This is a genomic window from Polaromonas sp. YR568 (assembly GCF_943369415.1).
GTDB lineage: Bacteria > Pseudomonadota > Gammaproteobacteria > Burkholderiales > Burkholderiaceae_C > Polaromonas.
This window is the reverse complement of sequence record NZ_CALRNF020000024.1, coordinates 1-57,208: the sequence shown is the minus strand read 5'-3', so window position 1 is coordinate 57,208 and position 57,208 is coordinate 1. Positions and strand designations below refer to the sequence as shown.

The 57,208-nt window shown below is 64.5% G+C and carries 51 protein-coding genes, 1 tRNA gene and 1 riboswitch (1 of these 53 cut by a window edge); of the genes, 25 read left to right on the top strand and 27 right to left on the bottom strand.

The features are described 5' to 3' along the window. Positions 1-1,626, bottom strand: the 5' portion of a protein-coding gene (locus tag ACLV74_RS15765) for a DEAD/DEAH box helicase (RefSeq protein ID WP_411880340.1). It extends 873 nt beyond the left edge of the window; the window shows 1,626 of its 2,499 coding nt (coding positions 1-1,626); the start codon lies at positions 1,624-1,626; its stop codon lies off the left edge, out of view. Positions 1,627-1,743: 117 nt separating this feature from the next. Beyond that, positions 1,744-1,856: riboswitch (TPP riboswitch) on the top strand. Between the two features lie 59 nt (positions 1,857-1,915). Here ACLV74_RS15765 and ACLV74_RS15760 point away from each other — a divergent pair. Then, positions 1,916-3,223 carry a purine-cytosine permease family protein gene (locus ACLV74_RS15760; protein WP_411880339.1) on the top strand — a complete coding sequence of 436 codons (1,308 nt, stop codon included), beginning with the start codon at positions 1,916-1,918 and terminating at the stop codon, positions 3,221-3,223. On the opposite strand, the gene thiD is transcribed toward ACLV74_RS15760, so the two are convergent. The 4 genes from thiD to ACLV74_RS15740 form a co-directional block, all read right to left on the bottom strand. Next, positions 3,207-4,052, bottom strand: coding sequence for a bifunctional hydroxymethylpyrimidine kinase/phosphomethylpyrimidine kinase (gene thiD / locus ACLV74_RS15755; RefSeq protein ID WP_411880338.1), 846 nt, complete (start codon positions 4,050-4,052; stop codon positions 3,207-3,209). The two genes, ACLV74_RS15760 and thiD, sit on opposite strands and share 17 nt — an antisense overlap. A gap of 8 nt (positions 4,053-4,060) precedes the next feature. Then, positions 4,061-4,708 (bottom strand): thiamine phosphate synthase, encoded by a 648-nt coding sequence (gene thiE, locus ACLV74_RS15750; RefSeq protein ID WP_411880337.1) that lies wholly within the window; start codon positions 4,706-4,708, stop codon positions 4,061-4,063. A 20-nt stretch (positions 4,709-4,728) separates the two neighbouring features. After that, positions 4,729-5,562 (bottom strand): hydroxyethylthiazole kinase, encoded by an 834-nt coding sequence (thiM, locus tag ACLV74_RS15745; RefSeq protein ID WP_411880336.1) that lies wholly within the window; start codon positions 5,560-5,562, stop codon positions 4,729-4,731. Between the two features lie 162 nt (positions 5,563-5,724). Next, positions 5,725-5,800, bottom strand: a tRNA-Asn gene (locus ACLV74_RS15740). A 294-nt stretch (positions 5,801-6,094) separates the two neighbouring features. On the opposite strand from ACLV74_RS15740, the gene aat reads away from it, so the two are divergent. The 3 genes from aat to ACLV74_RS15725 all read left to right on the top strand — a co-directional run bounded on the left by aat (position 6,095) and on the right by ACLV74_RS15725 (position 8,500). Then, positions 6,095-6,862 (top strand): leucyl/phenylalanyl-tRNA--protein transferase, encoded by a 768-nt coding sequence (aat, locus tag ACLV74_RS15735; RefSeq protein ID WP_411880335.1) that lies wholly within the window; start codon positions 6,095-6,097, stop codon positions 6,860-6,862. Then, on the top strand, positions 6,859-7,647 hold the full coding sequence (locus ACLV74_RS15730) for an arginyltransferase (protein ID WP_411880334.1): 789 nt from the start codon (positions 6,859-6,861) through the stop codon (positions 7,645-7,647). Before aat ends, ACLV74_RS15730 begins: the two co-directional genes overlap by 4 nt. A 73-nt stretch (positions 7,648-7,720) precedes the next feature. Further along, a complete protein-coding gene (locus tag ACLV74_RS15725; RefSeq protein WP_411880333.1) occupies positions 7,721-8,500 on the top strand; it encodes an IclR family transcriptional regulator in 780 nt (259 codons plus the stop codon). 46 nt (positions 8,501-8,546) lie between these two features. Here the strand turns inward: ACLV74_RS15725 and pbpG are convergent, their stop codons facing one another. The 7 genes from pbpG to ACLV74_RS15690 all read right to left on the bottom strand — a co-directional run bounded on the left by pbpG (position 8,547) and on the right by ACLV74_RS15690 (position 17,886). Next, positions 8,547-9,620, bottom strand: coding sequence for a D-alanyl-D-alanine endopeptidase (gene pbpG, locus ACLV74_RS15720; RefSeq protein ID WP_411880332.1), 1,074 nt, complete (start codon positions 9,618-9,620; stop codon positions 8,547-8,549). A 205-nt stretch (positions 9,621-9,825) separates the two neighbouring features. Beyond that, entirely contained in the window at positions 9,826-11,364 is a 1,539-nt protein-coding gene (locus ACLV74_RS15715; protein ID WP_411880331.1) for a 2-isopropylmalate synthase, read from the bottom strand. A gap of 54 nt (positions 11,365-11,418) precedes the next feature. Then, positions 11,419-13,113 (bottom strand): 2-isopropylmalate synthase, encoded by a 1,695-nt coding sequence (gene leuA, locus ACLV74_RS15710; protein ID WP_411880382.1) that lies wholly within the window; start codon positions 13,111-13,113, stop codon positions 11,419-11,421. A gap of 176 nt (positions 13,114-13,289) precedes the next feature. Beyond that, entirely contained in the window at positions 13,290-14,102 is an 813-nt protein-coding gene (gene pssA / locus ACLV74_RS15705) for a CDP-diacylglycerol--serine O-phosphatidyltransferase (RefSeq protein ID WP_411880330.1), read from the bottom strand. 257 nt (positions 14,103-14,359) lie between these two features. Further along, on the bottom strand, positions 14,360-15,376 hold the full coding sequence (gene ilvC / locus ACLV74_RS15700; protein ID WP_411880329.1) for a ketol-acid reductoisomerase: 1,017 nt from the start codon (positions 15,374-15,376) through the stop codon (positions 14,360-14,362). Between the two features lie 128 nt (positions 15,377-15,504). Next, positions 15,505-15,996 carry an acetolactate synthase small subunit gene (ilvN, locus tag ACLV74_RS15695; RefSeq protein ID WP_007869681.1) on the bottom strand — a complete coding sequence of 164 codons (492 nt, stop codon included), beginning with the start codon at positions 15,994-15,996 and terminating at the stop codon, positions 15,505-15,507. 111 nt (positions 15,997-16,107) lie between these two features. Next, positions 16,108-17,886, bottom strand: a complete 1,779-nt coding sequence (locus tag ACLV74_RS15690; protein ID WP_411880328.1) for an acetolactate synthase 3 catalytic subunit — start codon at positions 17,884-17,886, stop codon at positions 16,108-16,110. Positions 17,887-18,206: 320 nt separating this feature from the next. Here ACLV74_RS15690 and ACLV74_RS15685 point away from each other — a divergent pair, with 320 nt between their 5' ends. The 6 genes from ACLV74_RS15685 to ACLV74_RS15660 all read left to right on the top strand — a co-directional run bounded on the left by ACLV74_RS15685 (position 18,207) and on the right by ACLV74_RS15660 (position 21,691). Next, positions 18,207-18,773, top strand: coding sequence for an RNA polymerase sigma factor (locus ACLV74_RS15685; RefSeq protein WP_411880381.1), 567 nt, complete (start codon positions 18,207-18,209; stop codon positions 18,771-18,773). After that, positions 18,770-19,216, top strand: coding sequence for a DUF3619 family protein (locus tag ACLV74_RS15680; RefSeq protein WP_411880327.1), 447 nt, complete (start codon positions 18,770-18,772; stop codon positions 19,214-19,216). Before ACLV74_RS15685 ends, ACLV74_RS15680 begins: the two co-directional genes overlap by 4 nt. Positions 19,217-19,302: 86 nt before the next feature. After that, positions 19,303-19,959, top strand: a complete 657-nt coding sequence (locus ACLV74_RS15675) for a DUF3106 domain-containing protein (protein WP_411880326.1) — start codon at positions 19,303-19,305, stop codon at positions 19,957-19,959. Positions 19,960-20,048: 89 nt separating this feature from the next. After that, the gene (locus ACLV74_RS15670) at positions 20,049-20,606 is read left to right on the top strand and encodes an RDD family protein (protein ID WP_411880325.1); all 558 of its coding nucleotides are present in this window, start codon (positions 20,049-20,051) and stop codon (positions 20,604-20,606) included. A gap of 36 nt (positions 20,607-20,642) precedes the next feature. Continuing rightward, positions 20,643-21,074 carry a diacylglycerol kinase gene (locus ACLV74_RS15665; RefSeq protein ID WP_411880324.1) on the top strand — a complete coding sequence of 144 codons (432 nt, stop codon included), beginning with the start codon at positions 20,643-20,645 and terminating at the stop codon, positions 21,072-21,074. Further along, on the top strand, positions 21,071-21,691 hold the full coding sequence (locus ACLV74_RS15660) for a TIGR00730 family Rossman fold protein (RefSeq protein ID WP_411880323.1): 621 nt from the start codon (positions 21,071-21,073) through the stop codon (positions 21,689-21,691). Before ACLV74_RS15665 ends, ACLV74_RS15660 begins: the two co-directional genes overlap by 4 nt. A 15-nt stretch (positions 21,692-21,706) precedes the next feature. On the opposite strand, the gene ACLV74_RS15655 is transcribed toward ACLV74_RS15660, so the two are convergent. After that, positions 21,707-22,045 carry a P-II family nitrogen regulator gene (locus ACLV74_RS15655; RefSeq protein ID WP_096665314.1) on the bottom strand — a complete coding sequence of 113 codons (339 nt, stop codon included), beginning with the start codon at positions 22,043-22,045 and terminating at the stop codon, positions 21,707-21,709. A gap of 167 nt (positions 22,046-22,212) precedes the next feature. Beyond that, complete coding sequence (locus tag ACLV74_RS15650; protein WP_411880322.1) at positions 22,213-23,901, bottom strand: NAD+ synthase; 1,689 nt, start codon at positions 23,899-23,901, stop codon at positions 22,213-22,215. A 25-nt stretch (positions 23,902-23,926) separates the two neighbouring features. Between ACLV74_RS15650 and ACLV74_RS15645 the strand changes: the two genes are divergently transcribed. The 6 genes from ACLV74_RS15645 (at position 23,927) to ACLV74_RS15620 (ending at position 29,760) form a co-directional block, all read left to right on the top strand. After that, complete coding sequence (locus tag ACLV74_RS15645; RefSeq protein ID WP_411880321.1) at positions 23,927-25,150, top strand: GNAT family N-acetyltransferase; 1,224 nt, start codon at positions 23,927-23,929, stop codon at positions 25,148-25,150. 114 nt (positions 25,151-25,264) lie between these two features. After that, the gene (locus tag ACLV74_RS15640) at positions 25,265-25,861 is read left to right on the top strand and encodes an outer membrane beta-barrel protein (RefSeq protein ID WP_411880320.1); all 597 of its coding nucleotides are present in this window, start codon (positions 25,265-25,267) and stop codon (positions 25,859-25,861) included. 104 nt (positions 25,862-25,965) lie between these two features. After that, the gene (locus ACLV74_RS15635; protein WP_411880319.1) at positions 25,966-26,283 is read left to right on the top strand and encodes a hypothetical protein; all 318 of its coding nucleotides are present in this window, start codon (positions 25,966-25,968) and stop codon (positions 26,281-26,283) included. A 28-nt stretch (positions 26,284-26,311) separates the two neighbouring features. Continuing rightward, positions 26,312-27,118, top strand: a complete 807-nt coding sequence (locus ACLV74_RS15630; protein WP_411880318.1) for a hypothetical protein — start codon at positions 26,312-26,314, stop codon at positions 27,116-27,118. A 109-nt stretch (positions 27,119-27,227) separates the two neighbouring features. Further along, positions 27,228-28,889: a wax ester/triacylglycerol synthase family O-acyltransferase gene (locus ACLV74_RS15625; RefSeq protein WP_411880317.1), complete on the top strand. Its 1,662-nt coding sequence runs from the start codon at positions 27,228-27,230 to the stop codon at positions 28,887-28,889. 34 nt (positions 28,890-28,923) lie between these two features. Then, a complete protein-coding gene (locus ACLV74_RS15620) occupies positions 28,924-29,760 on the top strand; it encodes an alpha/beta hydrolase (RefSeq protein WP_411880316.1) in 837 nt (278 codons plus the stop codon). A 74-nt stretch (positions 29,761-29,834) separates the two neighbouring features. Here the strand turns inward: ACLV74_RS15620 and ppa are convergent, their stop codons facing one another. Next, positions 29,835-30,365, bottom strand: coding sequence for an inorganic diphosphatase (gene ppa / locus ACLV74_RS15615; protein WP_411880315.1), 531 nt, complete (start codon positions 30,363-30,365; stop codon positions 29,835-29,837). A 47-nt stretch (positions 30,366-30,412) separates the two neighbouring features. On the opposite strand from ppa, the gene ACLV74_RS15610 reads away from it, so the two are divergent. From ACLV74_RS15610 to mobA, 6 genes are all read left to right on the top strand, one after another. After that, a complete protein-coding gene (locus ACLV74_RS15610; RefSeq protein WP_411880314.1) occupies positions 30,413-30,544 on the top strand; it encodes a hypothetical protein in 132 nt (43 codons plus the stop codon). Positions 30,545-30,676: 132 nt separating this feature from the next. Then, entirely contained in the window at positions 30,677-32,887 is a 2,211-nt protein-coding gene (locus ACLV74_RS15605; RefSeq protein ID WP_411880380.1) for a sodium-translocating pyrophosphatase, read from the top strand. A gap of 98 nt (positions 32,888-32,985) precedes the next feature. Next, positions 32,986-34,419, top strand: coding sequence for an aldehyde dehydrogenase family protein (locus ACLV74_RS15600; protein ID WP_411880313.1), 1,434 nt, complete (start codon positions 32,986-32,988; stop codon positions 34,417-34,419). A gap of 109 nt (positions 34,420-34,528) precedes the next feature. Next, entirely contained in the window at positions 34,529-35,290 is a 762-nt protein-coding gene (locus tag ACLV74_RS15595; protein WP_411880312.1) for an SDR family oxidoreductase, read from the top strand. A 203-nt stretch (positions 35,291-35,493) separates the two neighbouring features. Beyond that, on the top strand, positions 35,494-36,621 hold the full coding sequence (gene moaA / locus ACLV74_RS15590; RefSeq protein ID WP_411880311.1) for a GTP 3',8-cyclase MoaA: 1,128 nt from the start codon (positions 35,494-35,496) through the stop codon (positions 36,619-36,621). Between the two features lies 1 nt (position 36,622). After that, positions 36,623-37,273 (top strand): molybdenum cofactor guanylyltransferase MobA, encoded by a 651-nt coding sequence (mobA, locus tag ACLV74_RS15585; RefSeq protein ID WP_411880310.1) that lies wholly within the window; start codon positions 36,623-36,625, stop codon positions 37,271-37,273. A 161-nt stretch (positions 37,274-37,434) separates the two neighbouring features. Here mobA and ACLV74_RS15580 read toward each other — a convergent pair whose 3' ends face one another. The 4 genes from ACLV74_RS15580 to ACLV74_RS15565 form a co-directional block, all read right to left on the bottom strand. Continuing rightward, positions 37,435-40,602, bottom strand: a complete 3,168-nt coding sequence (locus ACLV74_RS15580; protein ID WP_411880309.1) for an efflux RND transporter permease subunit — start codon at positions 40,600-40,602, stop codon at positions 37,435-37,437. Between the two features lie 30 nt (positions 40,603-40,632). Then, positions 40,633-42,033, bottom strand: coding sequence for an efflux RND transporter periplasmic adaptor subunit (locus ACLV74_RS15575; RefSeq protein WP_411880308.1), 1,401 nt, complete (start codon positions 42,031-42,033; stop codon positions 40,633-40,635). A gap of 231 nt (positions 42,034-42,264) precedes the next feature. Beyond that, entirely contained in the window at positions 42,265-42,747 is a 483-nt protein-coding gene (gene rnhA / locus ACLV74_RS15570) for a ribonuclease HI (protein ID WP_411880307.1), read from the bottom strand. 81 nt (positions 42,748-42,828) lie between these two features. After that, a complete protein-coding gene (locus ACLV74_RS15565; RefSeq protein ID WP_411880306.1) occupies positions 42,829-43,647 on the bottom strand; it encodes a class I SAM-dependent methyltransferase in 819 nt (272 codons plus the stop codon). 18 nt (positions 43,648-43,665) lie between these two features. Between ACLV74_RS15565 and gloB the strand changes: the two genes are divergently transcribed. Continuing rightward, positions 43,666-44,436 (top strand): hydroxyacylglutathione hydrolase, encoded by a 771-nt coding sequence (gene gloB / locus ACLV74_RS15560; protein WP_411880305.1) that lies wholly within the window; start codon positions 43,666-43,668, stop codon positions 44,434-44,436. After that, on the top strand, positions 44,433-45,989 hold the full coding sequence (locus tag ACLV74_RS15555; protein WP_411880304.1) for a transglycosylase SLT domain-containing protein: 1,557 nt from the start codon (positions 44,433-44,435) through the stop codon (positions 45,987-45,989). Before gloB ends, ACLV74_RS15555 begins: the two co-directional genes overlap by 4 nt. A 15-nt stretch (positions 45,990-46,004) precedes the next feature. Here ACLV74_RS15555 and ACLV74_RS15550 read toward each other — a convergent pair whose 3' ends face one another. The 3 genes from ACLV74_RS15550 to ACLV74_RS15540 are packed head-to-tail and all read right to left on the bottom strand — an operon-like array spanning position 46,005 to position 49,417. Then, a complete protein-coding gene (locus ACLV74_RS15550) occupies positions 46,005-47,585 on the bottom strand; it encodes an AMP-binding protein (protein WP_411880303.1) in 1,581 nt (526 codons plus the stop codon). Positions 47,586-47,587: 2 nt separating this feature from the next. After that, positions 47,588-48,415, bottom strand: coding sequence for a citryl-CoA lyase (locus ACLV74_RS15545; RefSeq protein WP_411880302.1), 828 nt, complete (start codon positions 48,413-48,415; stop codon positions 47,588-47,590). Positions 48,416-48,439: 24 nt separating this feature from the next. Then, complete coding sequence (locus tag ACLV74_RS15540; RefSeq protein WP_411880301.1) at positions 48,440-49,417, bottom strand: Bug family tripartite tricarboxylate transporter substrate binding protein; 978 nt, start codon at positions 49,415-49,417, stop codon at positions 48,440-48,442. A gap of 201 nt (positions 49,418-49,618) precedes the next feature. On the opposite strand from ACLV74_RS15540, the gene ACLV74_RS15535 reads away from it, so the two are divergent. Continuing rightward, positions 49,619-50,422 (top strand): IclR family transcriptional regulator, encoded by an 804-nt coding sequence (locus ACLV74_RS15535; protein WP_411880300.1) that lies wholly within the window; start codon positions 49,619-49,621, stop codon positions 50,420-50,422. Positions 50,423-50,428: 6 nt separating this feature from the next. On the opposite strand, the gene ACLV74_RS15530 is transcribed toward ACLV74_RS15535, so the two are convergent. From ACLV74_RS15530 to ACLV74_RS15510, 5 genes are all read right to left on the bottom strand, one after another. After that, positions 50,429-50,581, bottom strand: coding sequence for a DUF3096 domain-containing protein (locus tag ACLV74_RS15530; RefSeq protein WP_411880299.1), 153 nt, complete (start codon positions 50,579-50,581; stop codon positions 50,429-50,431). A gap of 113 nt (positions 50,582-50,694) precedes the next feature. Further along, positions 50,695-52,143 (bottom strand): efflux transporter outer membrane subunit, encoded by a 1,449-nt coding sequence (locus tag ACLV74_RS15525; RefSeq protein WP_411880298.1) that lies wholly within the window; start codon positions 52,141-52,143, stop codon positions 50,695-50,697. Beyond that, positions 52,140-53,429 (bottom strand): efflux RND transporter periplasmic adaptor subunit, encoded by a 1,290-nt coding sequence (locus tag ACLV74_RS15520; RefSeq protein WP_411880297.1) that lies wholly within the window; start codon positions 53,427-53,429, stop codon positions 52,140-52,142. Before ACLV74_RS15520 ends, ACLV74_RS15525 begins: the two co-directional genes overlap by 4 nt. 3 nt (positions 53,430-53,432) lie before the next feature. Beyond that, a complete protein-coding gene (locus tag ACLV74_RS15515) occupies positions 53,433-56,672 on the bottom strand; it encodes an efflux RND transporter permease subunit (RefSeq protein ID WP_411880296.1) in 3,240 nt (1,079 codons plus the stop codon). A 90-nt stretch (positions 56,673-56,762) separates the two neighbouring features. Continuing rightward, positions 56,763-57,208 (bottom strand): ABC transporter permease (locus ACLV74_RS15510; RefSeq protein WP_411880295.1); only part of this gene is annotated, 446 nt, incomplete at its 5' end.

Genomic DNA, 57,208 nt, shown 5'->3' with positions numbered 1-57,208 from the left:
CCACAGGCGCGCGAAGCCACGCGCATCGCCCAGGAAGCCGGGCATCAGGAAATCAAACTGCGCCCAGAGTTCGCCCAGGTGATTTTCCAGCGGCGTGCCCGTCAGGCACAGACGGTGGCGCGCATGCAGTCGGCGCAGGGCGCGCGCGCTACGGCCCGCGGCGTTCTTGACCCACTGCGCTTCATCGAGGATCAGCAAGTGAAACTGCTGGCGCTCCAGCACCTCCACGTCGCGCCACAGCAGCGGGTAGGTCGTCAGCACCAGGTCGTGGTCGGCCATACGTGAAAACGCCGCATCCCGGCCGGTGCCCTGCAAGACCAGCAAGCGCAGGCCGGGCGCCATGCGGGCGGCCTCGGCCTGCCAGTTGAAGACCAGCGAGGTCGGCACCACCACCAGCGAAGGCAGCGTCATGCGGCCGGCCTGCTTTTCAAGCAGCAGGTGCGCCAGGGCCTGCGCCGTCTTGCCCAGGCCCATGTCGTCGGCCAGGATGCCGCCCAGCTGCTGCGCGCGCAGGTATTGCAGCCAGGCCAGGCCCTCCAACTGGTAGGGCCGCAAGGTCACGCCCAAGCCCGTGGGCGCCTGCACCGGCTGCGGCGCGCCCGCCTGTTGCAGCCGCGTTGCCAGCGTGCGCAGCCCGGCGTCGCCCTGCCACTGCCAGGCACCTTGCAAGCCGGCGCGCCCTGCCCCGGTGTCCAGTGCGTCCAGTCGCCAGGCGTCCCAGGGCGACAGCCGTAGCGGACCTTCAGCCTGCACGCGCTGCGGATCGGTCAGCAAATCGAGCATGGCGCCCACAATCGCTTTGAGCAAGGCGGCCGGCGCCTCGATGCGCTTGCCGCCTGGCGCGCGCAGCAGGATCACGGCGGTGTCGTCCATCGCGAAGACCTGGCGCGCATTGAGCCAGCGCGGGTCGCGCCGCAACAGATCGGCCAGCATGGGGGCCAGGTCCAATATCTGGCCGTCTACCTCCACGCCCAAAGTCAGCAGCCAGGAGCCTTCACGTGCCGGCAGACCCAGGGCTGCCACGGCGCGCGCGCGGCCGCGCAGGGGCGCCGCCACCTCCTTGCCCAGCACCTCGCCGGTGTCCGGGCTGACGATGAGGCGCCAGGCGTCCACCGGCACGCTCTCATGCGCAAAGCCCGGCCGCACGACAACGGCCCAGCCCTGGGCTTGCAGGGCGGGCAGTTGGTCGGCCCAGAAATCGCCGAAAAAATCTTCCTGCAGCAGCGACCACAGGTGCTCGTGGCCGGTGGCAGCCTCGTCGCTGCGCCACTGGAGCGTGTCGGCCGGCACCGGGTAAAGGCCCAGGGTCCAGAGACTGTCCAGCGCCTCGGCCTCGGCCACCAGATCGCGCTGCAGGAGGACGTCCCTCCCCTGCGCGTCCGTCACGGCCTGGGTCAATGCGGCGCGGCTGTTGAGCACCGTCTTGGGGGCCGGCGCTTCCCAGTAGAGGCCGCCGTCGCTGGAATAAGTCCAGTCCACGCGCGCCACCGTGACGCTGTTGCCGCGCGGGCCGAAGGGCCCGCTGGGTTTCATGCCCAGCAAGCCGTCGCCGCGCGTGAGGGTCTGCAGGGTCAGGCGCGGACGAAAGCGGCCCGGCACCGGGGGCACGGGCTTCACCGCGGCCATGGCGTGTGTCGGCAAAAATTCATGAGCCCGATTGTCCACGCGGCCCGTGGAATACATGGCCGCCCCAGCAAAATCCCGGAATGAATCCGCCTACAATTTGCGCAGTGCCCGCAAGGGTGCTTTCGCTGGGGGTGTTGCTGTGGTTCGCAAGCGCGGACGGCGGCGGCTGAGAAAGTCCCTTTGAACCTGATTGAGGTAATCCTCGCGCAGGGAAGCATGTTCCACAGGCCCGCTGTTCCGGCGGGCTTCAGGCAGGCCGACCTCGCATTGACGACGACCGGAACTGCTGATGACCACTTCTTCCACCCCTTCCACTTCTGCCGCCGCGGGCAACACCGCACTCGCGCCACTGCCCGCAGGCGAGCGCCTGTTCGGCTGGAGCGACCATGCCGCGCTCTGGCTCAGCCTGGGCGTGGGCCTGCTGGTGATGCAGATAGGCGCCTACCTCGTGCCGGCCCTGGGCACGCGAACGGCGCTGGCGGTGATCGTCTGCGGCTCCATCCTGGGCGCGGGCCTGCTGGCCTGGACGGCCAAGATCGGCTGCGACAGCGGGCTCTCCAGCGCCGGCCTGATGCATGCCACCTACGGCAGCAGCTTTGCGCGCCTGCCGGTGCTGCTCAACATCGTGCAGCTGATTGGCTGGACCACCTTCGAGCTGGTGGTGATGCGCGACGGGACGATGGCCATCGCGCGCGAGTCCGGCAGCTTCGCGGGCGCCCTGTGGCCTGTTCTGGCCACGCTGCTGTGGGGCGCAGTGCTGCTGGCGCTGCTGTCGGGCTCCATGGTCAAGCTGGTGCGCAAATTCATAGGCCGCTACGGCCTGCCGCTGGTCATCGCCTCGCTGCTCTGGCTGAGCTGGCAGTTCCTGGCCAAGGCCAATGCACAAGGCCTGGGCACGCTGTGGAACCGGCCCGGCGACGGCGGCATGAGCACGCTGTCAGCGCTGGACCTGGTGATCGCGATGCCGGTCTCCTGGCTGCCGCTGGTGGCGGATTTTGCGCGCCACGGGCGTGACGGCAACAGCGCTCTGCGCGGCACCTGGCTGGGCTATGCGGTGGCCAACATCTGGTGTTATGCGCTGGGCGTGCTGGTGGCGATCACCGCACCCAGCACCGACCTGGTTGCCGCGCTGCTGTTGGCGCAAGGCGGGCTGATCGCGCTGGGGCTGATTTTGATCGATGAGGTGGACAACGCCTACGGCGACCTGTATTCAGGCTCGGTGGCCGGCCACAGCCTGAAGCCGGCCTGGAGCGTACGCCGCTGGGGCGTGGGGCTGGCCCTGCTGTGCATCGCGCTGGCGCTGGTGCTGCCCATGCACAGCCTGGAGCCCTTCCTGCTGATGCTCAGCTCGGTGTTCGTGCCCTTGTACGGCGTGATCCTGGCGCGGCTGGCCGGAACGCCTCACATCGCTTCACTGGTGGCCGAACGCAAGGTGAATGCCAGCGCCGTCGCCATCTGGCTGATGGGCATTGCCTGCTACCACCTGTGCGCGAAATTCGCGCCCGACTGGGGCGCCGCATTGCCGACGCTTGTCTTGACCTTTGCCTTGGCGCGCCTGACCCGCGCCGGCCATACCGGTATTACCGCAGCGGCTTGAGCCGCATCGCGATGGGCGCGTGGCCGTGGTTCAGCGGCCCGCTGCCTGCGCCGGTGCGCACGCGCGCGCCGGCTTCCAGTGCCGCGCGCACATAGTCGCGCGCCAGCTGTACGGCTTCCAGCAGGGGCTTGCCGAGCGCCAAATGCGCCGCGATCGCGGACGACAGCGTGCAGCCGGTGCCATGGGTGTTGGGGCTGGGAATTCGCGGCCCGCGCATCCAGTGCAACTCGCCGCTTTGCGTCGCCAGCAGGTCACTCACCACGTCGCCGGGCAGGTGCCCGCCCTTGAGCAGCACGGTGCGCGCGCCTTTGGCAAGCAGCTCCTGCGCGGCGGCCTGCATGGCCTGCTCATTGGCCAGCGGCCGCCCCACCAATAGCGAAGCTTCATCGAGGTTGGGCGTGACCACGATGGCGCGCGGAAACAGCTCGCGCACCAGCACCGCGATCGCCGGGTTGTCGATCAGCACCGCGCCGCTGGTCGCCACCATGACCGGGTCCAGCACCACGTTGCGCAACGCATGGCGGTCAATCGCCTCGGCCACCGTCCGCACGATGTCGGGTGCGTGCAGCATGCCAATTTTGACGGCGTCCGCGCCTATGTCTTCGATAACGGCGTCAATCTGGTCGCTCAGCATCTGCGGCGGCACGCCGTGGATGGCGCGCACCCCGCGCGTGTTCTGGGCCGTCAGCGCGGTGATAGCCGTCATGCCGTAACAGCCCAGCGCGGCGAAGGTTTTCAGGTCGGCCTGGATGCCGGCCCCGCCGCCGCTGTCGGAACCTGCGATGCTCAACACGCGGGGGTATTCGTAGTCAAAATTGTTGTCGGCCATGGATCCAGTCATTCGTTTTTCGCGGCCTTCTGCTGGTCGCACAAGGCTCTGAGGGTGGTTGCGGCGGCCCACGGGTCGTCGGCCGCGCACAGCGCGCTGACCACAGCCAGTCCGTCGGCACCCGCGCGCAACACAGCGCGCGCATTGCTCGCATGAATGCCGCCAATCGCCACCAGCGGCAAGGGCGTGGCGGCCCGCACCACGGCCAGGCCTTCCAGGCCCCAGGGATCCTTGGTGTCGGTTTTGGTGGGCGTCGAAAAAATCGGGCTCACGCCGAGGTAGTCGACCGGCAGCGCCGCGCTTTGCTGCACGTCTTCGAGGGACTCCACTGACCAGCCGATAAAAACCCCGGGCGGCAACAGCTTGCGCGCCTCGTCCGCCGGCAGGTCGTTCTGGCCCAGGTGGACGCCGTCGGCGCCGCAGGCCAGCGCAATGTCGATGCGGTCGTTGATGACCAGCGGTATGCCCTGGGGCGCCAGCAGCGCTTTCAAAATCAGCGCCTGGGCCAGGAATTCACGCGTGCCCAGTTGCTTTTCGCGCAGCTGCACGCAGCTCACCCCGCCCTGCACGGCCGCCGCGACCACATCGGCCAGCGGCCGGCCGCGCATCAAGGCCTGGTCGGTGACCAGATAAAGCCGCAATACCTCGGGATTCATCCGCGCCACGCCTGCGCCCCTCATCCGTTCGCCACTTCCAGCTTCAGGCGGGCCGTGAACGTGGCTTTATCCAGAAGCTGCAGCTCATCGAGCAGTTGCACCGCCATGCTGCCCAGGCCGAGGCTGCGCGCCAGCGTTTTTTCCGCCGCCACTTCACCGGCCACGCCCAGGAAAGCCATGGCCGCCGTGGTGGCGCGCCAGGCATCGGGTTGCACGGCGCAAAACGCCCCCACAAGCGCGGTGGCCGAGCAGCCGACGCCTGTGATACGTGTCATCCAGGGATGGCCATTGGAAAGCCGGGCCCAGCGGCGTCCGGCGTCCAGGATGTGGTCGGTCTCGCCGCTCACGCAGACCACGCCTTCGGTGCGCGAGGCCAGCGCCCGGGCGGCGTCCAATGCATCACCGGCCGCTGCACTGCTATCAACACCGCGCGTTTTCACGGCAAGGCCGGCCGTGCTCATGATTTCCGAGCCGTTGCCGCGAATCACCGTTGGGCTGGCAACGGCAAGCAGACTCGCCAATGCGGCATTGCGGTAAGGCGTCGCGCCGGCGCCCACCGGGTCGAGCACGCTGGGAATCCCGCGTGCCGTGGCGGCCGCCAAAGCCAGCTTCATGCTTTCCACCCAGTACGGATCCAGCGTGCCGATGTTCAGCACCAGGGCCTGGGCGATGCCTGCCATCTCGCGCACCTCTTCATGCGCATGCGCCATGACGGGCGAAGCGCCCGCCGCCAGCAGCACGTTGGCGTTGAAGTTGATCACCACCAGGTTGGTGATGCAATGCACCAACGGTGAACGTTCGCGAACCGCCGCGAGGTCCGACCAGAGATCTGCAACTGAAAGCGTGGAAGCCATGGGTTCCTTGGGGAATCGCGGTGCGGCGGGAGTGGGAGTGTGCCTGCCGGCACATGATGACGACGGAAGATACGCGGCCAATTATCGCGGAACACGCCCAAAGAAAAAGCCCGCGGTCTGGTGGACAGCGGGCTTTTCGGGGTGCCTGTTCGGCTTTGTTCTTGGCTCCTCAACCTGGGCTCGAACCAGGGACCTACGGATTAACAGTCCGGCGCTCTACCAACTGAGCTATTGAGGAATACAGCCTTAGATTATAGCGTCAATTTTTCCGCTTTTTAAGCCCGCGCTGTTTCCTTGCATAACTTCCTCCCACCGAACGGCGCAGGCAGCGCCGGCCACGCGGCAAAATACCACGACCGCTTGCTTCAAGCCCTTGCTTGATGGACGTAAGATGCTCTCAAACTCATAGCAAAATACATGGCGACCAATCTCATCATGGCGCGGTGGTCCGCCGGCGGAATCCACTCGGCTACCATGTGCGCATGCCATTCACGGCCCGCCTTCATCGCTTCATGCCAATTCGCTTTTAAGCATGGCAAAACTCCCGCACCCCGTCCCCTGGCTTGCCGCCGGTGAAAACTTCCCCCCGCTGGAAGATGCCTGGGGCCACCACGACCCGGCACCGGGGCTTTTGGCGGCCGGCGCGGCGCTGGATGTGCCCACGCTGATCGAGGCGTATTCACACGGGATTTTCCCGTGGTTCAGCCTGGGCCAGCCACCGCTGTGGTGGAGCCCCGATCCCCGCATGGTCCTGCAAACGCGACATTTCAAACTGCATCGCTCGCTGCGTAAAACCCTTACCCACTTCCAGGCGCAGTCCGGCTGCGAAGTCCGCTTTGACAGCGCCTTCGAGCACGTCATCAACGCCTGTGCCAGCAAGCCGCGCGCCGGCCAGCCGGGCACCTGGATTGTTCCCGACATGGTGCAGGCTTACGACAAGCTCCACAGAGAGGGTCATGCCCACAGCGTCGAGACCTGGGTGAACGGCGAACTGGTGGGAGGCCTCTACTGCGTCAACCTGGGCCGCATGGTGTTTGGCGAGTCGATGTTCGCCCACCAGACCGACGCCTCCAAGATCGCGCTGGCGGCCCTGGTGGCTTTTTGCCGCGCCCACGAGGTTGACGTGATCGATTGCCAGCAAAATACCCGGCACCTGGCATCGCTGGGCGCGGGCGAGATCAGCCGGGCGGAATTTGTCGCCCACCTTGCCCGGAACGTGGACAAAACCGCACCCTCCTGGCAGTTCAAACCCGTATACTGGAATCAGCTTCTAACGACGGGAATGCCAGACCTACCGTGACGCACCTCAAAGACCTGCCCCTGCAAACCTTGCAGTTTTATGCAACGGCGCCCTACCCCTGCAGCTACCTGCCGGGCAAACAGGCCCGCTCGCAGGTCGCCACGCCCAGCCACCTGATTCACAACGACGCGTATTCGGACCTGGTGACCAACGGCTTCCGGCGCAGCGGCATGTTCACTTACCGCCCCTACTGCGATGGCTGCCAGGCCTGCGTGCCGCTGCGGGTGCCAGTCAATCTCTTCAGCCCCGACCGCAGCCAGCGCCGCGCATGGAGCCGGCACCAGACGCTGCACGCCCGCATTCTCAAACTCTGCTTCTTGCCCGAGCACTACCAGCTCTACCTGCGCTACCAGAACGGCCGCCACGCGGGCGGCGGCATGGACCACGACAGCATCGACCAATACACGCAATTCCTGCTGCAAAGCCGCGTCAATTCGCGCTTGGTGGAGTTTCGCGAAACCCTTCCCAACGGCGAGCCCGGCGCGCTCAAGATGGTCTCCATCCTGGATGTGCTGGAGGACGGCATTTCAGCGGTCTATACCTTTTACGAACCAGACGCACGCGCGAGTTACGGCAACTACAGCGTGCTGTGGCAAATCGAGCAGGCCCGGCGCCTTGATCTGCCTTACGTTTACCTCGGGTACTGGATCGCTGAAAGCCCGAAGATGAACTACAAGGCAGGGTTCAAGCCCAATGAAGTGCTTGTGGATGGCCGCTGGGTGCTTTCCGCAGCGCCTTCGGCTGGCTCCGCGGGCGGCACCAGCGACAGCTCCGACCAGGCTTAGGCCCCGAGGTTCCGCGCCAGCATCAGGCGCACTTGCATTTCACAGTGTAAAATTTGCAGCAGAAAGCCTGCACATGAAAAAGCCCGACTCCGCCCTTCCCGCCACACCGACCGTTCAGGTCATTGAGCGGATGTTCACGCTGCTGGAAATCCTGGCAAATCGCGAGGAAGCGCTCTCACTCAAGGAGATCAGTGAAAAGTCGGGCCTGCATCCCTCAACCGCGCACCGCATCCTGAACGACCTTGCTACCGGCCGCTTTGTCGATCGTCCCGCCGCCGGCAGCTATCGGCTGGGCATGCGCCTTCTGGAGTTGGGCAACCTCGTCAAGGCGCGCCTGGACGTGCGCGATGCGGCGCTCATTCCCATGCGCGAACTGCACAAGATCACCCAGCAGCCGGTGAACCTGAGCATGCGCCAGGGCGACGAGATTGTTTATGTGGAGCGTGCGTACAGCGAGCGCTCCGGCATGCAGGTGGTGCGCGCCATAGGCGGCCGTGCGCCGCTGCATTTGACGTCGGTGGGCAAGCTGTTTCTGGCGTTTGACGAACCGCAACGCCTGCGCACCTATGCAACCCGCACCGGGCTTTCGGGCCAGACGCGCAACAGCATCACGCAGTTGCCGGTGCTGGAACGCGAACTGTCCAAGGCGCGCCAATACGGCATCGCACGCGACAACGAAGAACTGGAGTTGGGGGTACGCTGCATGGCCGCCGGTATCTATGACGACCAGAACAAGCTGATAGCGGGCCTGTCTATCTCTGCACCGGCGGACCGGCTTGACGAGCATTGGCTGCCCAAGTTGCAGGCAACGGCCAATGAGATTTCAGCCGCGCTGGGCTACAGGCCCAAGTAAAAAAAGCGGCACTTTTTCAGGGGCGGCACCGCCGCGCGGGCAATGGTCAGCCGTTGACCTGCTTGGCGGAAGCGCTGATGTTGACCTTGCGCTCGATGCTCACCGGGTTGGCTTCCACCCAGCGGCGCACGCGCTCGGCATCACCGAGGCGGCTCAGCTTGCCAGCGGAATCCAGGAACACCATGATCAGCTTGCGACCCGCGATTTTGGTCTGCATGACCAGGCACTGGCCGGCTTCGGAGATGTAGCCGGTTTTTTGCAAGCCGATGTCCCATTCCGGGTTCTTCACGAGGCGATTCGTGTTGTTGTACTGCAGCGTGCGGCTGCCGACCGCCACCTGGTAACCGGTGGACGTAGAGAGTTCACGCAGCATGGGGTCGCCATGGGCGGCGTTGACCAGCGTCGCCAGGTCCTGCGCGCTTGACTGGTTGCGGCTGGAAAGACCGGTAGGCTCCACGTAACTTGTGTCCGTCATGCCCAGCATCTTGGCCTTGGCATTCATCAGACTCACAAAGGTGGCCAGCCCGCCCGGATAGGTACGGCCCAGGGCGTGCGCCGCGCGGTTCTCGCTGGACATCAGGGCCAGGTGCAGGAGTTCGCCGCGGGTCAGCGTGGTGCCGACCTTGAGACGCGAGCTGCTGCCCTTTTCGGTGTCCACGTCGTCTTGCGTCACGGTGATTTGCTCGTCCATCGGCAGCTTGGCGCCGCTGATGATCACGCCGGTCATCAACTTGGTGAGGGATGCGATCGGCAGCACCGCGTGGTCGTTTTTGCTGAACAGGACTTCACGCGTATCCTGGTCAATCACCAGCGCCACGCTGGACTTGAGCTCCAGCGGATCCTGCGCGCTGTGCAAGCCGGCGATCTGGCCGAAAGAAGGTTTGGCAGGCACGAAGGCCCGGATGATGCTGCCGCGGCGCTGCTTTGTGCCTGCAACAAAACGTACGGTCTTGCGCGTTGCGACAACCTTTTTGGCACCCGACGCCTTAGAAGACGCGTGCTGCTTTTTGACAATGGTGTTCTTGGCGGCCGCCGCGTTCGCGGCGGGTACGGCAAAGGCGGCTGCCAGAGCCACGAATCCAACGATTTTTAATGCGCGATTGAAAATCTGATGAGACATGGTGGTCTTGCCTGCGTGGGATTGCAATGAATGGGATGGCTGGAGTGTATACAAATAGAAAAAGTCACGCAATATCAAAAACTTGCGTGACTTTCCTAAAAACACACTCACTTTGGGGCGGTTTTACCACTCAAAACGACTATTTGCACCCAGACCCAACGCTAAGTCGTTGAATATAAAGAAGTTTATTTCCCGACTTGTTACATTATCCCTGCGCAGCCACCCGGTCAGCTTTACTTTGAAGTTTGTTCAGCGCACTCAAATAAGCTTTGGCCGACGCCACCACGATGTCCGGGTCCGCGCCCACGCCATTGACCACGCGCCCGCTGTTTTGCAGGCGCACCGTGACTTCTCCCTGGCTTTCCGTGGATCCGCTGATGGCGTTCACGGAGTACAGCACCATCTCCGCACCGCTTTTGACGTGTGACTCGATGGCTTTGAGGGAGGCGTCCACGGGGCCGTTGCCGTCCGACTCGCCTTTGACTTCCTTGCCGGCGACCGTGAACACGACGCTGGCCTGGGGGCGCTCGCCGGTCTCGCTGTGCTGCGACAGGGACACGAAACCGTACTGCTCGGTGGTGTGGGACGCGCTCTCGTCGCTGACCAGCGCCAGGATGTCTTCGTCAAAGATCTCGCTCTTGCGGTCCGCGAGTTCCTTGAATTTGGCGAACGCATTGTTGATGTCCGCCTCGCTTTCCATCGAAACGCCCAGTTCCAGCAGGCGCTGCTTGAAGGCGTTGCGCCCGCTCAGCTTGCCCAGCACGATCTTGTTGGCGCTCCAGCCCACGTCTTCGGCGCGCATGATCTCGTAGGTGTCACGCGCCTTGAGCACGCCGTCCTGGTGAATGCCTGAGGCATGGGCAAACGCGTTGGCGCCGACTACGGCCTTGTTCGGCTGCACCACGAAGCCGGTGGTCTGGCTCACCATGCGGCTGGCGGCCAGGATGTGCTGCGTGTCTATGCCGAGTTCAAGGCCGAAATAATCCTTGCGGGTTTTGACGGCCATCACCACCTCTTCGAGCGAGCAGTTGCCGGCGCGCTCACCCAGGCCGTTGATGGTGCATTCCACCTGCCGCGCGCCGCCGATTTTCACGCCGGCCAGCGAGTTGGCCACGGCCATCCCCAGGTCGTTGTGGCAATGCACCGACCAGACCGCTTTGTCGCTGTTGGGAATGCGTTCGCGCAGGTCTTTGATGAAGTTCCCGTAGAGCTCGGGAATGGCATACCCCACGGTGTCCGGCACGTTGATGGTGGTTGCGCCTTCCTTGATCACGGCTTCGAGCACGCGGCACAGGAAATCGGGATCGGAACGATAGCCGTCTTCGGGACTGAATTCGATGTCGTCCATCAGGTTTTTGGCAAAACGCACCGAGAGCTTCGCCTGCTCGAAGACCTGGTCGGGCGTCATGCGCAGCTTCTTTTCCATGTGCAAGGCGCTGGTCGCCAGGAACAGGTGCAAGCGCCCCGAGGCGGCAGGCTTCAAGGCCTCTGCGGCGCGGGAAATGTCCCTGTCATTGGCGCGCGCCAGCGAGCAGATGGTGGAGTCCTTGATGACTTCCGCGATGGCTTTCACACATTCGAAATCACCGTTGGAACTGGCGGCAAACCCGGCCTCAATCACGTCGACCTTCAGGCGCTCCAGCTGACGGGCAATCCGCAGCTTCTCATCTTTGGTCATGGAAGCGCCGGGCGATTGCTCGCCGTCGCGCAAGGTCGTATCGAAAATAATGAGTTTGTCCGTCATGTGGGGCTCCTGGCGCGCGGGGCGCTCTGTATTTTTTAAAGAGGCTTGAACCTGTCAAGGGCCAATGGTAGCAACGCCTGCGGGCTGGCCGGCCTTGCTGCGCTGCAGGCCCGAAACAATGGCCTTGAGCGATGCCGAGACGATGTTGCCGTCCATGCCGACGCCGAAAAGCGTCTGGTCGTTGATGCGCAGCTCCAGGTAGGCCACGGCCTGCGCGCCAGCCCCGGCGCCGATCGCATGCTCGTGATAGTCCAGCACGCGAATATTGTCGCCCGTCGCGGCGGCCAGGCCCGCCACAAAGGCGTCGATGGGGCCGGTGCCCGTACCTTCCACGGCGTGGCTGTCGCCGCCAAGCTGAACCTCAGCCTTGATATGGAAAGATTCGCCACCGGTTTTCCCGGTCTCTTGGATGACCAGCCGCTGCGGCGCTGCGATGGTCTGCACGCCGTATTCCCTCTCAAACAGCGCAAAGATGTCCTTGCCGGTCAGTTCTTTTCCTGTCGCGTCCATCACCGACTGCACTGCCTGGCTGAACTCGATTTGCAGGCGACGCGGGAGTTCAAGCCCGAATTCGTTCTCCAGCAGGTAGGCGATGCCGCCCTTGCCCGACTGGCTGTTGACGCGGATCACGGCCTCGTAGCTGCGGCCCAGGTCTTTCGGATCTATCGGCAGATAGGGCATGTCCCAAATGTCGCCCTCTTTGCGCGCGGCAAAGGCCTTCTTGATGGCATCCTGGTGCGAGCCCGAGAACGAGGTATAGACGAGGTCGCCCGCATAGGGATGGCGGGGATGCACGGGCAGCTGGTTGCAATGCTCCACCGTGCGGCGGATTTCATCGATTTCAGAGAAATCCAGCCCGGGCGACACGCCCTGCGTATAGAGGTTGAGCGCGATGTTCACCAGGTCCACGTTGCCGGTGCGCTCGCCGTTGCCGAAGAGGCAACCTTCAATCCGGTCGGCGCCCGCCATCAACGCCAGTTCGCCGGCCGCGGTGCCCGTGCCGCGGTCATTGTGGGGATGAACCGAAATCACGATGGCGTCGCGCCGGGCCAAATGGCGGTGCATCCACTCCATCATGTCCGCAAAAATATTCGGCGTGGAGTGCTCTACCGTCGACGGCAGGTTGATGATGCATTTGCGTTCGGGCGTCGGCTGCCACACTTCGGTCACGGCATCGACAACACGCTTGGAAAATGCCAGTTCGGTGCCCGACCACATCTCGGGTGAGTACTGGAAGGTCCACTGCGTTTCAGGCTGGCCGGCGGCCAGTTGCTGGAACAGGCGCGCATTGTCGGTCGCAAGCTTGACGATTTCGTCTTCATCCATGCCCAGCACCACGCGGCGCATGACGGGAGCAGTGGCGTTGTAGAGATGGACGATGGCTTTTTGGGCGCCCTTGAGAGATTCGAAGGTGCGGCGAATCAGCGGTTCGCGCGCCTGGGTCAGCACCTGGATCGTCACGTCGTCGGGGATCAGGTTGCCGTCGATGAGCTGACGGAGAAAGTCGAACTCGACCTGGGAGGCCGAAGGAAAACCCACTTCAATTTCCTTGAAGCCGATCTTCACCAGCGTGTGGAACATCCTCAGCTTGCGGGGAATGTCCATGGGTTCGATCAGCGCCTGGTTGCCGTCCCTCAGGTCCACGCTGCACCAGATGGGCGCGTGTGTCAGCACGGCGTCGGGCCATGTGCGGTCGGCCAGCCGGACCGGCGCGAAGGATTGGTATTTGCTGGAAGGTATTTTCAACATGGTCATTTGGTCAACCCCAAAGATTTCAAAAAAACCAGCAACCCAAAAACAAAAACGGCCCGTTGCTGGTGCAAACGGGCCGTTGAATCAGGTGTACGCGTGCGCTACCGTCTCCGCCCGTTGGCAGATAGCAGTAGTGCTAGCGAAATTCGTTTCATCAGGTCAATGTACCACAATTATTTGTGAAGGCCGCGTTCATCGGGTTCGTCGGTGGACGTCGAGATCACGCTGGTCTGCTGGCCCTTGGCCTTGCGCCAGCCGTAAACGGCGTAACCTGACAGGCCATACAGCACGAACAGGCCGAACATCACGGTCGGCGGATGGATGTTGATGACGGCAATCCCGAGCGCGATCAGTACGATGGCCGCGAAGGGCACGCTGCGCTTCATCTGCACGTCCTTGAAGCTGTAGAACGGGACATTGGTGACCATGGTGAGGCCTGCGTACAGGGTGAGGCCGAAGGTGATCCAGCGAACTTCCATTCCGCTGATGCCGGCGTCGGTCATCAGCCAGATAAAACCCGCCACCAATGCCGCTGCGGCCGGCGACGGCAGGCCCTGGAAGAAGCGCTTGTCGACCACCGCCGTGTTCACGTTGAAGCGGGCCAGGCGCAGCGCGGCGCAGGCGCAGTACACAAAAGCGCCTATCCAGCCCCAGCGTCCCAGGCTGGTCAGCGCCCAGACGTAGGCAATCAGGGCCGGCGCAGCGCCGAAAGACACCATGTCGGACAGCGAATCCATCTGCTCGCCGAACGCGCTTTGTGTATTGGTCATGCGGGCGACGCGGCCATCCAGGCTGTCGAGAATCATGGCGCAGAACACGCCGATGGCCGCCTGGTCGAATCGCCCGTTCATGGCCATGACGATGGCATAGAAGCCGCCAAACAAGGCGGCCAGCGTGAACAGGTTGGGCAGTATGTAGATGCCCTTACGGCGCTTGCGCATCACTACCGGCGGGTTGTTGCCCGTGGACTCTTCGCCATCATGCATAAAAATACTCCTGAAGCACAACTGGTGCGCGCACAGCTATTAAATTAAGTTCATAGCATCCAAGGACACCATCGAGGAGCCGGGCATGCCCGCCAAGGGCTTGCAATTGCCGGCTCAGGCGCCAAGGATACCAAGATCGAGGCCGCAATAAATTTTGCGTTACCTTCGCTCTTTTAAGCATGGCGCCATCAATAAAAAAGCCGCGCAGGAACTTTGCGCGGCTTTTTGCAGGACAAGGCCCTGAGCGGGCCCTGAAATCAGTTGCGAGTCTGGTCGACCAGCTTGTTTTTCGCGATCCAGGGCATCATGGCCCGCAGTTTTTCGCCGACGATTTCGATCTGGTGCTCGGAATTCAGACGGCGGCGGCTCAGCAGGGTTGGCGCGCCCGCCTGGTTTTCCAGCAGGAAGCTTTTGGCGTATTCACCGGTCTGGATGTCTTTCAGGCACTTGCGCATCGCGTCCTTCGTGGCCGACGTCACGATGTTCGGGCCGGTCACGTACTCGCCGTACTCGGCGTTGTTCGAGATCGAGTAGTTCATGTTGGCGATGCCGCCTTCATAAATCAGGTCGACGATCAGCTTGAGCTCATGCAGGCATTCGAAATAGGCCATTTCAGGCGCGTAACCGGCTTCCACCAGCGTTTCGAAGCCGGCCTTGATCAGCTCGACGGTGCCACCGCACAGAACGGCTTGCTCGCCGAACAGGTCGGTTTCGGTTTCTTCGCGGAAGTTGGTTTCAATAATGCCGGCTTTGCCGCCGCCATTGGCCATCGCATAGCTCAGGGCCAGGTCGCGGGCCTTGCCGGACTTGTCCTGGTGCACGGCGACCAGGTGAGGCACGCCGCCGCCCTGGCTGTAGGTGTTGCGCACCGTGTGGCCGGGGGCCTTGGGGGCGACCATCCAGACGTCCAGATCGGCACGCGGGATCACGGCACCGTAGTGCACGTTGAAGCCGTGGGCGAACACCAGGGAAGCGCCCTGCTTGATGTTGGGGGCCACGTCGTTCTTGTAGACAGCGCCGATTTGCTCGTCGGGCAGCAAAATCATGACCACGTCGGCGGCCTTGACCGCGTCCGCGACTTCAGCGACCTTGAGGCCGGCCTTTTCGACCTTGGGCCAGGAAGCGCCGCCCTTGCGCAGGCCGACAACTACCTTGACGCCGCTGTCGTTCAGGTTTTGTGCATGGGCATGGCCCTGGCTGCCGTAGCCGATGATGGCAACCGTCTTGCCCTTGATCAGGCTCAAATCACAATCTTTGTCGTAAAAAACTTTCATTTTTCTCTCCGGAATAGGTATTGGCGAAAATGCCCTTCGACAGGCTCAGGGCGAACGGTAACCGCATATCGCCACTCGAAAATCCGTTCGCGTTGAGCCTGTCGAAACGCGCGCACGGAAGACTTAAATCAAACCCGCAAGATACGCTCGCCGCGGCCTATGCCGCTGGAGCCGGTCCGCACCGTCTCCAGGATGGCGCTGCGGTCAATCGCCTCCAGGAAAGCGTCGTTCTTGGACTGGTCGCCGGTCAGCTCGATGGTGTAGCTTTTCTCGGTCACGTCGATGATTCGCCCGCGGAATATATCAGCCATGCGCTTCATCTCTTCACGCTCCTTGCCGACCGCGCGCACCTTGACCATCATGAGCTCGCGCTCGGTGTAGGCGCCTTCGGTCAGGTCAACCACCTTGACCACTTCGATCAGGCGGTTCAGGTGCTTGGTGATCTGCTCGATGACGTCGTCGGAACCGGTGGTCTGTATCGTCATGCGCGACAGGCTTGGGTCCTCGGTGGGGGCAACGGTCAGGCTTTCGATGTTGTAGCCGCGCGCCGAAAACAGGCCGACCACGCGGGAAAGAGCGCCCGGCTCGTTTTCCAGCAAAACTGCAATGATGTGTTTCATATGAAGATTCCTCTTTTCGCCGCCCTCCCCCGCGCACGGTAATGCGCAGGCTCGGCGGGCAATAGATTCGTCAGGTGACGGTGAATGAATGGGTGTGTGGCGACGCGGGGATCAGAGGTCTTCCGACCCCAGCAGCATTTCGGTAATGCCCTTGCCGGCCTGCACCATCGGGAACACGTTTTCGGTCGGGTCCGTGCGGAAGTCCATGAACACCGTGCGGTCCTTGAGTTTGCGCGCCTCGCGCAGCGCCGGTTCCACGTCCTGTGGCTTTTCAATCAGCATGCCGACGTGCCCGTAGGCTTCTGCCAGCTTGACGAAATTGGGCAGCGCGTCCATGTAGCTGCTGCTGTAGCGGCCGGCATATTCGACTTCCTGCCACTGGCGCACCATGCCGAGGTAACGGTTGTTCAGCGACACGATCTTGATCGGCGTGTTGTATTGCAGGCAGGTGGAGAGCTCCTGGATGCACATCTGCACCGAGCCTTCGCCCGTGATGCAGAAGACTTCCGACTCGGGCTTGGCCAGCTTGATGCCCATGGCATAGGGAATGCCGACGCCCATGGTGCCCAGGCCGCCCGAATTGATCCAGCGGCGCGGCTCGTCGAACTTGTAGTACTGCGCGGCCCACATCTGGTGCTGGCCAACGTCCGACGTGATGTAAGTGTCGGCGTCCTTGGTCAGCTTCCACAGCGTTTCGACCACATGCTGGGGCTTGATGACGTCACCCTTGCCCATGCTGTACTTCATGCAGTCGCGCTTGCGCCAGCCTTCGATGGTGTCCCACCATGCGCCCAGTGCGTTGGCGTCGGGCTTGAGGCCCGACTCCTTGATCATGCTGATCAGTTCCGTCAGCACGTCCTTCACGTCGCCCACGATGGGAATGTCGACCCGCACGCGCTTGGAGATGCTGGAAGGGTCGATGTCGATGTGGATGATCTTGCGTTCGTTCTGCGCAAAATGCTTGGGGTTGCCGATCACGCGGTCGTCAAACCGGGCGCCGACGGCCAGCAGCACGTCGCAGTTCTGCATCGCGTTGTTGGCTTCGATGGTGCCGTGCATGCCCAGCATGCCGAGGAATTTTTTGTCGCTGGCCGGGTAGGCGCCTAGGCCCATCAGCGTGTTGGTGCAGGGGTAGCCCAACATGTCGACCAGCGTGCGCAGCTCCTGCGAGGCATTGCTGAGCAGCACGCCGCCGCCGGTGTAGATGTAGGGCCGCTTGGCCGCCAGCAGCAATTGCAGGGCCTTGCGGATCTGCCCGCCGTGGCCTTTGCGGACCGGGTTGTAGGAGCGCATTTCAACCGTTTGCGGATAGCCGGTATAGGGCACCTTGTTGAAAGACACGTCCTTGGGGATGTCGACCACCACGGGGCCGGGCCTGCCGCTGCGGGCGATGTGGAAGGCCTTTTTCAGCGTCTCGGCCATGTGCCGCGCGTCCTTCACCAGGAAGTTGTGCTTCACGATGGGCCGGGTGATGCCGACCGTGTCGCATTCCTGGAAGGCATCCAGGCCGATGGCGTGGGTGGGGACCTGTCCCGTGATGATCACCATCGGGATGCTGTCCATGTAAGCGGTCGCGATGCCGGTCACCGCGTTGGTGACACCCGGGCCGGACGTGACCAGAGCCACGCCCACGTCGCCGGTGGCGCGGGCATAGCCGTCCGCCGCGTGCACCGCCGCCTGCTCATGGCGCACCAGGATGTGCTGGATCGAATCCTGCTTGTAGAAGGCGTCATAGATGTGAAGGACCGCGCCGCCGGGATAGCCCCAGACGTGCTTGACACCTTCAGCCTGAAGCGCCTTGATGAGAATTTCCGCGCCGCGGAGTTCCTGGGAATTGGTGTGTGCAGACGCTGCTGCCGCGGAAGCGATTTCCGCCTTGGAGATTTCCATGATGAACCTTTGTGAATTTCTCTAACGAAATACCTTGGGTGCCTCTTCGCCCACTCTTGTGAAGCGGCGTCGAGACTTGAGGCCAGAACCATAAGCGGAAACATAAACCGCCGAGTCATGACCCGTTTGCCTTTTGAATTGCAGGGCATATTATGGCATTTCGCGTTGCGCGGTGGCCGCAGGCGCCGAAAAAGGGCTGGCCGACGCCGCCGTGATGCGATAATTTTCCAGCTGTATCCTTGGGATACATGCTGATCGGCATGAGCCCTGCGGTGACCGCGGGCCGCCCTACAGCACTGGACGAACCGGACCCCACACCGTTGGCAACTGAACAAGAACTCTCGGATTTCCTGAAAAACGTTGAAAAACGGGCTTTCAAGCGCAGCATTTACCACGTGCGGGACGAAGAAGCCGCCCTCGATATCGTTCAGGACAGCATGATGAAGCTGGCGCAGCACTACGGCGACAAGCCCGTCGCGGAGTTGCCCATGCTGTTTCAACGCATTCTGGCCAACACCACGCTGGACTGGTTTCGCCGCCGCAAGACCCGCAACGCGCTTTTCTCCAACATGAGCGACTTCGAATCGCCCGGGGACGATGGGGATTTCGATCTTCTGGAAACTTTAGAGACCCTGACCAACTCAGAGGGTACGGAGAGCGCGCAGGATGCCACGGAACGGGCTCAGATATTGCATGAGATCGAACTGCAGATAAAGGAATTGCCCGGCCGTCAACGGGAAGCCTTTCTGATGCGTTACTGGGAGGAAATGGACGTCGCTGAAACAGCAGCCGCCATGGGTTGCTCGGAGGGTAGTGTCAAAACCCACTGTTCACGCGCAGTTCACGCCCTCAGTAAAGCGCTGAGTGCCAAAGGTATAAAACTATGACTAATTCACTACAAAAAAGAGCCGATATCCTGCAGGACCGCTTTGGCCTGAAAACCGCCTCCTACCTGTCCGCAGGCGCGGCCGACCTGCCCTATGACATCTCCGAACGCCTGCGCGCCGCGCGCTTCCAGGCCGTCTCCAGCCGCAAAGTGGCAAAAACCCAGGCCGCCGCCAGCGTTGTGGGCAACGGCAGCAGCGCCGCCCTCACCTGGGGCTCCGACGACGGCCTGAGCTGGTGGTCCCGGATTGGCTCCGTTCTACCCCTGGTGGCACTGGTGGTGGGCCTGCTGGCCATCAATTCCATCCAGAACGACAACCGCGCCCAGGAACTGGCCGAAGTCGACGTGGCATTGCTGACTGACGAACTCCCGCCCGCAGCCTTCGCCGACCCTGGCTTTGTCCAGTACCTCAAAGTGACACGCCAAGCCCCCACGGTCCAATGACCCGCCAAGCAGACGCCCGACGCCTTCCTTCGCCTCTTGAGCCTTCAACCCGGTTGAAGCTGCAGTGGCTGTCATTCGGGCTTTTGATGGCCTCCTTGCTGGCTTTCCCGGCATTCAGTTTTGCCCAGGCCGCCAAGCCTGCGGCCTCGGCCAGCGCTCCTACGGCCTCCAAACCATCTGCCGCAGCCGCAAAAACCACCGCATCCAAACCACTGTGGGCTGAACTCTCCCCGATGCAGCAACAGGCGCTCGCGCCCCTGGCTTCGGGCTGGAACACCACCATCAGCGAACCGCAAAAACGCAAGTGGCTGGAAATCTCCAAGAATTACCCCTCGCTCACACCCGAAGGGCAGGCCAATCTGCACAGCCGCATGAACGAATGGGTCACCCTGAGCCCCCAGCAGCGTGCCCAGGCACGGCTGAACTTCGCCAGGACCAAGGAACTCTCCAAGCAGTTGACGCCTGAAGAGAAAAAGGCCAAATGGCAGACCTACCAGGCTCTCAGCCCCGAAGAAAAACAGAAGCTGGCAGCCAAGGCCAGCCCCAAGCCCGTCGGGGCGGCCACCGCCGTCAAGCCCGTAGCGCCCCAGAAGCTGGCAGCGGTTCCGCCGCACCCGGCTAAAGCCGCCAGCAAACCAGCGCCTAAAATCAGCGTTTTACAACCGGCGCCAGCCGCCGTGCCCGCCACCCTGCCTGCCAGTGGTGCTGCCACCGGCGGTCCAGGCGCCACGCCCCAGCGTTGACGCGCCGCCGGCGGGAAAGCCGGCCCGATTCTATTGGCCCGCTCCTGCCGCAGCCCTGCTGCCAGCGAGCATAAAAAGCGACTCATTTTTTGACAGCTACCGACACCCCCTCAATACCGTCCATCCCCAGGCGCATGGCCTGCTGGATGTATGAAGGCATGCTGATGTTCGGCGTGGTTTTCCTGGCCGGCTACCTCTTCAGCACACTGAGCCAGACCCGCAATGCCCTGGACAACCGCCACGCGCTGCAGGCCTTTGTGTTTGTGATCTTCGGCATCTACTTCGTCTGGTTCTGGGCCAAGGGGCAAACACTGGCCATGAAAACCTGGAACATCCGCGTGGTCGATGTCCGCGGCGCCCCCATCACCCAAAAACGCGCCCTGCTGCGCTATGTGTTGAGCTGGTTGTGGTTCCTGCCGCCGCTGGCCGTCAGCTGGCTGATGGCGTTGCCGGGCCGCGAAGGCGCCGTGCTGACCTTGGGATGGGTCGCCATCTGGGCCATCCTCGCGCGCTTTCATCCCCAAAAGCAGTTCTGGCACGACGCCTGGGCCGGCACCCGGCTCATTACCTGGGTGGCGCCTGAAAAACCCCGGTGCAAAGAAAAGGCCAAGGCCGCAGCCGTCGATGACGCGACCGGGCAGCCCTAACTTCAACATGCCATAAAGCTGCGCGACAATCGCCCCATGCCCGAACAAGTTCCGCTTTCCGCTCCCGCCTCCCAAGCCCCCACTGATGAGCCGGTCAACCCCCAAAAAAATCGCAAAGGCCTGAGCCGCGTCTGGCACGCCACGGGTTACTCCATCGCCGGCCTGCGCGCCGGCTGGCACGAGACCGCGTTTCGCCAGGAAGCCGTCGCCTCCATCGTGCTGCTGCCCGCCGCCTTCTGGCTGGGGCGCAACTGGGTGGAAACCGTGCTGCTGGCCGGCACGGTCATCCTCATCATGATCGTCGAGTTGCTCAACACCGGCATCGAAACGGCCATAGACCGCATAGGCCCCGAGTGGCACGACCTTTCCAAACGCGCCAAGGACATGGGCAGCGCCGCCGTCCTGCTCAGCCTGCTGCTGTGCGCGGGCACCTGGGCGATGGCGCTCTTTCAGCGATTCGCAGCATGAACAAAGACAGTACCGAAGTGACCGACACCTCCAAACCCGCCTTCTCCCTTTGTGTTTATTGCGGTTCGCGCACCGGCACCCAGCCTGAATTCGCCGCCATTGCCGCGCTCGTCGGCACCTGGATAGGCACCCATGGCGGGCAACTGGTCTACGGCGGCGGCCGCAACGGCCTGATGGGCATCATGGCCGACGCGGCGCTGGAAGCCGGGGCACGGGTTGTGGGCGTGATTCCCAAGGCGCTGGTTGAAAAGGAATGGGCCCACACGGGCTGCACCGAACTGCACATCGTGGAGAACATGCACGAACGCAAACGCATCATGGCCGAGAAGGCAGATGCATTTCTGGCCCTGCCGGGCGGCATAGGCACGCTGGAAGAATTTTTTGAAGTCTGGACCTGGCGCCAACTCGGCTACCACGACAAGCCCATTGGCCTGCTCAACATGGGCGGCTATTACGACAGCCTGCTGGCCTTCCTCAACGCCTCGGTGAAGGCCGGCTTCATGAACGACTGGCTGATGGACCTGATTCGCACCGGCACCGATGCGGAATCGCTGCTTGAAGCCCTGGTGCAGGCGGCCGGCATGACGCCCGCCGCCACCCGCCTCGACCAGATCTAAGCGGTTTAGCGGCGCTCAGACTGCCGCTTCGTCCTCTTCCCCGGTGCGGATACGCACCACGCGCTCCACGCTGGTGATGAAAATCTTGCCGTCGCCGATCTTGCCGGTGCGCGCGGCGCGCACGATGGCATCCACACAGCGATCCACATCCTCGGTTTTCACCACGACTTCGACCTTGACCTTGGGCAGAAAGTCGACCACATACTCGGCGCCGCGATACAGCTCCGTGTGGCCCTTCTGGCGGCCGAAACCCTTGACTTCAGTGACGGTCAAGCCGGTCACACCGCATTCGGCCAAGGCCTCGCGGACTTCTTCGAGTTTGAAAGGCTTGAGGACGGCGGTAATTTGTTTCACTGAATATCTCCATTCGTTTTAAATATCGTCAAAAAAGCATTTGGCGGCGTACGACGCGCGAGTGACTTCACCAGCCTTGGCCGCGGAACCGGCTTTGCCGGGCAGCAGGCGCAGCGGCCCCCTCGGGGGGCAGGGAGCTACGCGAAGCGAGCGACCGTGGGGGCCCATCACTGTCGGAATTTGCTGGTAATAGGATAGCGCCAATCCTTGCCAAAGCTCCTGTGGGTGACCCTGATGCCCACCGGCGCCTGCCGCCGCTTGTATTCGTTGATGCGGATCAGGCGCGCCACTCGCTCGACCACCGCGCGGTCAAAGCCGGCGGCGATGATGCCTTCGGCGCTTTCGTCGTTTTCCATGTAGCGCGACAGTATGGCATCCAGCACCTCGTAGGGCGGCAGGCTGTCCTGGTCGGTCTGGTCGGGCCGCAGCTCGGCGCTGGGCGGGCGCGTGATGATGCGCTCCGGAATCGGGTTGCTGCCGGTGCCGTACGGGTCGTTGGCGTTGCGCCAGCGCGCCAGGCGAAACACCGAGGTCTTGAGCACGTCCTTGATCACCGCGAAGCCGCCCGCCATGTCGCCGTAAAGCGTGCAGTAGCCGGTGGCCATTTCACTCTTGTTGCCGGTGGTCAGCACGATGGAGCCGAACTTGTTGGACAACGCCATCAAAAACACGCCGCGTATGCGCGCCTGGATGTTTTCTTCGGTCGTGTCTTCCTTCAGGCCCTTGAACTCGCCGGCCAGCGATGCCTTGAAAGCCTCGAACTCGGGCACGATGGAGATTTCGTCGTAACGCACCTTCACACGTTCGGCCATCTCGCGCGCATCTTTCCAGGAGATATCGGCCGTGTAGGGCGAGGGCATCATCACCGCGCGCACCTTGTCGGCGCCCAGCGCATCCACCGCGATCGCCAGCACCAAGGCCGAATCGATGCCGCCCGACAGGCCCAGGATGGCGCCCGGAAAACCGTTTTTACCGAGGTAGTCGCGCACGCCCAGCACCAGCGCGTCCCACAAATCGGCCTCGTGGCTGCGCTCGGGCGCCGTCTCCGCGGTCAAGGTGACAGTGTCCTGCGCGCGCTCCGCACCAATGGCAAACAGCTTTTCCCTGAAGCTTTCGGCCCGCCCGGCCAGCGCGCCGTCAGCCTGTAGCGCAAAGGAGCGGCCTTCAAACACGATTTCGTCCTGCCCGCCGACCAGGTGCGCGTAAATCAGCGGCAGCCCGGTGGCCAGGCAACGGTTTTGCATCATCTGCTCACGCTCGCCGCCCTTGCCCACATGGAAAGGCGAGGCATTGATGACCACCAGCAGCTCGGCGCCCGCCTCTTTGGCCAGGCGGGCGGGCTCCTCAAACCAGGCGTCTTCGCAGATCAGCAGGCCTATGCTGACGGCATCGCCGCCCTCGCCGGCCTGGAACACGCAGCTTCCCTGCCCCGGCGTGAAATAGCGGCGCTCGTCGAACACCTGGTAGTTGGGCAGCTCGCGCTTGGCGTAGCTCTCGATGACACGTCCCTCGCGCAGCACCCTGGCCGCGTTGTGCCGCTGCTGCACCTCCACGCTTTTGGTGCGCAGGCCCTTGCCGTTGTCGCCGTGGGTGGGCGTGCCCACCACCACCGTCAGGCCTTTTAACCCGGCGAGCTCGCGGGCCACCTGATTCACGGCATCATCACAGGCCTGGATGAAAGAGGGACGCAGAAACAGGTCTTCGGCCGCATAGCCGCAAATCGCCAGTTCGGGCGTGAGCACCAGCCGCACGCCGTCCTGGTAGGCCGTGCGGGCCGCCTCGATGATCTTTTGCGCATTGCCCGGCATGTCGCCCACGCAGTAGTTCAATTGGGCAACGCAGATTTTGAGTGGCATGTAGAAGTAAAACCCGAAAAAACACGTGAAAAAAGACTCAAACGATTATGTCATCCGCGTGCTGGATTCGCCGCTGAAGGTCAATGCGGAGCAGTGGAACGCCCTGCTGGCGGCGCAAAACCCCGGCGAGGCCGCCAACCCCTTCATGCGCCATGAATACCTGGCCGCGCTGCACGAAAGCGGCAGCGCCATGCCCGACACCGGCTGGACGCCGTGCTTCGTCACGCTCTGGAGAGGCGACGCGCTGGCCGGCGCCTGCCCGCTTTACCTCAAGGCACATTCCTACGGGGAATATGTATTCGACTGGGCCTGGGCCAATGCCTACCAGCAGCACGGGCTGGACTACTACCCCAAGGCGGTGGCGGCCGTGCCCTTCACGCCGGTACCCGGTGCCCGGCTGCTGGCGCGCAGCGCCGCTGAGCGGGTGTTGCTGGTGCAGGCGTTGATGGCCTGGTGCAGGGACGAAAACCTGTCGTCCCTTCATCTCCTGTTTACCGCCGATGAAGACGTGGCAGCCTGCGAAGAAGCCGGCCTCATGCTGCGCCACACGGTCCAGTTCCACTGGAAAAACAATCACTACCGCGACTTCGACGATTTCCTCGCCTCACTCAACCAGGAAAAGCGCAAAAAAATCCGCCAGGAACGCCGCAAGGTACACGATGCCGGCATCACCTTCCGCTGGTCGCTGGGCAAGGACATCAGCCAGGCCGACTGGGATTTTTTCTACCGCTGCTACGAGCGCACCTACTACGAACACGGCAACGCACCCTACCTCAGCCGCGACTTCTTCCAGCGCATGCAGGACACCATGCCGGAGAACTGGCTGCTGTTTATCGCCGAGGGCGACGCCGGCGGAAAGCGCCAGCCCATCGCGGCCAGCCTGGTCGCGGTCAGCGCTACGCCGGCGGAAGACCCGGCAGGCGCGGCCATGCCTTCGCTGGTTGCCTATGGCCGCTACTGGGGCGCTCTCGCGCGCGTCGACTGCCTGCACTTTGAGGCGTGTTACTACCAGCCGCTGCAGTGGTGCATTGAACACGGCTACCAGCGCTTTGAAGGCGGCGCGCAGGGCGAGCACAAAATGGCGCGCGCCCTGCTGCCCGTCAAGACCACCAGCGCCCACTGGCTGGCCCATCCCTCGTTCGCCGATGCTGTCGAGCGCTTCCTCGAACGCGAAGGCGCCGGCATTGAAAGTTATATGGAAGAGCTGGAGCGGCGCAACCCGTTCAAGGCGCCCCCTCCAAATAGATGAGTTGCAGCATAACCACGCTGAATCAATTCCTGCGAAATCAACGTGCCAAGCATCACATACCCATGTATTCTCGACCGCGGTTTCTTTATGTTTCACTTTTCTGAAAGAGTCTCGATGAAAAAAGTTTTCCTGGCCGGCGCAATTGCCGCAGCGTTCGTGGCAATGCCGGCTTCGGCCCAGTGGTATGCAGGTGTCGGCGTCGGCTCTTCAAAAGCCACGGGTATAGACGGCCCCATCACCGGTACCGGTGTCCCAGCCGGCACCCGCTTGACGGGCGGAGACTCCACCAAGGGCATGTACAAGCTGTACGGCGGCTACCAAATTACCCCTAACTGGGGTGTTGAGGTCCAATACTCGGACCTGGGCAACCGGGACGTAGTCGCACGCACCGCTGCGGGCGCTCCGATTGTGACCGGCTCCCTCAAGCTGTCGCAATACAGCATTGCCGGCACGGGCACCCTTCCGCTGGGTGGGGATTTTTCTCTCTTCGGCAAGGTCGGTGTTTCCAACAACCGGGAAAAAATCAACATTCTCGGCCAGTCCAATTCCGGCAACAAAACCTCGCTCATGGCTGGCGTTGGTGTCGCATACAACATCACGCCGGCACTCGCCGTGCGTCTGGAATACGAGAACTTTGGTAAAACAGACCAGGGTTTCGGTGGTTCAATTCGCACAGACGCGTACTCTCTCAGCTTGAAATACGCATTCTGATAAGCTGCGTATCCTGAAAAAGCCGGGCCAGTCCCGGCTTTTTTCATCCTCGCAATTTTGTTTGCCTCTTCTATTCCATCTCTTACCCGCCGAAAGGAATGCAAATGGCCGCCGCCCCCACCTACATCGTCAAGATGGTTGACGCCAACAGCCTGAGCGCGGACGACCGTGTCGCCGCCGAACTGCGCTTTCGCATGGCGCTGGAATTCGCCGTGGGCGGTCCGGAATACGTGCTGCCATCGCTGCAGGCCTATATGCTGGCGCAAACCCTGACCGAAGGCCTGCCGCTCGAAGAGGCCTCCGAAGCCGTGGGGCAGGTCATTGCGCTGTGGCAAAACGCCGAGACCGACGCAATCCTCGCGGCGATGCGCCCGCTGGGCGACAACCTGGACAACGCCCGCTTCGAAATTCTTCCTCTCTGAATCGCCGGGCGGGCCAATAATCGACACCATGAGCAACGCCGCCCTCCCGCTTTCGGGCCCTTCGGCAACCGACGCGCCTGCCGCCAACGACAGCGCCCTTGGAACCCCCTCGCCGCTGGGCCGCCCCCACGCCCGCCGCCTGCGCGAAATCTACCGCTCGGCCGGTTGGCCCTGCCAGGACCTGCTGGAGATCGAGCTGCTCGCCACCGGCATGCTGCAGCGCGTGGCCGGCCCGACGGGCCATGAAACCCTGCGCGTCACCGACGCGGGGATCGCCTACCTCGCGGCCACGCTGCTGCGCAACCGCTCCGCCTTGTCCAAACACGAAACGCTGGTCGAACAGGTCGCCTGCGAGATGGTGCGCGCCGGCCGCATCGCCTGGCGCGGCCTGGGCCTGCGCGCCCAGTTGCCGCCGGAAGCCGAAGGCGGCAAGGCGCGCTGGTGCGTGGTGCGGCCCGACGTGTTTTCCATCCGCAACACCACGGTGCAGGAATACGTGGACCCCATCGTCCACGAGATCAAGGTGCACCGCTCCGACCTGCTGGGCGACCTGCGCCGCCCCGAAAAGCGCGCCGCCTACCTCGACCTGGGCGGCGAATGCTGGTATGTGCTGGGCTGCGATGCCAAGGGCCGGCCCATAGGCGCGGCCGATGAGGTTCCGCTGGAATGCGGCGTGATGGTGATGGAAGGCCAACGCCTCGCCGTTGCCCGCGCGGCACCGCGCCGTTCGCGGCAGTCCTTGCCGCTGGGCGTGTGGATGGCGCTGGCCAAGGCAACGCCTGTCGCCGGACTCACCGACGATGAGCAGGGCATGCTGGGCGACTGCGAAGCCTGAACGCGATCCGGCCCTCGCGCTGAGCCCGGCGTGACAGGCATGGCTACGGCAAACCCTAGTGCCACAGCCCCGCCCGCTCGGTTAAGGTCTTCCCACGGAGACAACAACCATGAAATCCCTGACCGGCCTGGACGCGACCTTTCTCTACCTGGAAACCCCCGAGATGCCCATGCACGTGGGCTCGCTCAACCTGTGTGAACTGCCCGCAGGCTTCAAGGGCAGCTTTCACAAGGCGGTGAAAAACCACATCGCCAAACGCATGCACCTGGCGCCGGTGTTCAGCCGCAAGCTGGTCTTCATGCCGCTCGATTTGGGCCACCCGCTGTGGGTAGAGGCCGATTCGGTGGACATCGACTTTCATATCCGCCGCGCCGATTCCACCAGGAAAGGCGCGGCGCCGATGACGCTGGCCGAAGTCCACAAGCTCTGCGCGCAGCTGCATGGCGAGCTCATAGACCGCAACTTCCCACTCTGGGAGTTCTACATCTTCGACCGCATCAAGCGGCCCGAATCCCAGGGCGGCGGCATCGTGGCGGGATTTTTCTCCAAGATTCACCATGCCGCGCTGGACGGCAAGGGCGGCGTGATGCTGGCCAATGCCATGCTGGACCTGAGCCCCGAGCCGCGCGAAGTGGCGCCTCCCGACCCGGACCGGCGCCGCAAGCTGGAGTCCGACCTCAAGCTGGGCAAGATGATCGGCTCGGTGTTCTCCAGTTCGCTGGGGCAACTGGCCAAAGTCGCCAAATCTCTGCCCGCCGTCGCCAGCACCTTCGGCAGCACGCTGGCCAAACAGTCCATCGGCAGTTCGGCCACAGGCGTCAAGGCCAAGATGCCGATGAAGCTGGCGCCGCCCACGCCCTTCAACGCGGGCATAGGCTCGGGCCGCGTCTTCGTCACCGCCACCATCCCGCTGGGCGAGACCAAGGCCATGGGCAAGGCGGTGGGCGGTTCGTTCAACGACATGGTGCTGTGGATCTGCTCGACCGCGCTGCGCAGCTACCTCACGCAGCACCACAGCCTGCCGAAAAAATCGCTGGTGGCCGCCATGCCGGTGTCGCTGCGCGAAGCCGGCGCCACTGATGCCAGCAACCTGGGCAACCAGGTCAGCATGAGCCTGGTCGAGCTGGGCACGCACCTGGCGCACCCGCTCAAGCGCATGAACGCCATCATGGCCTCTACCGCCAAGGTAAAAACCTCCATGCAGAGCCTGAAGGGCCTGTTGCCGACCGACTACCCCTCGCTGCTGGCGCCCTGGCTGGTGGGCGGCGCCGCCAAGATGGCGCTCAATGCCTACGGCAAAAGCGGCATGGCCAGCCGCCTGCCCATGGTGGCCAACCTCGCCATTTCCAACGTGCCGGGCCCGCCGGTGCCGCTCTACCTGGCCGGCGCGAAGTTTTTGACCTTCCACCCGCTGTCCATCATCCTGCACGGCCTGGCGCTCAACATCACCATCCAGACCTACGCCGACCACGTCGACTTCGGCATCATTGCCGACAAGAAGGCGCTGCCGCACGCCAAAGACCTGGCCAGGGCGATCGAGGATGCCTTCAAGCAGGCACAGACGCTGATGGCCGGCGCGGCGCCTGCCGCCGCAGCCGAAAAGACGGTCAAGAAAGTCGCCAAAAAGCCCGCCGCAAAAACAGCCGCGAAGGCCGTCCCGGTAAAAACCCGCAAGGCCGCTGTCCCGAACGTGACGAAATCCACCGCGAAGCGCGCAAAGTTAGAGACGCCTCCCTCTGTCAACAAGCGCAAGCGGCTCCATACTGTTTGAGTCAAAACTCCAAAAACAACCAATGCCCCACGCCATGGCAAGCCCGTCATCCAAGCGCAATCCGCCCACCCCTTCCCAAGACCCCTCAAAGCCGTCCCCCCACAACGTTCCGCCCAGCGCCTGGCTGCTGGCGCTTGAGTTGCGCGCATTCTGGGAATTCGGCGCCCTGCTGCCCGCCTGGCCTTTGCTGGCCCGCGCGCCGCGCGGCGACGGCCATGCCGTGATGGTGTTCCCGGGCCTCTCGGCCAACGACGCCACCACCGTGCCGCTGCGCCAGTACCTGCAGTCGCTCAATTACAAACCCTGGGGCTGGGAACAGGGTTTCAACTTCGGCCCGCGCGCCGGCGTTCTGGAAGAGGCCCGCGACAGCCTCAGCCGCACCTTTGAAGCCACGGGCCGCAAGGTCAGCCTGATCGGCTGGAGCCTGGGCGGCGTCTATGCGCGCGAACTGGCCAAGGAAATGCCCGACAAAGTGCGCTGCGTGATCACGCTGGGGACGCCCTTCGCGGGCTCGCACAAGGCCACCAATGCCTGGCGCATTTATGAACTCACCAGCGGCCAGAGCGTGGAGCGCGAATCGGAAAACTACGACCTGCCCGCCGCGCCGCCCGTGCCGACCACCAGCATCTATTCGCGCAGCGACGGCGTGGTGGCCTGGCAGGCCAGCATCCAGGCGCCCAGCGCCGCCAACCCCTACACCGAAAACATCGAAGTGCTGGCCAGCCACATCGGCATGGGCGTGAATCCCAGCGCCTGGTGGGCGGTGGCCGACCGGCTGGCGCAACCCGAAGGCGGCTGGAAGCCCTTCCCGCGCGAAGACAAGGGACGGTTGCACGGCCTGGTCTACCCGGCTCCGGCGCCAGCGGCGTAAGGCCCTTTCCGGTCCGATCAAAAAAAAGCGCCTGCAGGAAAACCTGCAGGCGCTTTTTTTCGAACCCAAGGTTCTCAGAGCTTGGCGTAGTTGGCGATGCCGTCGGTGATTTCCTTCTTGGCGGCGTCCGGGCCTTCCCAGCCCAGCACCTTGACCCACTTGCCTTCTTCCAGGTCCTTGTAGTGTTCAAAGAAATGGGAGATGGTCTTCAGGCGCAGCGGATTCATGTCTTCGGGCTTTTGCCACTGGGTGTAGAGCGAGCATTTCTTGTCGATGGGCACGGCCAGCACCTTGCCGTCTTCGCCGGCTTCGTCTTCCATCTTCAGGATGCCGATGGCGCGGCAGGTCACGACCACGCCGGGGATCAGCGGCACGGGCGTGATCACCAGCACGTCGACCGGGTCGCCGTCGCCGCTGATGGTCTTGGGCACATAGCCGTAGTTGGTCGGGTAGTGCATGGACGTGCTCATGAAGCGGTCCACGAAGATCGCGCCGGATTCCTTGTCCACCTCGTACTTCACCGGGTCGGCGTTCATCGGGATTTCGATGATCACGTTGAAGGATTCGGGAACGTTTTTACCGGGAGAAACTTTATCGAGGGACATGGTCGCTTGAGGTTTGTGTTGAAGGGAAAGAAATGAAAGGAAAGGAAATGAATGAAGACTTCAGGCCGTATGGACAAGCGCTTGAAGTAATAAGCAATGGCTACCGTCAGCTCGGTATTTACCCTCATTTTACTGATTCAGGGCTGACGCATCGCGAACTTGTCACGTTTTCGCGTTAAATTTCCCGAGTTGGCCAATCGACCTTGTCTCCATACGTGACACAGGCAACGAGGAAGCAACGCAGCGGGGGCACCGCTAGCGTGGCACCCCCTCCAAGCGAAAAACAACGTAGGAGATTTCACATGTCAGCTATGACAGGCAACTCGGCGCTCATTCTCGCGCTGGTCTGCGGACTGATCGCCGTCGGGTACGGCTTCTGGGCACGCAGCTGGATTCTTTCCCAGGACGCAGGCAACGCGCGCATGCAGGAGATTGCAGCCGCCATCCAGACCGGCGCCGCCGCTTACCTCGCGCGGCAATACAAAACCATCGCCATCGTCGGTGTCGTCCTCGCGGTGCTCATAGGCCTCTTTCTTGACGGCAAGACCGCCGCCGGCTTTGTGGTCGGCGCGGTGCTCTCGGGCGCCTGCGGCTTTATCGGCATGAACGTCTCGGTGCGCGCCAACGTGCGCACCGCACAGGCCGCCACCAAGGGCATTGGCCCCGCGCTGGACGTCGCCTTCCGCGGCGGCGCCATCACCGGCATGCTGGTCGTGGGCCTGGGCCTGCTGGGCGTGACCGGTTTTTACTGGTTCCTCGCCGGTGCGGCGCCCGCGGACGCCAAACTGCCCGCGGTGCTGAACCCGCTGATCGGCTTTGCCTTCGGTTCATCACTGATCTCGATCTTTGCCCGGCTGGGCGGCGGCATCTTCACCAAAGGCGCCGACGTGGGTGCCGACCTGGTGGGCAAGGTGGAAGCCGGCATCCCTGAAGACGACCCGCGCAACCCGGCGGTGATCGCCGACAACGTGGGCGACAACGTCGGCGACTGCGCCGGCATGGCGGCCGACCTGTTCGAAACCTATGCGGTCACGCTGATCGCCACCATGGTGCTGGGCGCCCTGTTGCTGGCCAATGCCGGCACCACGGCCGTGGCCTATCCGCTGGCGCTGGGCGGTGTCTCCATCATCGCGTCCATCATCGGCTGCTTCTTCGTCAAGGCCTCGCCCGGCATGACGAACGTGATGCCGGCGCTGTACAAAGGCCTGGCCATCGCCGGCGTGCTGTCGCTCGTCGCGTTTTATTTCGTGACCAAGGCGCTGATGCCTGACGACGCGGTGATGGCCTCCGGCACGCAGATGCGCCTGTTCGGCGCCTGCGCCGTCGGCCTGATCCTGACCGGCGCGCTGTGCTGGGTGACCGAGTACTACACCGGCACGCAATACAAGCCCGTGCAGCACATCGCGCAGGCATCGACCACCGGCCACGGCACCAACATCATTGCCGGCCTGGGCGTGTCCATGCGCTCCACCGCCTGGCCCGTGATTTTTGTCTGTATCGCCATTCTGACCTCCTACGGGCTCGCGGGCCTGTACGGCATCGCGATTGCGGCGACTTCCATGCTCAGCATGGCCGGCATCGTGGTCGCGCTGGACGCCTACGGCCCCATCACCGACAACGCCGGCGGCATCGCGGAAATGGCCGAACTGCCCAGCAGCGTGCGCGACATCACCGACCCGCTGGACGCCGTGGGCAACACCACCAAGGCCGTGACCAAGGGTTATGCCATCGGCTCCGCCGGCCTGGCCGCGCTGGTGCTGTTTGCCGATTACACGCACAAGCTCGAAGCCTATGGCGGCGTGATCAGCTTCGACCTGAGCAATCCCAAGGTCATCGTCGGCCTCTTCATAGGCGGCCTGATTCCCTACCTGTTCGGCGCCATGGCCATGGAGGCCGTGGGCCGCGCCGCCGGCGCCGTGGTGGTCGAAGTGCGCCGCCAGTTCCGAGACATCAAGGGCATCATGGACGGCACGGGCAAGCCCGAGTACGACACCGCAGTGGACATGCTGACCACGGCCGCCATCAAGGAAATGATGATCCCCTCGCTGCTGCCCGTGGTCGTGCCCATCGTGGTCGGCCTGGCGCTTGGGCCCCAGGCATTGGGCGGACTGCTGATGGGCACCATCGTGACCGGCCTCTTTGTGGCCATCTCGATGTGCACCGGCGGCGGCGCCTGGGACAACGCCAAGAAATACATTGAAGACGGCAACCACGGCGGCAAGGGCTCGGAGGCGCACAAGGCCGCCGTGACCGGCGACACCGTGGGCGACCCCTACAAGGACACCGCCGGCCCGGCCGTGAACCCGCTGATCAAGATCATCAACATCGTGGCGCTGCTGATCGTGCCGCTGGTGATGAAATTCCACAGCGGGGACGCCGCGGCGGCCCCGGCCGCGCCCATGGCGGCACCGGCGGCCATCAGCGCACCGGCCGCAACGCCTGCCGCGCCCACCATGATGGCCCCGGCGTCCACACAGGCGCCCGATACGGCGGCAACCCCGGCGCCGGCGGCTTCCAAATAAAGAAGCCCGCGCCCTTCAAAACAACAGCCCGCTCCGGCGGGCTTTTTCACGGGTCTTTGCCAAGGCGCCGTTCTTCACTTTCGCGCAAAATCATACGCATGCAACTCAATTTCATCGCCAACGCCTCCCTCCCCTCCGTCTCAGGAAAAACCATTCCCGTCATCGACCCGTCCGACGGCCAGGTCTTCGACGAGATCCAGCGCAGCAACGCGCATGACATCGACACCGCCGTGCGCAGCGCGCGCGAATGCCTGGAGCTGGTGTGGAGCCGCTTCAGCGCCGCCGAGCGCGGGCGCCTGCTGATGCGCCTGTCGGCCAAGGTGGCCGAGCATGCGGAAGAGTTGGCCCTGCTGGAGCAGCGCGACTGCGGCAAGCCCACCAAACAGGCGCGCGCCGACGCGGCGGCCCTGGCGCGCTACTTCGAGTTCTATGCCGGCGCCTGCGACAAGCTGCACGGCGACACCATTCCCTACCTCGACGGCTACAGCGTGATGACCTGGCGCGAGCCGCACGGCGTCACCGGCCATGTGATCCCCTGGAACTACCCGATGCAGATCTTCGGCCGCAGCGTGGGCGGCGCGCTGGCCGCGGGCAACGTCTGCGTGGTGAAGCCGGCCGAGGACGCCTGCCTGTCATTGATCCGCGTGGCGCAACTGGCCGCCGAGGTCGGTTTCCCGGCCGGAGCCATCAACATCGTGACCGGCTACGGCCATGAGGTGGGCGACGCGCTGGCGCGCCACAAGGGCATAGACCACATCAGCTTCACCGGCAGCCCCAGTGTGGGCACGCTGATCCAGCAGGTGGCGGCCGAGCGCCACTGCCCCGTCACGCTGGAATTGGGCGGCAAAAGCCCGCAGATCGTGTTTGCCGACGCCGACCTCGACGCCGCGATTCCCGCCATCATCAACGCCATCGTGCAAAACGCCGGCCAGACCTGCTCTGCAGGTTCGCGCCTGCTGGTGGAGCAGTCGATTTACGAACCGCTGCTGCAGCGCCTGGGCCAGGCCTTTGAAAACCTGCGCGTAGGCCCCGCGGCGATGGACCTGGACGTGGGACCGCTGATCCGGCAAAGCCAGCAGCAGCGCGTGTGGGATTTTTTGAGCGACGCGCAGGTTGCCAACATCAGCATGGTGGCCCAGGGCCAGATCGTCGACGAAGCGCCCGACACCGGCTTTTACCAGGCCCCCACGCTGTTGCGCGACGTGCCGGTGACGCACCGGCTCGCGCAGGAAGAGGTCTTCGGCCCCGTGCTGTGCGCCATGAGCTTCAAGGACGAGAACCACGCCGTGGAACTCGCCAACGCCACGCAGTTCGGGCTGGTCGCCGGCATCTGGACGCGCGACGGCGCGCGCCAGTTTCGCATGGCCAAACGTGTCAAAAGCGGCCAGGTCTTCATCAACAACTACGGCGCCGGCGGCGGCGTGGAACTGCCCTTCGGCGGCGTGAAGTCATCGGGCTACGGGCGAGAAAAAGGCTTTGAGGCGCTGTACGGCTTCACGACCCTCAAGACGGTGGCGGTCCGCCACGGCTGAGCACCCCCATCGGGTTTCAACGGCGTCAACGGCTCCACAGGCTCAAGGCGCCGGGATGTAATAAGCTCACGTATCAATTCAAAAAACGCATAAACCTGGAGACAAACCCATGCGGGTCAAAGACAAATCCATCATCGTGACCGGCTCCGGAGGCGGCATCGGTGAAGGCATCGCCCGGCGGCTCGCGGCCGAAGGCGCCAAGGTCATCGTCAACGACATCAATGTCGCGCTCGGCGAAAAAGTCGTGGCCGCCATCGTCAAGGCCGGCGGCACGGCCTCGTTCTTCGCGGCCGACGTGACGAAATCCGCCGAGGTCAAGGCCCTGGTCGACGCCGCCGTGCAGCGTTACGGCCGGCTCGACGTGATGGTCAGCAATGCCGGCTGGACGCACCGCAACCAGCCCGCGCTGGACGTCAGCGAAGACGACTTCGACAAGTGCTACGCCATCAACGTCAAAAGCATCTACCTGGCCACCATCCACGCCACGCCGGTGTTCCGCAGCCTGGGGGGCGGCAGCTTCATCAACATCGCCTCCACGGCCGGCGTGCGCCCGCGCCCGGGCCTGACCTGGTACAACGGCTCCAAGGGGGCGGTCATCACCACCTCCAAGTCACTGGCGGCCGAACTGGGCCCCGACAACATCCGCGTGAACTGCATCAACCCGGTGTTCAACCCCGACACGGGCCTGTCCGCCGAATTCGCCGGCGGCCCGCTGGACGAGGAGCGCAAGGCGCGCTTTCGCGCCAGCATCCCGCTGGGGCGGTTTTCGACGGCGCTGGACGTGGCCAATGCGGTGCTTTACCTGGCCAGCGACGAGGCGGATTTCATCAGCGGTGTGTGTATTGAGGTCGACGGCGCCCGGTGTGTATAGCCCCCACGCTCCCCACTGCGTGTGGTTCGCTGCCCCCCCGAGGGGGCCGCTGCGCCTGCGGCCCGGCAAAGCCGGTTCCGCGGCCCCTGCTTGAAGGAGAGTCCCCTGGTGGCGGGGGCCAATAACGCTCAAGCCCTGGGGACAAAGCCGCTTTTTAGGGCTTCGGGCGGCCTAATGGAGTAAATTCGCCCTCAGGGCCCCACATGACAAGAGACAAGGTAATTCCGCTGGCAGATATACGCTACGCAAGCCGCGTACCGCACATCCCTGCCCGCCTCTCGGCGCCTACCGGTCTTTTGAGCGACACCCTCGGCCGGCCGCTGCGGGATTTGCGCATCAGCGTGACGGACCGCTGCAACTTCCGCTGCAGCTACTGCATGCCGCGCGAGGTGTTCGACAAGGACTATGCCTTCCTGCCGCAAACCTCGCTCTTGAGCTTTGAAGAAATCACCCGCCTGGCCAAAGTCTTCGTGGCGCATGGGGTGGAAAAAATCCGGCTGACCGGCGGTGAACCGCTGCTGCGCAAGCACCTGGAAGTGCTGGTCGAAATGCTGGCCAAACTGCAGACATCCCAGGGCAAGCCGCTGGACATCACGCTGACCACCAACGCCTCGCTGCTGGCCAAAAAAGCCCAGTCGCTCAAGGACGCCGGCCTGCAGCGCGTCACCGTGAGCCTGGACGCGCTGGACGACGCCACCTTCCGCCACATGAACGACGTCGATTTCCCGGTGTCCGACGTGCTCAAGGGCATAGAGGCCGCACAAAAAGTGGGCCTCTCGCCGCTCAAGGTCAACATGGTGGTCAAGCGCGGCACCAACGACGCCGAAATCCTGCCCATGGCCCGGCACTTCCGCCACACCGGCGCGGTGCTGCGCTTTATCGAATACATGGACGTGGGCGCCACCAACGGCTGGCGCATGGACGAAGTGCTGCCCTCGGCGCAGGTGCTGGAGCGCCTGAACGCCGAATTTCCCCTCAGCGCCATCGACCCCAACTACACGGGCGAAACCGCCGAGCGCTGGCGTTATGCCGACGGCGCGGGCGAGCTCGGCGTGATCAGCAGCGTGACCCAGGCTTTTTGCGGCGACTGCAACCGGGCGCGGCTGTCCACCGAGGGCAAGCTGTTTTTATGCCTGTTCGCCAGCCAGGGCCAGGATTTGCGCGCCCTGCTGCGCGGCGGCTATGCCGACGACCAGATCGCGGCGGCCGTGGCTCATATCTGGCAGGGGCGCGACGACCGCTATTCGGAGTTGCGTGCCGCGTTGCCGGCCGACACCAGTGCTCCTGACAGCGGCATCAAGCGCGTCGAGATGAGCTACATCGGAGGCTGACTTGACAGCCCACAGCCACAACAACGCTTCGCTCCACGCCGAAGCCATTACCGGCGTGATCCTGGCCGGCGGGCGCGGTTCACGCATGGGCGGGGCCGACAAGGGCCTGCAGAACTTCAACGGCGTGCCGCTGGCCTTGCACACGCTGATGCGGTTGTCCCCGCAGGTCGGCGAGGTCATGATCAACGCCAACCGCAACCTGGCCGCCTATGAGGCCTTCGGTGTGCCTGTCTGGCCCGACAGCACCAGCCTGGGCGAATTCGCCGGGCCGCTGGCCGGCTTCCTCACGAGCCTGGAGCGCTGCGAAACGCCCTACCTTCTTACCGTGCCCTGCGACACGCCGCTGTTCCCCGAAGACCTGGTGGCGCGACTGGCCGAAGCCTTTGTACGGGATGGCGCCGACTTCGCCGTGGCCGCCGCGCCTGAGGAAGACGGCCAGCTCAGGCCGCAGCCGGTGTTTTGCCTGATGGGCACCCACATGCTCGAAAGCCTGCTGCGCTTCACCCACGGCGGCGGCCGCAAGATAAGCGCGTGGACGGCCCAGCACAAAACCGTCACCGTGCCCTTCGACAAGCCCGGCGACGATGCGCACGGCTTCTTCAACGCCAACACCCTGGCCGAACTGCACCAGCTCGAATCACGCCTGCCGTAAAGCGCGTCAAGACGCCCTCCGGAGCGGGCGTTTCCCCAGGGTGATAGAACACCCCACCAGCCGGGGCCGCGGAACCGGCTTTGCCGGGCCGCAGGCGCAGCGGCCCCAGGTGTGAGGAAAGGGGCAGCGCGCCGCAGGCTCGAAGTGAAAAGCGTGGGGGGCTATTTAGCTACGTACTCGGGATGCTCAAGATGATGCGCATCCGGCTCTTCCTTCGCAATCGCCTTGTTCGCACCCGGAATCGCCTTGCGCGCAAACAGCGTGTACATCGTCGGCACGACAAACACCGCCAGCACGCTGCCCAGCGACATGCCGCCCACGATGACCCAGCCGATCTGCATGCGGCTTTCGGCGCCTGCCCCGTGCGACAGGGCCAGCGGCAAGGCGCCCAGCACCATGGCGCCTGTGGTCATCATGATGGGGCGCAGGCGCTGCGACGAGGCCTTGACCACCGCGTCAATCATTTCCATGCCCTGGCCGCGCAGCTGGTTGGTGAACTCGACGATCAAAATGCCGTGCTTGGTGATCAGGCCGACCAGCGTGATCAGCCCGATCTGCGAATAGACGTTGAGCGAGCCGCCCGTCCACTTGAGCGCCAGCAAGGCCCCCAGCATGGACAGCGGCACCGACAGCATGATCACCAGCGGGTCGACAAAGCTTTCAAACTGCGCCGCCAGCACCAGGAAAATAAACAGCAGCGCGAGCACGAAGACGATGGCCAGCGCGCCCTGCGAGTTGCGGAACTCGCGGGAAGTACCGTTCAGGTCGGTGCTGTAGCCTGTCTTGAGGATCTTCGCGGAGGTCTCGTCCATGAAGCGCAGCGCCTGGCCCAGCGAGTAGTCGCTGGACAGGCTCGCGGTGAAGGACACCGAGCGACGCTGGCCGAAGTGGTTGAGTTCGCGCGGCGAGACGCTTTCACGCACCTTCACCAGCGCCGACAGCGGGATCATGGCGTCGTTGCGCCCGCGCACATAGATGCGGTCGATGTCGTCGGGCGTGGTGCGGCCGCTGGCTTGCGTCTGCACGATGACGTCGTACTGCTCGCCGTCGCGCTTGTAGCGCGTCACGTTGCGCCCGCCCAGCAGGGTTTCAATCGCCTTGGCCACGACTTCGACGCTCACGCCCAGGTCGGCCGCCTTGTCGCGCTCGACCTCGATGCGCAGCTCGGGCTTGTTCAAGCGCAGGTCCACGTCGGTCGAGACGATGCCGGGGTTCTTGGCGATCTCGTCCAGCATCTGGCGCGTGACGGCGTTGAGGTTCTGGTAGCTGTCGGAAGTCTGGATCACGAAGTTCAGCGGCCGGTCGCGAAAGCCCTGCCCCAGCGAAGGCGGCGTGATGGTGAAGACGTTGACGCCGGGCAGCGCATTGAACTTGGGCTGCAGCTCTTTCGCCATGTCTATGGTCGAGCGCTTGCGTTCGTCCCAGTCCACCGTGCGGTACACCACGCTGGCCTGGGCCACGGTGGGGTTGCCGATGTTGGCGAAGATACGGTCGAACTCGGGGAAAGGCTCGCCGATTTTCTCCAGCGCCTTGGCGTAGCGGTTGGTGTAGTCCAGCGTGGCGCCGTCGGGCGCGGTCACGTTGGCCAGGATCACGCCGCGGTCTTCAATCGGCGAGAGCTCCTGCTTCATGGTCGGGAAAATCAGCGCGATGGCCACCGCGCTGGCCAGCATGACGCCCAGCACCATCCAGCGTGCCTGGAAGGCAAAGGCCCGGATCTTCTGGCCCCAGCCGGGCGTTGCGCCCGAAGGTTCCCAGCGTTTGGTGACGATCCAGCGCAGCAGGTTTCCGTAGCGGTCGGAGATGCCGGTCAGCACCTTTTCCATGGTGCGGTCGAAACGGTTGGGCTTGGGGTTGTGCTTGAGCAACTGGGTGCACAGCATGGGCGTGAGCGTGAGCGCCACAAAGCCCGACACCACCACCGCGCCGGCCAGCGCCAGCGCGAACTCCACAAAGAGGCGCCCGGTGCGGCCCGGCGTGAAGGCCAGCGGCGCGTACACCGCCACCAGCGTGGCCGTCATGGTGATCACGGCAAAGCCGATTTCGCGCGCGCCCTTGATGCCGGCCGAGAACGGGTCCATGCCCTCCTCGATGTGGCGGAAGATGTTCTCCAGCATCACGATGGCGTCGTCCACCACCAGGCCGATGGCCAGCACCAGCGCCAGCAAGGTCAGCGTGTTGATGGTGAAGCCCGCCAGCGCCATCAGGGCGAAGGTGCCGATCAGGCTCACCGGGATCGTCACGATGGGGATGATGGAGGCGCGCATGGTGCGCAGAAAGACAAAAATCACCAGCGCCACCAGGATGATGGCTTCGGCGATGGTGCGGTAGACGTTCTTCACCGAACGGTCGATGAACACCGAGTTGTCGTTGGCGACGTCGATCAGCATGTCGGGCGGCAGGTCGGCCTGCAGCTTGGGGAAGGCTTCGCGCACGCCCCGGGACAAGTCCAGCGGGTTTGCCGTGGCCTGGCGTATCACGCCCACCGCGACCGCGGAACGGCCGTTCAGGCGCACGGCGGTGCGCTCGTCGGCGGCGCCCTCCTGCACCCGCGCGACGTCGCGTATCTTGACCGAAAAGCCGTTGACGTTCTTGACCATGATGTCGCCGAACTGGCTGGGCCTGACCAGGTCGGTCTGCGAGGTCACGCTGAATTCGCGCTGCTGCGACTCGATGCGGCCGGCCGGCAGCTCAAGGTTGCTGCGGCGTATCGCGTCCTCCACGTCCTGCGTGGTCAGGCGGTAGGAGGCCAGCTTGTCGGTGTCCAGCCATACGCGCATCGCGTACTTGCGTTCGCCGTAGATGCGCACGTCGGCCACGCCGGTCACGGTCTGCAGGCGCGGCTTGACGATGCGGTTGACCAGGTCGTTGATCTGCAGCGGCGTCATCGACTCGCTGGAAAACGCCAGCTGGATCACCGGGAAGGCATCGGCCTCGACCTTGGCGATCACCGGCTCTTCAATCGCCTGCGGCAGGCGGTTGCGCACGCGCGAGGTGCGGTCGCGCACCTCGGCAGCGGCGGAGTCGGCGTCTTTCTCGAGCCGGAAACGCACGCTGATCTGCGCCTGGTCGGCGCGGCTGATGGAGGTGATCACGTCGACGCCGTCGATGCCGGCGATGGAATCTTCGAGCGGCTTGGTGACCTGCGATTCGATCACCTCGGCCGAGGCGCCCACGTAGCGCACGCTGACAGTCACGACGGGCTCGTCGATCTTGGGGTATTCGCGCACCGTGAGGCGGTTGAAACTGACCGCGCCTATCAGCACGATGAGCAGCGACAGCACGGTGGCGAAGACCGGGCGGCGTATGGAAACTTCAGCGAGTTGCATAAGAATCTGTGAAAGCCGGGGCGCGGGCGCTCAGGCCGGGTCTCGCGCCGGCGGGACGGCCGGACTGCGCTCGCCGGGCGCCACACTGCGCACCGGCACCAGGGTGGCCGGGGCTTGCGACAGCACCACGCCGCAGGGGTTGGGACCGGCCGGCGGTGCCTGCTGGGCTGCGGGGGCCGCGGCGGTTTTCACCGGGGCAGTGGCGGCCTCGGGCGCGGCCGGTGCGGCGGCCGCCGAGGCAGCTTGTGATGCCGGTGGAACTGCGGCGGCAGCGGCTTTGCCCTTGCCAGTTCCATTCCCCGAGCGGGCCGAAGCATTCGCGGACAGGTCCACCACGCTGACCACCGTGCCGTCGCGCTGCACGCGTTGCTGGCCCGTGGCGACCACCACGTCGCCGGCCTCCAGGCCTTCGAGGATCTCGACCTTGCCGGGACTGCGCAGGCCGACTTTGACTTCCACGCGTTTGGTTGTGCGTGTCTGCTCGTTGGGGCCTTCCAGCAGCTTGATGACGAACTGCCGTGCGCCCTGCGGAACAATCGCCTCCTCGGGCACCACGCGTGCGTTCTCGCGCACCCCGAACACGGCGTTGACGCGGGCGAACATGCCGGGGCGCAGGTGCAGCTGGCGATTGTCGATGCAGCCGCGTATACCGATGGAGCGGCCGTTGGCATCGATCAGTGGGTCTATGGCCTGGATTTGCGCGGTGTATTTGCGCCCGGGCAAGGCATCGATGTCGAGCATGGCCGTCTGGCCGCGCCTGATCTTGTTCTGAAAACGTTCCGGCAGGCGGAAGTCGACAAAAATGGCTTCGATGTCCTCGACGTTGACGATGTCCGCGCCGTCCTTGAGGTAGTCGCCGACGTTGACTTGCCGTATGCCGACCATGCCGTCAAAGGGCGCGATGATTTTGAGGCGGGCCGCCGTGGCTTTGGCCAGCGACAGCTTGGCTTCGGCCACCTGCAGGTTGGCGGCGCTTTCGTCGAGCGAGCGCTGGCTGATGAAGTTCTGCGCCACCAGCTCCTGGTTTCGCTTCTGGTTGGCCAGGGCAATCGACAACTCCGCCTGGCTTTGCTGCACCTGGGCGCGCGGCAACTGGTCATCGAACTGCACCAGCACCTGGCCTTTGCGCACACGCTGGCCGTCGGTGAAATTGAGCTGGGTGATGCGCCCGCTGACCTCGGGCCGCAAGACCACGCCGCGGCGTGAACGCAGGCTGCCCACGGCCTGGGTGTCGTCCGTCAATTTGACGATTTCCACTTTCGCGGCTTCAACCGCTATCGGTTTTCCCGCGCCCGCGCCATTGCCAGCGGCCGGCGACGAAGCCTCCGCCGCGTTGCCCGGCGCCTTGGGTTTCTGCAGCCACCAGGCGGCGCCCGATGCGACCGCAATGCCCGCTACGGCGACAGCCATATAGATTACTTTTGATGCCATGGGGAGGAAAACTTGTTATACAAAGATACAAACTTCCAATGTAGCAGGACACCATGGCGCAAGCGCCCTTTTCAGTGCTGGTCCAAGGGGTAAGCGCAGTGGCTTTACAACGTTTTGCGCAATACGCGCGGCCGTATTGGTGCAAACGCTATGTACGCTTATGGTGCGGATTTTTGCGCATGTGCTTATGCGCTTTTTCGGTGGCGCCGCGGCGCCGGCCATGGCGGCTTGTTACAACCTGCCCAGCGCGCGTTCCACGCCCTTGTTGGCCAGCGCATCGGCGCGTTCATTGCCCGGGTCGCCGGCATGGCCCTTGACCCAGCGCCAGTCGATCTTGTGGCCGCTGGAGCTCACCAGTGCGTCCAGGCGCTGCCACAGGTCCACGTTCTTGACCGGCGCCTTGGCCGCCGTGCGCCAGCCCCTGGCCTTCCAGCCGTGGATCCACTCGGTGATGCCTTTGCGCACGTATTCGCTGTCGAGGTACAGCGTCACGCTGCAGGGCCGCTTGAGGGCGGTCAGCGCCTCGATGACGGCCATCATTTCCATGCGGTTGTTGGTGGTGCCCAGCTCGCCGCCGAAGAGCTCTTTTTCGGTGCCGCCCTGGGACAGCAGCGCGCCCCAGCCGCCGGGGCCGGGATTACCCTTACATGCGCCGTCGGTGTAGATCACGACAGGCTGTGGTGTGGCGGCTGGGCTGGTGGACAAATCGGTCATGCGTTGTGTTGCTTGTGAAAACGCCGGAGTCGATGGCAACACCCGGCGGTGGAAAAAGAAAAAGGAAAAGAAAAAAACTGCTCAGGCCGGAGGCCGCGACCGGGTGGCCGGCTCCTTGTTGGCCACTACGGCCGGCGCCGCGGCCGGGGCTTTGCGCGTTTTCCAGGCCGGCTCCAGCAGCCGCACGCCCCGCACACGCTTGACCGCCGCGAGAAAGTACACAGCGCCGAAGATCGGCCACCAGCGCGCGCCCGCCGCGTCCATCCACTCAAAGCGCTCCAGCCATGCCTGGCTCGTCAGCGCCGGGCGGTAGCAGCCGAAGCGCCCCGACTCTACCTCAAAGTCCAGCAGCCGCAGCCAGTCGCGCAGTCGCCAGTAGCCGATGAACTCGCCCGTTTTGGGCAGGTACAGATTGTCGTAACCCAGGCGCCGGTACAGGTGGGCGCGCCGCTGGCGCAGGCCCCAGAGGCTGGTGGGGTTCAGCCCGCTGATGACCACGCGGCCCTCGGGCACCAGCACGCGGCTGACTTCACGCAAGGTGGCGTGCGGGTCGCGGCTCAGCTCCAGCGTGTGCGGCAGCACCACCAGGTCGAGGCTGCTTTCCGGAAACGGCAAGGCGCCTGAATCGGTCAGCAGCGCCGCACGCCGGGAACTTGTGGCGGGGGCGGCAGTCGCACCCTCACCGGGTGCGGGCGATGAAGGCGCTGATTCAAGGGCCAGCCATTTGTGCGGCATGCGGTTGGCCTGCAGGGCATCGATCTCGGGCAGGCCCAGTTGCAGCGCGTGGTAGCCGAAGACGTCGCTGACGGCCTCGTCGAAATGCGCGCGCTCCCAGTCCAGAAGATAAGCGCCCGGCGGCGTCTTCAGCCAGTCGGTCAAACCTATAATTTCAGAGCTCATCAAAGTTCCAGCCACCGCATGTATTTGATCCCCATTCCCGCCTTCGAAGACAACTACCTCTGGCTGTTGCATGACGGCAAGCGCGCCCTGGTCGTGGACCCGGGAGATGCCGGGCCTGTGCTGCGCGCTTTGGACGAGCACGCATTGCAACTGGAGTCGATTCTAGTCACGCACCACCATGCGGACCACACGGGCGGCGTAGATGCCCTGCGCGAAGCGACGGGCGCCCAGGTCTGGGGCCCGGCCACCGAACGCATTCCGCAACCTTATACGCACCTTAACGGAGGCGACACGGCGCACGCCCTCGGCCTGGATTTCCAGGTGATAGCCGTGCCGGGCCACACGGCCGGCCACATCGCTTATTACACGCCGAATGTGAACGGCAAGCCCCTGCTGTTCTGCGGCGACACGCTGTTCTCGGGCGGCTGCGGGCGTTTGTTTGAGGGCACACCCGCGCAAATGCTGGCTTCGCTCGACAAGCTGGCCGCCCTGCCCGGCAACACCGTGGTCTGCTGCACCCATGAATACACGCTCAGCAACCTGCGCTTTGCCATGGCCGTGGAGCCCGGCAACGCCGACCTGGCGGCCTACCAGGCCCGGTGCATAAGCCTGCGCGAGCAGGGAGTGCCGACCCTGCCGAGTTCGATAGCGCAGGAATTGCGGATTAATCCCTTCTTGCGGACCCGGCAAGCCACTATCATGGCGGCTGCCCGGCACTTTGATGCGTCGGCCCGTGACGACACCACCGTATTTGCCGCCATCCGGCAGTGGAAAAACCAATTCAAATGACGCCACACTCCCGCACCGCCGCAGTTTCGAGCCTGTCGAGCCCTTCCACTTCCACTTTTTTCCGCATTGCTTCGCTGGTTTTCGTCCTCGTGACGGCATTGCTGGCGGGTTGCGCCACGCAGGCCCCCGGCCTGCCCAGCGACCCGGTGCTGACCACCGGCGGCCCCGCCACCAGGCCGCTGCTGCCCAACGGGCCGCTGCAAGCCATCACGCCGGGCCAGGCCGGCTCGCACCAGATCGCTTCCACCGAGCCGCCCAAGGAGCTCTGGGACCGCATACGCCGCGGCTTTGCGATGCCCGACCTGCAAAACGAGCTGGTCACCGACCGCGAGCAGTGGTACGCCAGCCGGCCCGACTACATCCAGCGCATGACCGAGCGCTCCAGCAAATACCTGTTCCACATCGTTGAAGAGCTCGAACGCCGCCAGATGCCCACCGAGCTGGCCCTGCTGCCCTTCATCGAAAGCGCCTTCAACCCGCAGGCCGTCTCCAGCGCCAAGGCCGCCGGCATGTGGCAGTTCATGCCGGCCACCGGCAAGTATTTCGACCTGAAGCAAAACGCCTTCCGCGACGACCGCCGCGACGTGCTGGCTTCCACGCGCGCCGCGCTGGACTACCTGCAAAAACTCTACGGCATGTTCGGCGACTGGCACCTGGCGCTGGCCGCCTACAACTGGGGCGAAGGCAGCGTGGGCCGCGCCATCGCCAAAAACCAGAAAGCCGGCCTGGGCACCAGCTACCTGGACCTGAACATGCCGGCCGAAACCCGGCTCTACGTGCCCAAGCTGCAGGCCGTCAAAAACATCGTCGCCAACCCGCAGGCCTTCCGCACCGAGCTGCCGCTGATCGAAAACCATCCCTACTTCCAGCAGGTGCAGATCACGCGCGACATCGACGTGGCCCTGGCCGCGCGCCTGGCCGACGTCAAGATCGAGGACTTCAAGGCGCTGAACCCCTCGGCGCACCGCCCCGTCATCATCGCGGCCGGCACGCCGCAGATCCTGCTGCCCTGGGACAACGCCACGGTGTTCCAGCGCAACTTCGAGGCCTACAGCCAGGGCCAGTACGCGAGCTGGACGGCCTGGACCGCCCCCGCCACCATGAACCCGGCCGAAGCGGCGCGCCGCACCGGCATGAACGAGGCCGACCTGCGCGGCATCAACAACATCCCGCCGCGCATGCTGATCAAGGCCGGCTCCACCCTGCTGGTGCCGCGCTCGGCCAAGGTCGAAACCGACGTGACCAGCCATGTGGCCGACAACGCCCAGGTGTCTTTCGCGCCTGAAATCGTGACGCGGCGCACCACCGTCAAGGCCCGCAAGGGCGAGTCGGTGGCCACCATCGCCAAGCGCTACGGCCTGAGCGCCGCCAGCGTGGCCGAATGGAACAACGTCAGCGCCTCCAGCCCATTCAAGGTGGGCCACCAGGTGGTGGTGTTCCTGCCAGTCAAAAGCCATGCGGCCTCATCAGCCGGCCATGCGCGCGGCAAGGCCAACGTCAAGGCGGTCAAGCGCAGCACGGCCAAGACCGTCGTGAAGACGAAAAAGCGCTAAAGCCTTTTCAGCGCATCACGAGGCCGCGGCCTGCAGGTCCACGGCCTTCGCCCTGAGCGAGGCATCTTCCCGCAGTTTGAACTTGGCCACGCGGTGCGTCGGCGTGTGCGGCAGCGCATCGACCAGCGCCACATAACGCGGCACCTTGATCGCCGCCAGCCTTTCACGGCACCACTGGGCGATCTCTTCATGCGCCAGCGCCATGCCGGGGCGCAGCACCACGGCCACCAGGATCTCGTCTTCGCCGAGCTCCGACGGTACCGGGATGGCGGCCGCTTCCAGCACGCTCGGGTGGTTGCCGATCACGCGGTCCAGCTCCGCGCCTGAAATGTTTTCACCGCGCTTGCGGATGATGTCTTTCTTGCGCGCGACGAACCAGAAAAAATTGTCCTCATCGACATAAGCCAGGTCGCCCGTGAGGAACCAGCCGTCGCGAAAGGCCGCGCGCGTCTGCGCTTCGTCGCGGAAGTAGCCCTGCATGACGATGGGCGTGCGCACCACCAGCTCGCCCACCTGCCCCGGCGGCAGGAACTGCCCGTCGTCGCCGGCGATGCGCAGTTCGGCCAGCGACACGGCCGGGTCCGGGTGCCGGCTGGGCTGGCCCATGCTGCGCACCTTGTGCGGCCCGGGAAAGGGGTTGTTCAGCGCGCCCGGAATTTCCGACATGCCGTAGCCCTCGATCAGCGTGGCCACATGGAACTCGTCCTGGAAGACGCGGAAGGTTTCCTCGTCAAACGGCGCACCGTAGATTTTTTGCAGTCGATGCCCCGGCACGTATTCGCTGCGCGGGCGCCGCATCAAAATGCTGCTGGCCGCCGCGATGGTGTTGACCTCGGTCGCGCCGGTTTCCTTGACCGTCCGCCAGAACTTCGACGCCGAAAATTTCGGCTCCAGGATCAGCGTCGCGCCCGCCGCCAGCGAACCGGCCAGCGAATAAAAGATCGCATTGATGTGGAACAGCGGCAGCACGCAGAGCAGCCTGTCGTCGGGTTGCAAGTGCATGCGCGCGACAAAACCCTCGCCGGCCGTCAGCAGGCTGCGCTGGCTGTGCATCACGCCTTTGGGAAAGCCCGTGGTGCCCGAGGTGTAGATGAACACGCAGGTGGCGTCCGGGTTGTCCAGCGGCTCAGGCGCAGTGGACGCCGGTGCGTCGGCAAAGCCGGTTTCGTTCAGCATCAGCCAGGGCGTGCCCGCAAGTCCTGTACAGGCAGCCTGCACGGTCGGCAAGGCGGCTTCGGAACAGATGATGCCGCAGACCTCCGCATGGTTCAGCACATAACGCGCCTCTTCCACGCCATAGTCAGGATTCACCGGCACCATGATGGCGCCAAGCCCGGCCAAAGCAAAAAACGCAAACACGCTGGACGGGTGGTTCAGCGACATCACGCCGACACGGTCGCCCTCTTTCACGCCCTTGGCGACGAGAACGGCAGCGGCACGCCGCACCTCTTCGAGCACCTGCGCATAGGTATACGAGCGCCCCTGGTAAACGACGAACTCACGCCCGCCGGCCACGGCCGCGCGGCTGCGCAGCATGGACGCCAGGGTGCCGCCGTGCGGCGGGTAGAGCTTCAGGACTTCAAGCGGTGTGAGCATGCTCAAACACCCTTGCCGCCGGCTTTGCCGCGTAACTTGCCGCGCGAATGCGCCGTGGCCTCGTCCTCGGCCCGGTGCCAGAGTTCCATCGCCATGGGCTGCTTCGCCTCTTCGAGCACATGGCCGACCAGGCCGACGGCGCGGGCCATCACGCCCAGTCCGTGCGAGACCTTCCAGGACAGCCCCATCTCGCAGCACAGCGCGCCTATGGCGCCCGTGGCATTGACGGGCAGCGCCTTGCCGTAGGCGGCGCCGGCCGCATCGGCCACGCACTGCATCAGCGCGACGTAGCGGCCGTGGAAACCGGTCTGTTGCGCGATCGCAAACAGCCGCAAGGTGCGCGGGTCCAGCGGCTTGTGGATGGGGTGGCCCAGGCCGGGGATGATTTTTTTCTCCGCCCTGTGGCTTTTCACAATCTCTTCGGCAAGGCCCGCCAGCGAAGCGTCGGCTGGCGCGCCCTGCCCGCCCCGGCCATCCGGCAAGGCCGCCGCCAGCATGCGCGCCGAGCCTTCGGTGGAGCCGACAAACACGCTGCCCAGGCCCAGCAAGCCGGCCGCGACGGCCGCCTGCATGGCCTCGGGCGCGCCCGCATAGGTCATGCGCGCGGCCAGCGTGGACGGCACGATGCCGTGCTCGACCAGCGTGACCAGGATGGCGTTGAACATGCGCGACTCTTTCGCGTCGGGCAGGCGGCCCGTCACTTCCAGGAAAGCCATGTCGCCGAAGTTGACCTCGCCCATCAGGTCATGGCAAAGGTCGTAGCCGTGCACGCCTATGGCCTCAGGCGTGGCCCAGGCGATGTCGGAGCGCAGTTCTGTGTTTTTTTTCATCGTGGGGTTCTCGGGGGAAGCGGTTTACTCGAGTTTGGCGCCGGAGACCTTGACCTTTTGTGCGCCAAGTTCGCGGTCGGTTTTCAGGAAGGCCGTGAACTGTTCGGGCGTGTCACCCACCGCCTCGAAGCCCAGCGGCTGCAGGTATTTGGTCTTGAATTCGGCGGTGTTGATGATCTTGCTCATGTCGCGCGCAAAGCGGGCGCTGATCTCGGGCGGCGTGCCCTTGGGCGCGACCACGCCGAAGTAGTAGGACGCGTCAAACGTCGGGTAGCCGACTTCGGCAAAGGTCGGCACATTGGGCGCGGCCGGCTGCCGGTTGCGGCCCGACACGGCCAGCGCCTTGATCTTGTTGGTCTCCAGGAAAGGCGCGACACCGCCGGTCACTGCGAACATCGCGTCGATGCGGCCGGCCATCAGTTCCTGCACGGCGGGCGGCAGGCCCTTGAAGGCCACGTGCTCCATCTGCAGGCCGTTGATGCTGTTGAACCAGGCTGAGGCCAGGTGGTTCACGCCGCCCGCGCCTATCGAGCCGTAGTTGAACTTGCCCGGGTTGCGCTTGACCTGCTCGATGAACTCCTTGACGTTGGCGGCCGGGAAGTCCGGCCGCGTCACCAGCATCAGGTTGCCGACGGCCAGCTTGGCGACGGGCACGAAGTCCTTGACCGGGTCGTACGGGATCTTGGGATAGAGGTTCTGGTTCAGGCTGTAGGCGCCGTCGGAAGCCACCAGGAAGGTGTAGCCGTCGCCCGGGCTTTTGGCCACAATGTCGGCGGCGATGATTTCATTGGCGCCCGGTTTGTTGTCGACGATGAAGGGCTGGCCCCAGCTGTCGCCCAGCTTCTGGCTGATGGCCCGCACCATCACGTCGGCGGGACCGCCGGCGCTGTAGGGCAACACAATGCGGATCGGCTTGGTGGGGTAGCCCTGCGCCTGGGCAGAGCCTGCAAAGGCAAGTCCGGCCAAAGCGCCCAGCACGATCAAACGGCGTCCTGATTTCATGTCATGTCTCCTGGTTTTATGGGGTATGGGTCTTTTTCCTGAAAATAAGTCCTGTATGTGAACTTACTTTTCAGTGTGAATTTTAGGAATTTACCGTTGATTAGAAAAATGTTAGCCACGCCCTCTCCGGCCATTTTTTGCAGAAAGTGATTTTTAGTACGTTATTTGGACTTTTTGTTGATTGGCGCTTATGCTCGAGCCATGAAGCGTGAAACCGACCACGAAGCAGAGAACTCCACCGGCGCCCAGACCGTGGACCGCGCCTGCGAACTGTTGCGGGAAATCGCCCGCACAGGCGCCGGCGGCGTCCGCATCCTGGACTTGTGCCATGCCACCGGACTGAGCCGGCCCACGGCGCACCGCATCCTGCGCTCGCTACAGCTCGCGGGGCTGGTGCGGCAAAGCCCGGAGAACCGGCGCTACGCGCTGGGCAGCGGCCTGTTTGAACTGGGCATGGCGGCGCCCAACCCCATCACGCAGTTTCCGCAGGTGCGCAGCGTGGCGGAAGAATTGGCCGCGAGCACCGAGGACACCGTGTACCTGATGCTGCGCAGCTATGACGACGTGCTGTGCGCATGGCGCGCACAAGGCGCCTACCCCATCAAGGCCAATGTGGTGGCCCTGGGCGACCGTCGGCCCATGGGCGCCAGCGTGGCCGGCCTGTGCCTGCTGGCCGGCCTGCCCGAAGCCGAATCGAACGCCTTGATAGCGGCCAACGCCCCTTACCTGCCGGCCTTCTGCCGCATGACGCCCGCGGACGTGACACGGCACGTCAACGACGCGCGCGACAAAGGCTATTCAGTGGGGGTGAATGCCGTGATGGAAGGCGTCACGGCTGTGGGCATGGCGGTGCCGGCGAGTTACCAGCGGCCCTGCATGGCGCTGAGCGTGTCGGCGATTTCCTCGCGCATTCCGCCGGAACGCATCCCGGCGCTGGTGGAGCAGCTCAAGCGCAGCGCGGCCAGGATCGCCGCCATCACGGGCAGCGACGCCGCCGCGCGCTGAGCGGAATCAGAGCTTGAAGGTGCCGACGCCGAACAGGCCGACCAGGCCGATGACGATCAGGTAGATCGCCACGATGTAGTTCAGCAGGCGCGGCATGATCAGGATCAGGATGCCGGCGATCAGGGAGACTACGGGGCCAATGCTCAGGGAGAGGTTCATGATGCGTCCTTTTTGGGTTGTTTGCATGCACTTTAGGGTGCGGGCACAACAAGTGCTGTAGGACGACAGGAAAAGATGCGGGCGGCGGCAGAGCCGACCGCTTGGCAACCTTGCTACTGGGCTGCGGTCGCGACCGGCGTGCCCTGCCAGTCCCCGCCCAACGCCTTCACCAGGAACACCGACACCAGCATGCGCTGCCCCAGCAGCTGCGCGGCCTGGCGTTCGCTGTTGAGCTGCGACTGCTGCGCCGTGATGACGTCGAGGTAAGTCGCCACGCCGCCCTCGTAGCGGTCGTTCGCGATCTCCAGCACACGCCCGGCGCTGGCGATGGCGCGCTGGGCCTGGCCGTAGGCGCGGTCCAGCGCGGCGACGCCGCTGATGCCGTCCTCCACTTCCTGCATGGCCGTGAGCACCACACGCCGGTAGTTGGCCACCGTCACGTCATAACCGGCGCGCGCGAAGTCCACGTTGGCATTGATGCGCCCGCCGTCGAACAGCACCTGCGTGGCCGAAACACCCAGGGACCACAGCACGCTGGGCGCGTCGAACAGGGTGCTGAAGATGCGGCTGTCGACGCCGACGGTCGGGGCCAGCGCGATGCTCGGGTAAAAGGCCGCGCTGGCCACGCCGATCTGCGCATTCGCCGCCGCCATGGCACGTTCGGCCGAGGCGACGTCGGGGCGGCGCTCCAGCACGTCCGACGGAATGCCCAGCGGGATCGCGGGCGGGTTCAAGGGTGTGGTCTGCGGCGCCAGCGAAAACTGCGGTGCCGGCGTGCCGGTCAGCGTGGCGATCGCATGCTCGAACTGCGCGCGTTGCCGCTTGAGGACGTCGACCTGGGTCAGCGTGGTATCCAGCAAGGCCTGCTGCTGCGCCATGTCCAGGCCCGAGGTCGCGCCCAGGTCGTGCCTGTCGGTGGCCAGCACCAGCGAACGCCGCTGCAGCGCGATGGAGCGGGCCAGCACGCCGAGCTCGGTGTCCAGCGCGCGCAGGCTGAAATAGGCCACGGCCAGGTCGGAGGCCAGCACCAGGCGGGTGTTTTCGAGGTCGGCGGCGGATTGCTCCGCCGTGGCGCCCGCCCCTTCGACCAGGCTCTGCACCCGCCCCGCGAGGTCCACCTCGTAGTTGACCGACAGCGTGACGCTGTAGTCGTTCTGGATGGTCGAGAAATTCGGCGAGTTGTAATTGGTCAGCGGCCGGTTCGCGGAAATCTTCTGCCGCGCGGCGCGCGTGCCCAGGCCGACCTGCGGGAACAGGCTGGCCGAGCTGCCCGCCAGGCTGGCGCGCGCCTGCGCCAGGCGCGCATTCGCGGCGGCCAGCGTCTGGTTGCCGGCCATGGCTTTTTGCGCCAGGGCGTTGAGCTGCGGGTCGCCAAAGCGCTCCCACCACGGGCCCTTGGCGGCCAGGTCGTTGGGGGTGCCGGTGCGCCAGGGCGCTTCCACCTGCCAGGCCACGGGCATGTCGACCTCGGGCTTGCGGTAGGCCGGGCCGGCCGTGCAGCCGGCCAGCACGGCGGCGGCCAGCACCGCCGACAACGTGCCTGTCGTGTTCAGCCTGCTCACGGCGCGGCTTTCCCGGGTTCGGCCTTGGCTTTGTCGCCGGCCGCAACGGCCACGGCCGGCTTCTTGCCGCCCTTGTCGTCCTCGGCGGCGTTGAAGGACACCGGGTCGCCCTCGGCCAGCGAATCCGAAGGATTGAGCACCAGGCGCTCGCCGCTGGCCACGCCATCCACCACTTCCACACGCTCGCCGTAATTGCGGCCCAGCTGCACGGGCTTGAGGTGCACGCGCCCTTGCGCGTCGATGGCCGCCACCTTGATGCCGTCGCCGCGGATGATCAGCGCATTGTTGGGAATCGCCAGGCCGCGGCTGGCCGCCAGCGGCAGCGACACCTGCACGAAGGCGCCCGGCAGCAAGGTGCCGGCGGTATTGGGCAGCGAAATCTCCACCTGCATGGAGCGCGAGGTGGCGTCGATGGACGCGGCCGTGCGGGCCACCTGGCCCTGGAATTTCTGGCCGCGCAGTTCCGCCTGCGTCACCACCACGCTTTGCCCGGTCTTGACGAGCTGCGCGTAGGTCTGCGGCACGTTGACGTAAAGCCGCAGCGGGTCGGTCTGCGTGACCACGAACAGCGCGCGCGCCAGCCCGCCGCCGGCACCCGCATCGATCAGGTCGCCGGTGTCGACGTTGCGCCGCGTGATGATGCCGTCGGTGGGCGCGATGATGCGCTTGAAGTTTTCCAGCTGGCGCAGGCGCTGCACATTGGCATCGGCCGCCGCCAGGTTGGCGCCGGCCTGCGCGCTGGCGCTGCGGCGCTCGTCGACTTCCTGCTGCGAGACCGCATCTTTCTTGCGCAGCGCCTCCCAGCGCACGGCCGTGCTCTGGGCCAGGTCCAGGCTGGCCGAGGCCTGCTGGCGCGCGGCGACCGCCTGCGACAGCTGCTGGTCGATCTCGGGCGTTTCAATCTCGGCCAGCAGCTCGCCCTTGCTCACGCGCGCGCCTATGTCCTTGGTCCAGCGCTTGACGTAACCGCCCGCGCGCGCATAAATCGGCGACTGCACAAAACCCTGCAGCGTGCCGGGCAAGGCCAGCGTCTGGCCTGACTCGCTGGCCTTGGCCAGCGTGGTCTTCACGTAATTCTTGTTGCGTTCGGTGGCGCCGGCTTCGAGTTCCTTGCCGTTGTAGACACGGCTGATCACCGTACGGCCCGCGCCTATGGCGAGCACCACCAGCACGATGACCGCGGCGATCTTGGCGCGGCGCACGACCTGCCCGCGCTTGAGCAGCTCGCCCGACTCACCCGCTTCCACGGGGTGCAGGGCCAGGGGGGAATGGCGTTCTTCGGACATGGCTCAGCTCTCCTGGGGCACGGTGCCCGCGGCTTCATGGGGTGCGGGCGGGGCGCCGCGGCGCGCCTTGCGCTGCGCCAGGCGCTGGTGCACCCCGGCGTAGATCACAGGCACAAAAAACAAGGTTGAAACAGTAGCAAAAAGCAGGCCGCCGATGACGGCCCGGCCCAGCGGCGCGTTCTGCTCGGCGCCCTCGCCCAGGCCCAGCGCCATGGGGATCATGCCGATGATCATGGCCAGCGCCGTCATCAGCACCGGGCGTATGCGCGTGGCGCCGGCCTCCAGCGCCGACGACAGCGGCGTGATGCCGTCCTGCATGCGCTGGCGCGCGAAGGACACCACCAGGATACTGTTGGCCGTGGCCACGCCCATGGTCATGATGGCGCCCGTGAGGGCCGGCACGCTGAGCGTGGTGCCGGTGATGAACAGCATCCAGGCGATGCCCGCGAGCGCGGCCGGCAGCGCGGTGATGATGATGGCCGCGTCCGTCCATGACTGGAAGGTCACCACGATCAGCAGGTAGACCAGCACGATGGCCATCGCCAGCCCCAGGCCCAGGCCGATGAAGGAGTTCTGCATGGTCTGCACCTGGCCGCGTATGGCGACCTGGTTGCCGCGCGTGAGTTTGGGCTCCATCTCGGCCACCAGGGTCTTGATCTGCCCGGCCACGCTGGCCAGGTCGGTGCCCTGCACACTCACGTAGACGTCGATGGCGGGCTGGATGTTGTAGCGCGAGACGATGGGCTGCTGCCGGCCGGCGCGCGCGTCCACCAGGTTGCCGAGCAGCTGCGTCGGGTTGGCCGGCGCGGCCGCGCCGTTGGCGCCGCTGTTGGCGTTGGGGGTGGATCCCACCGGGATGCTGAGCAGCGCATCGACCGAGTCCACGTTGTACTGCGGCGACTGCACCACCACGTTGTAGACCACGCCGTTCTGCGGGTTCAGCCAGAAGGCCGGCGCCGTCTGCGAACTGCCCGACAGCGCGATCAGCACGTTCTGGCCGACGTTGGCCGCGCCCAGCCCGAACTGCTGCAGCCGCGTGCGGTCCATGCGCAGGTCGACCACCGGGCCGTCCAGGCGCTGGTGCACGTGGGCGTCCACCGCGCCCGGTATCTTGCGTATGGCCTTGGTCAGCTCGGCGGCGCGCTCCATGTTGCCGTTGATGTCGTTGCCGGTGAACTGCACGTCGATGGCCGCGGGCAGGCCGAAGTTGAGGATCTGCGTCGAGATGTCGGCCGGCTGGAAGAAAAACTCCACGTTGGGAAAGCGCTTGGGCAGCTCGGCGCGCAGCAGGCTGATGAAGCCGTCGGTCGGCTTGTGCCCTTCCTTGAGCGACATCAGGATTTCGCCGTCCATGGTGCCTATGGTGCCGGCATTGCTGTACGAAAGGTTGATACCGCTGTTGGGCAGGCCGATGTTGTCCAGGATGGTTTCCAGCTGGTCGGCCGGGATCATTTCGCGGATCGCCGTTTCCACCGCGTCGGCGATGCGCACGGTCTCCTCGATGCGGGTGCCGGTGGGCGCGCGCATGTGCAGGCGTATCTGGCCCGCGTCCACACTCGGGAAAAAGTCGCGGCCCAAAAACGGGTAGAGCAGACAGGACAGAAGGCAGAAGCCCAGGAACAACTGGGCGAAACGCCGCCGGTGCGACAGCGCCGCCGACAGCGCCAGCGTGTAGGCGCGGCGAACGCGCTCGAACTGCGAATCGAAGCTGCGGTAAAGGCGCTGCAGCGGGCTGGGCTTGGTATTGGCCTGCGCCGCCTCGTGCACGCCGCCCATGAGCAGCATCACCAGCGTGGGCACCAGGGTACGCGACAGGATGTAGGACGCGATCATCGCGAACACCACGGCCTCGGCCAGCGGCACGAACAGGAAGCGCGCCACGCCAGAGAGGAAAAACATGGGGACGAAGACGATGCAGATGCACAGTGTGGCGACAAAGGCCGCCGGGCCGATTTCACCGGCGCCGACTTCGATGGCGTCGTTGAGCGGCTTGCCCATGTGCAGGTGGCGCTCGATGTTCTCGATGGTCACGATGGCCTGGTCCACCAGGATACCGACCGACAGCGCCAGGCCGCCCAGCGTCATCAGGTTGAGCGTTTCGCCCAGCGCGAACAGCACCAGGATGGAAGTCAGGATGGACAGCGGGATCGTCAGCGCGATGATCAGCGTGCTGCGCCAGTTGCCCAGGAAGAGCAGCACCATCAGCGCCGTCAGCGCGGCGGCGATCAGCGCCTCGATGATCACGCCGACCACGGCCGCCTTGACGAAGACCGACTGGTCGAACAGCGGCGTGACCTTGACGTCGGACGGCAGGGTCTGCACCACGCGCGGCAACAGGGCCCGCACGTTGGCGACGATGTCCAGCGTGGACGCGCCGCCGTTTTTCAGCACCGACACCAGCACGCCGCGTGCACCATCCTGGCGCACGACGTTGGTCTGGGGCTGGAAGCCGTCGCGCACATAGGCCACGTCGCGCAGGTAGGTGGTGACGTTGTTGGCGGTGCGCACCGGCAGGTCGTTCAGGCCGGCCAGCGCATCGGGCGAGCCGTTCATGCGCACGGTGTATTCGGTTTCGCCGAACTTGACGGTCCCCGAGGGCAGGATCAGGTTCTGCGTGTTGACGGCGTTGACCACGTCGGCCGGCGACAGGCCGCGCGCCTGCAGGGCCTGTGTGTCCAGGTCCACCGAGATCACGCGCACCTTGCCGCCGTAAGGGAACGGCGAGGCCACGCCCGGCACCGTGATCAGTTGAGGGCGCAGGCCGTTGACGGCCGTGTCGAAGAGCGCGTTTTCGGGCAGCGTCGCGCTGGACAGCGCCAGCTGCATGACGGGAATGCTGGACGCGGAATACTTGATCACCAGCGGCGGCGTGATGCCGGGCGGCAATTGCCGCACCTGCGTCTGCACCGAGGCCACCACCTGTGCGATCGCGGTCTGGATGTTGACGCCGGGCTGGAAGAAGACCTTGATGATGCTGACGCCGGCCAGCGACGTGGACTCGATGTGCTCGATGTCGCTGACCACGGTGGTCAGGCCCCGCTCCGTCTGGCCCGCGACGCGCTGGCCCATTTCCTGGGCCGGCAGGCCGTTGTAGTTCCAGATGACGCTGATCACCGGGATGTTGATCTCGGGGAAGATGTCCGTCGCCATGTTCTTGAGCGCGAACGGGGTGGCCAGCACGATGAGCATGGCCATCACGATGAACGTGTAGGGGCGTCGCAACGCCAGCTGGACCATGGACATGGGACGTCGACTCCGGGTGTGGGGGTTACGAAATGATACGTGATCGTACTGTTAACCCGAGGTAAAGAACACCCGATAAGAGCCCAAAAATCACAGCTTCTCGGTCTCTCCCGTGCGCGGCTGCCACTTCATGAGGCGCTTTTCCAGCCGGCCGACGATGCCGTCCAGCACCAGCGCGAACGCCGTCAGCACCACGATGCCGGCAAACACGGTGTTGACGTCGAAAGTGCCCTCGGCCTGCAGGATCAGGTAGCCCACCCCGCGGGCCGAGCCCAGGTATTCCCCCACCACGGCGCCCACAAAGGCCAGGCCCACCGAGGTGTGCAGGCTGGAAAACACCCAACTGGTGGCGCTGGGCAGGTACACGGTGCGCAGCAGCTGGCGCCGGCTGGCGCCCAGCATGCGGGCGTTGGCCAGCACCACGGGGCTGACTTCCTTCACGCCCTGGTAGACATTGAAAAAGACGATGAAGAACACCAGGGTGACAGCTAAAGCCACCTTGCTCCAGATGCCCAGGCCCAGCCACAGCGAAAAGA

Bases quoted from the DNA above. Each gene is read 5' to 3' on its own strand.
- ACLV74_RS15550 (WP_411880303.1), bottom strand. From the start codon at position 47,585: ATGCTCACACCGCTTGAAGTCCTGAAGCTCTACCCGCCGCACGGCGGC.
- ACLV74_RS15595 (WP_411880312.1), top strand. From the start codon at position 34,529: ATGCGGGTCAAAGACAAATCCATCATCGTGACCGGCTCCGGAGGCGGC.
- thiM (WP_411880336.1), bottom strand. From the start codon at position 5,562: ATGGCTTCCACGCTTTCAGTTGCAGATCTCTGGTCGGACCTCGCGGCG.
- ACLV74_RS15715 (WP_411880331.1), bottom strand. From the start codon at position 11,364: ATGACGGACAAACTCATTATTTTCGATACGACCTTGCGCGACGGCGAG.
- ACLV74_RS15675 (WP_411880326.1), top strand. From the start codon at position 19,303: ATGGCCTCCTTGCTGGCTTTCCCGGCATTCAGTTTTGCCCAGGCCGCC.
- ACLV74_RS15635 (WP_411880319.1), top strand. From the start codon at position 25,966: ATGGCCGCCGCCCCCACCTACATCGTCAAGATGGTTGACGCCAACAGC.
- leuA (WP_411880382.1), bottom strand. From the start codon at position 13,113: ATGTTGAAAATACCTTCCAGCAAATACCAATCCTTCGCGCCGGTCCGG.
- ACLV74_RS15610 (WP_411880314.1), top strand. From the start codon at position 30,413: ATGAATGAAGACTTCAGGCCGTATGGACAAGCGCTTGAAGTAATAAGC.
- ACLV74_RS15575 (WP_411880308.1), bottom strand. From the start codon at position 42,033: ATGGCATCAAAAGTAATCTATATGGCTGTCGCCGTAGCGGGCATTGCG.
- ACLV74_RS15620 (WP_411880316.1), top strand. From the start codon at position 28,924: ATGGCAAGCCCGTCATCCAAGCGCAATCCGCCCACCCCTTCCCAAGAC.
- ACLV74_RS15690 (WP_411880328.1), bottom strand. From the start codon at position 17,886: ATGGAAATCTCCAAGGCGGAAATCGCTTCCGCGGCAGCAGCGTCTGCA.
- ACLV74_RS15660 (WP_411880323.1), top strand. From the start codon at position 21,071: ATGAACAAAGACAGTACCGAAGTGACCGACACCTCCAAACCCGCCTTC.
- rnhA (WP_411880307.1), bottom strand. From the start codon at position 42,747: ATGACCGATTTGTCCACCAGCCCAGCCGCCACACCACAGCCTGTCGTG.
- ACLV74_RS15650 (WP_411880322.1), bottom strand. From the start codon at position 23,901: ATGCCACTCAAAATCTGCGTTGCCCAATTGAACTACTGCGTGGGCGAC.
- ACLV74_RS15680 (WP_411880327.1), top strand. From the start codon at position 18,770: ATGACTAATTCACTACAAAAAAGAGCCGATATCCTGCAGGACCGCTTT.
- gloB (WP_411880305.1), top strand. From the start codon at position 43,666: ATGTATTTGATCCCCATTCCCGCCTTCGAAGACAACTACCTCTGGCTG.
- ACLV74_RS15530 (WP_411880299.1), bottom strand. From the start codon at position 50,581: ATGAACCTCTCCCTGAGCATTGGCCCCGTAGTCTCCCTGATCGCCGGC.
- ACLV74_RS15515 (WP_411880296.1), bottom strand. From the start codon at position 56,672: ATGTCCATGGTCCAGCTGGCGTTGCGACGCCCCTACACGTTCATCGTG.
- aat (WP_411880335.1), top strand. From the start codon at position 6,095: ATGGCAAAACTCCCGCACCCCGTCCCCTGGCTTGCCGCCGGTGAAAAC.
- ACLV74_RS15545 (WP_411880302.1), bottom strand. From the start codon at position 48,415: ATGAAAAAAAACACAGAACTGCGCTCCGACATCGCCTGGGCCACGCCT.
- ACLV74_RS15580 (WP_411880309.1), bottom strand. From the start codon at position 40,602: ATGCAACTCGCTGAAGTTTCCATACGCCGCCCGGTCTTCGCCACCGTG.
- pbpG (WP_411880332.1), bottom strand. From the start codon at position 9,620: ATGTCTCATCAGATTTTCAATCGCGCATTAAAAATCGTTGGATTCGTG.
- ACLV74_RS15605 (WP_411880380.1), top strand. From the start codon at position 30,677: ATGACAGGCAACTCGGCGCTCATTCTCGCGCTGGTCTGCGGACTGATC.
- thiE (WP_411880337.1), bottom strand. From the start codon at position 4,708: ATGAATCCCGAGGTATTGCGGCTTTATCTGGTCACCGACCAGGCCTTG.
- ACLV74_RS15665 (WP_411880324.1), top strand. From the start codon at position 20,643: ATGCCCGAACAAGTTCCGCTTTCCGCTCCCGCCTCCCAAGCCCCCACT.
- ACLV74_RS15625 (WP_411880317.1), top strand. From the start codon at position 27,228: ATGAAATCCCTGACCGGCCTGGACGCGACCTTTCTCTACCTGGAAACC.
- ilvN (WP_007869681.1), bottom strand. From the start codon at position 15,996: ATGAAACACATCATTGCAGTTTTGCTGGAAAACGAGCCGGGCGCTCTT.
- ACLV74_RS15640 (WP_411880320.1), top strand. From the start codon at position 25,265: ATGAAAAAAGTTTTCCTGGCCGGCGCAATTGCCGCAGCGTTCGTGGCA.
- ACLV74_RS15600 (WP_411880313.1), top strand. From the start codon at position 32,986: ATGCAACTCAATTTCATCGCCAACGCCTCCCTCCCCTCCGTCTCAGGA.
- ACLV74_RS15535 (WP_411880300.1), top strand. From the start codon at position 49,619: ATGAAGCGTGAAACCGACCACGAAGCAGAGAACTCCACCGGCGCCCAG.
- ppa (WP_411880315.1), bottom strand. From the start codon at position 30,365: ATGTCCCTCGATAAAGTTTCTCCCGGTAAAAACGTTCCCGAATCCTTC.
- pssA (WP_411880330.1), bottom strand. From the start codon at position 14,102: ATGCATGATGGCGAAGAGTCCACGGGCAACAACCCGCCGGTAGTGATG.
- ACLV74_RS15725 (WP_411880333.1), top strand. From the start codon at position 7,721: ATGAAAAAGCCCGACTCCGCCCTTCCCGCCACACCGACCGTTCAGGTC.
- ACLV74_RS15630 (WP_411880318.1), top strand. From the start codon at position 26,312: ATGAGCAACGCCGCCCTCCCGCTTTCGGGCCCTTCGGCAACCGACGCG.
- ACLV74_RS15565 (WP_411880306.1), bottom strand. From the start codon at position 43,647: ATGAGCTCTGAAATTATAGGTTTGACCGACTGGCTGAAGACGCCGCCG.
- ACLV74_RS15520 (WP_411880297.1), bottom strand. From the start codon at position 53,429: ATGTCCGAAGAACGCCATTCCCCCCTGGCCCTGCACCCCGTGGAAGCG.
- ACLV74_RS15540 (WP_411880301.1), bottom strand. From the start codon at position 49,417: ATGAAATCAGGACGCCGTTTGATCGTGCTGGGCGCTTTGGCCGGACTT.
- ACLV74_RS15760 (WP_411880339.1), top strand. From the start codon at position 1,916: ATGACCACTTCTTCCACCCCTTCCACTTCTGCCGCCGCGGGCAACACC.
- ilvC (WP_411880329.1), bottom strand. From the start codon at position 15,376: ATGAAAGTTTTTTACGACAAAGATTGTGATTTGAGCCTGATCAAGGGC.
- thiD (WP_411880338.1), bottom strand. From the start codon at position 4,052: ATGGCCGACAACAATTTTGACTACGAATACCCCCGCGTGTTGAGCATC.
- ACLV74_RS15555 (WP_411880304.1), top strand. From the start codon at position 44,433: ATGACGCCACACTCCCGCACCGCCGCAGTTTCGAGCCTGTCGAGCCCT.
- moaA (WP_411880311.1), top strand. From the start codon at position 35,494: ATGACAAGAGACAAGGTAATTCCGCTGGCAGATATACGCTACGCAAGC.